59 protein-coding genes (2 of these 59 only partly in view) are annotated in these 57274 nt (G+C 55.0%); 40 read left to right on the forward strand and 19 right to left on the reverse strand.

Annotation, left to right across the window (positions count from 1 at the left end; translation table 11 throughout):
* The 6 genes from HP564_RS11045 to flgA all read right to left on the reverse strand — a co-directional run.
* Positions 1–1089, reverse strand: the 5' portion of a protein-coding gene (locus HP564_RS11045; RefSeq protein WP_371242935.1) for a virulence factor SrfC family protein. 1044 nt of this gene lie to the left of the window's left edge; only the first 1089 of its 2133 coding nucleotides appear in the window; its start codon is at positions 1087–1089; its stop codon lies beyond the left edge, outside the window.
* On the reverse strand, positions 1086–4052 hold the full coding sequence (locus tag HP564_RS11050) for a virulence factor SrfB (protein WP_371242936.1): 2967 nt from the start codon (positions 4050–4052) through the stop codon (positions 1086–1088). Before HP564_RS11050 ends, HP564_RS11045 begins: the two co-directional genes overlap by 4 nt.
* A 4-nt stretch (positions 4053–4056) precedes the next feature.
* Positions 4057–5331, reverse strand: a complete 1275-nt coding sequence (locus HP564_RS11055) for an SrfA family protein (protein WP_371242938.1) — start codon at positions 5329–5331, stop codon at positions 4057–4059.
* A gap of 244 nt (positions 5332–5575) precedes the next feature.
* A complete protein-coding gene (locus HP564_RS11060) occupies positions 5576–6019 on the reverse strand; it encodes a flagella synthesis protein FlgN (protein WP_371242940.1) in 444 nt (147 codons plus the stop codon).
* An 18-nt stretch (positions 6020–6037) separates the two neighbouring features.
* Positions 6038–6325, reverse strand: coding sequence for a flagellar biosynthesis anti-sigma factor FlgM (gene flgM / locus HP564_RS11065; protein WP_371242942.1), 288 nt, complete (start codon positions 6323–6325; stop codon positions 6038–6040).
* A 96-nt stretch (positions 6326–6421) separates the two neighbouring features.
* The gene (gene flgA / locus HP564_RS11070) at positions 6422–7066 is read right to left on the reverse strand and encodes a flagellar basal body P-ring formation chaperone FlgA (RefSeq protein WP_371242943.1); all 645 of its coding nucleotides are present in this window, start codon (positions 7064–7066) and stop codon (positions 6422–6424) included.
* 346 nt (positions 7067–7412) lie between these two features.
* Here flgA and flgB point away from each other — a divergent pair, with 346 nt between their 5' ends.
* From flgB to HP564_RS11160, 18 genes are all read left to right on the forward strand, one after another.
* Positions 7413–7823 (forward strand): flagellar basal body rod protein FlgB, encoded by a 411-nt coding sequence (gene flgB, locus HP564_RS11075; RefSeq protein ID WP_371242945.1) that lies wholly within the window; start codon positions 7413–7415, stop codon positions 7821–7823.
* Between the two features lie 8 nt (positions 7824–7831).
* Positions 7832–8236 (forward strand): flagellar basal body rod protein FlgC, encoded by a 405-nt coding sequence (flgC, locus tag HP564_RS11080; RefSeq protein ID WP_371242947.1) that lies wholly within the window; start codon positions 7832–7834, stop codon positions 8234–8236.
* 12 nt (positions 8237–8248) lie between these two features.
* A complete protein-coding gene (locus HP564_RS11085) occupies positions 8249–8926 on the forward strand; it encodes a flagellar hook assembly protein FlgD (protein WP_371242949.1) in 678 nt (225 codons plus the stop codon).
* A gap of 24 nt (positions 8927–8950) precedes the next feature.
* Positions 8951–10153 carry a flagellar hook protein FlgE gene (gene flgE, locus HP564_RS11090; RefSeq protein WP_371242952.1) on the forward strand — a complete coding sequence of 401 codons (1203 nt, stop codon included), beginning with the start codon at positions 8951–8953 and terminating at the stop codon, positions 10151–10153.
* 12 nt (positions 10154–10165) lie between these two features.
* On the forward strand, positions 10166–10921 hold the full coding sequence (locus HP564_RS11095; RefSeq protein WP_371242954.1) for a flagellar basal body rod protein FlgF: 756 nt from the start codon (positions 10166–10168) through the stop codon (positions 10919–10921).
* A 21-nt stretch (positions 10922–10942) separates the two neighbouring features.
* The gene (gene flgG / locus HP564_RS11100) at positions 10943–11725 is read left to right on the forward strand and encodes a flagellar basal-body rod protein FlgG (protein WP_371242956.1); all 783 of its coding nucleotides are present in this window, start codon (positions 10943–10945) and stop codon (positions 11723–11725) included.
* A gap of 55 nt (positions 11726–11780) precedes the next feature.
* Positions 11781–12512 (forward strand): flagellar basal body L-ring protein FlgH, encoded by a 732-nt coding sequence (locus tag HP564_RS11105; protein WP_371242958.1) that lies wholly within the window; start codon positions 11781–11783, stop codon positions 12510–12512.
* Between the two features lie 10 nt (positions 12513–12522).
* Positions 12523–13644 (forward strand): flagellar basal body P-ring protein FlgI, encoded by a 1122-nt coding sequence (locus HP564_RS11110; RefSeq protein WP_371242960.1) that lies wholly within the window; start codon positions 12523–12525, stop codon positions 13642–13644.
* On the forward strand, positions 13644–14588 hold the full coding sequence (gene flgJ / locus HP564_RS11115; RefSeq protein WP_371242961.1) for a flagellar assembly peptidoglycan hydrolase FlgJ: 945 nt from the start codon (positions 13644–13646) through the stop codon (positions 14586–14588). The genes HP564_RS11110 and flgJ overlap by 1 nt, the downstream gene beginning before the upstream one ends.
* A gap of 104 nt (positions 14589–14692) precedes the next feature.
* Positions 14693–16336: a flagellar hook-associated protein FlgK gene (gene flgK / locus HP564_RS11120; RefSeq protein ID WP_371242963.1), complete on the forward strand. Its 1644-nt coding sequence runs from the start codon at positions 14693–14695 to the stop codon at positions 16334–16336.
* Between the two features lie 37 nt (positions 16337–16373).
* The gene (gene flgL, locus HP564_RS11125; RefSeq protein ID WP_371242966.1) at positions 16374–17297 is read left to right on the forward strand and encodes a flagellar hook-associated protein FlgL; all 924 of its coding nucleotides are present in this window, start codon (positions 16374–16376) and stop codon (positions 17295–17297) included.
* Positions 17298–17391: 94 nt separating this feature from the next.
* The gene (locus HP564_RS11130; protein WP_371242968.1) at positions 17392–19086 is read left to right on the forward strand and encodes a methyl-accepting chemotaxis protein; all 1695 of its coding nucleotides are present in this window, start codon (positions 17392–17394) and stop codon (positions 19084–19086) included.
* Between the two features lie 170 nt (positions 19087–19256).
* On the forward strand, positions 19257–19979 hold the full coding sequence (locus HP564_RS11135; protein ID WP_371242970.1) for an RNA polymerase sigma factor FliA: 723 nt from the start codon (positions 19257–19259) through the stop codon (positions 19977–19979).
* A 38-nt stretch (positions 19980–20017) separates the two neighbouring features.
* On the forward strand, positions 20018–20437 hold the full coding sequence (gene flhD / locus HP564_RS11140; RefSeq protein WP_371242972.1) for a flagellar transcriptional regulator FlhD: 420 nt from the start codon (positions 20018–20020) through the stop codon (positions 20435–20437).
* 142 nt (positions 20438–20579) lie between these two features.
* Complete coding sequence (gene motA / locus HP564_RS11145) at positions 20580–21464, forward strand: flagellar motor stator protein MotA (protein ID WP_371242974.1); 885 nt, start codon at positions 20580–20582, stop codon at positions 21462–21464.
* Complete coding sequence (gene motB / locus HP564_RS11150; RefSeq protein ID WP_371242976.1) at positions 21461–22444, forward strand: flagellar motor protein MotB; 984 nt, start codon at positions 21461–21463, stop codon at positions 22442–22444. Before motA ends, motB begins: the two co-directional genes overlap by 4 nt.
* On the forward strand, positions 22431–24449 hold the full coding sequence (cheA, locus tag HP564_RS11155; RefSeq protein ID WP_371242978.1) for a chemotaxis protein CheA: 2019 nt from the start codon (positions 22431–22433) through the stop codon (positions 24447–24449). Before motB ends, cheA begins: the two co-directional genes overlap by 14 nt.
* Before the next feature lie 24 nt (positions 24450–24473).
* On the forward strand, positions 24474–24989 hold the full coding sequence (locus HP564_RS11160; protein ID WP_371242980.1) for a chemotaxis protein CheW: 516 nt from the start codon (positions 24474–24476) through the stop codon (positions 24987–24989).
* A gap of 410 nt (positions 24990–25399) precedes the next feature.
* Here the strand turns inward: HP564_RS11160 and HP564_RS11165 are convergent, their stop codons facing one another.
* Positions 25400–26215 carry a flagellin gene (locus HP564_RS11165; RefSeq protein ID WP_371242982.1) on the reverse strand — a complete coding sequence of 272 codons (816 nt, stop codon included), beginning with the start codon at positions 26213–26215 and terminating at the stop codon, positions 25400–25402.
* 421 nt (positions 26216–26636) lie between these two features.
* On the opposite strand from HP564_RS11165, the gene fliD reads away from it, so the two are divergent.
* The 3 genes from fliD (at position 26637) to HP564_RS11180 (ending at position 28957) form a co-directional block, all read left to right on the forward strand.
* Positions 26637–28130: a flagellar filament capping protein FliD gene (gene fliD / locus HP564_RS11170; protein WP_371242985.1), complete on the forward strand. Its 1494-nt coding sequence runs from the start codon at positions 26637–26639 to the stop codon at positions 28128–28130.
* A gap of 75 nt (positions 28131–28205) precedes the next feature.
* Positions 28206–28610 (forward strand): flagellar export chaperone FliS, encoded by a 405-nt coding sequence (gene fliS, locus HP564_RS11175; RefSeq protein ID WP_371242987.1) that lies wholly within the window; start codon positions 28206–28208, stop codon positions 28608–28610.
* Positions 28607–28957: a flagellar protein FliT gene (locus HP564_RS11180; protein WP_371242989.1), complete on the forward strand. Its 351-nt coding sequence runs from the start codon at positions 28607–28609 to the stop codon at positions 28955–28957. Before fliS ends, HP564_RS11180 begins: the two co-directional genes overlap by 4 nt.
* Positions 28958–28974: 17 nt before the next feature.
* Here the strand turns inward: HP564_RS11180 and HP564_RS11185 are convergent, their stop codons facing one another.
* The 8 genes from HP564_RS11185 to fliE form a co-directional block, all read right to left on the reverse strand.
* Positions 28975–29379 (reverse strand): flagellar protein FlhE, encoded by a 405-nt coding sequence (locus tag HP564_RS11185; RefSeq protein ID WP_371242991.1) that lies wholly within the window; start codon positions 29377–29379, stop codon positions 28975–28977.
* A complete protein-coding gene (flhA, locus tag HP564_RS11190; protein ID WP_371242993.1) occupies positions 29376–31472 on the reverse strand; it encodes a flagellar biosynthesis protein FlhA in 2097 nt (698 codons plus the stop codon). The genes HP564_RS11185 and flhA overlap by 4 nt, the downstream gene beginning before the upstream one ends.
* Positions 31472–32617 (reverse strand): flagellar biosynthesis protein FlhB, encoded by a 1146-nt coding sequence (gene flhB / locus HP564_RS11195; RefSeq protein ID WP_371242995.1) that lies wholly within the window; start codon positions 32615–32617, stop codon positions 31472–31474. The genes flhA and flhB overlap by 1 nt, the downstream gene beginning before the upstream one ends.
* Positions 32618–32654: 37 nt before the next feature.
* Positions 32655–33296: a protein phosphatase CheZ gene (gene cheZ, locus HP564_RS11200; RefSeq protein ID WP_371242997.1), complete on the reverse strand. Its 642-nt coding sequence runs from the start codon at positions 33294–33296 to the stop codon at positions 32655–32657.
* A 4-nt stretch (positions 33297–33300) separates the two neighbouring features.
* Complete coding sequence (gene cheY, locus HP564_RS11205; protein WP_371242998.1) at positions 33301–33690, reverse strand: chemotaxis response regulator CheY; 390 nt, start codon at positions 33688–33690, stop codon at positions 33301–33303.
* An 89-nt stretch (positions 33691–33779) separates the two neighbouring features.
* The gene (locus tag HP564_RS11210; RefSeq protein WP_371243000.1) at positions 33780–34826 is read right to left on the reverse strand and encodes a chemotaxis response regulator protein-glutamate methylesterase; all 1047 of its coding nucleotides are present in this window, start codon (positions 34824–34826) and stop codon (positions 33780–33782) included.
* The gene (locus HP564_RS11215; protein WP_371243002.1) at positions 34823–35641 is read right to left on the reverse strand and encodes a CheR family methyltransferase; all 819 of its coding nucleotides are present in this window, start codon (positions 35639–35641) and stop codon (positions 34823–34825) included. The genes HP564_RS11210 and HP564_RS11215 overlap by 4 nt, the downstream gene beginning before the upstream one ends.
* Positions 35642–35910: 269 nt before the next feature.
* Complete coding sequence (gene fliE / locus HP564_RS11220) at positions 35911–36237, reverse strand: flagellar hook-basal body complex protein FliE (RefSeq protein WP_371243004.1); 327 nt, start codon at positions 36235–36237, stop codon at positions 35911–35913.
* Between the two features lie 270 nt (positions 36238–36507).
* Between fliE and fliF the strand changes: the two genes are divergently transcribed.
* From fliF to fliR, 13 genes are all read left to right on the forward strand, one after another.
* Positions 36508–38169 carry a flagellar basal-body MS-ring/collar protein FliF gene (gene fliF, locus HP564_RS11225; protein WP_371243005.1) on the forward strand — a complete coding sequence of 554 codons (1662 nt, stop codon included), beginning with the start codon at positions 36508–36510 and terminating at the stop codon, positions 38167–38169.
* A complete protein-coding gene (gene fliG, locus HP564_RS11230) occupies positions 38156–39142 on the forward strand; it encodes a flagellar motor switch protein FliG (protein ID WP_371243007.1) in 987 nt (328 codons plus the stop codon). Before fliF ends, fliG begins: the two co-directional genes overlap by 14 nt.
* Entirely contained in the window at positions 39129–39839 is a 711-nt protein-coding gene (locus tag HP564_RS11235; RefSeq protein ID WP_371243009.1) for a flagellar assembly protein FliH, read from the forward strand. Before fliG ends, HP564_RS11235 begins: the two co-directional genes overlap by 14 nt.
* Positions 39836–41215: a flagellar protein export ATPase FliI gene (gene fliI, locus HP564_RS11240; protein WP_371243010.1), complete on the forward strand. Its 1380-nt coding sequence runs from the start codon at positions 39836–39838 to the stop codon at positions 41213–41215. The genes HP564_RS11235 and fliI overlap by 4 nt, the downstream gene beginning before the upstream one ends.
* Positions 41216–41217: 2 nt before the next feature.
* Positions 41218–41667, forward strand: a complete 450-nt coding sequence (fliJ, locus tag HP564_RS11245; RefSeq protein ID WP_371243012.1) for a flagellar export protein FliJ — start codon at positions 41218–41220, stop codon at positions 41665–41667.
* Positions 41664–42890, forward strand: coding sequence for a flagellar hook-length control protein FliK (locus tag HP564_RS11250; protein ID WP_371243014.1), 1227 nt, complete (start codon positions 41664–41666; stop codon positions 42888–42890). The genes fliJ and HP564_RS11250 overlap by 4 nt, the downstream gene beginning before the upstream one ends.
* Positions 42891–43034: 144 nt before the next feature.
* Positions 43035–43544, forward strand: a complete 510-nt coding sequence (gene fliL / locus HP564_RS11255; protein WP_371243016.1) for a flagellar basal body-associated protein FliL — start codon at positions 43035–43037, stop codon at positions 43542–43544.
* A gap of 5 nt (positions 43545–43549) precedes the next feature.
* Positions 43550–44551, forward strand: a complete 1002-nt coding sequence (gene fliM / locus HP564_RS11260; protein ID WP_371243018.1) for a flagellar motor switch protein FliM — start codon at positions 43550–43552, stop codon at positions 44549–44551.
* The gene (fliN, locus tag HP564_RS11265) at positions 44552–44953 is read left to right on the forward strand and encodes a flagellar motor switch protein FliN (RefSeq protein WP_371243020.1); all 402 of its coding nucleotides are present in this window, start codon (positions 44552–44554) and stop codon (positions 44951–44953) included.
* Positions 44953–45363: a flagellar biosynthetic protein FliO gene (gene fliO, locus HP564_RS11270; protein WP_371243022.1), complete on the forward strand. Its 411-nt coding sequence runs from the start codon at positions 44953–44955 to the stop codon at positions 45361–45363. The genes fliN and fliO overlap by 1 nt, the downstream gene beginning before the upstream one ends.
* Positions 45360–46103 (forward strand): flagellar type III secretion system pore protein FliP, encoded by a 744-nt coding sequence (fliP, locus tag HP564_RS11275; protein WP_371243024.1) that lies wholly within the window; start codon positions 45360–45362, stop codon positions 46101–46103. The genes fliO and fliP overlap by 4 nt, the downstream gene beginning before the upstream one ends.
* An 11-nt stretch (positions 46104–46114) precedes the next feature.
* Complete coding sequence (gene fliQ / locus HP564_RS11280) at positions 46115–46384, forward strand: flagellar biosynthesis protein FliQ (protein WP_371243026.1); 270 nt, start codon at positions 46115–46117, stop codon at positions 46382–46384.
* A gap of 1 nt (position 46385) precedes the next feature.
* Positions 46386–47165, forward strand: a complete 780-nt coding sequence (gene fliR, locus HP564_RS11285; RefSeq protein ID WP_371243029.1) for a flagellar biosynthetic protein FliR — start codon at positions 46386–46388, stop codon at positions 47163–47165.
* A 29-nt stretch (positions 47166–47194) separates the two neighbouring features.
* Here fliR and HP564_RS11290 read toward each other — a convergent pair whose 3' ends face one another.
* From HP564_RS11290 to HP564_RS11305, 4 genes are all read right to left on the reverse strand, one after another.
* The gene (locus HP564_RS11290) at positions 47195–47926 is read right to left on the reverse strand and encodes a class II aldolase and adducin N-terminal domain-containing protein (protein ID WP_371243031.1); all 732 of its coding nucleotides are present in this window, start codon (positions 47924–47926) and stop codon (positions 47195–47197) included.
* 65 nt (positions 47927–47991) lie between these two features.
* Positions 47992–48804 (reverse strand): ABC transporter substrate-binding protein, encoded by an 813-nt coding sequence (locus tag HP564_RS11295; protein ID WP_371243034.1) that lies wholly within the window; start codon positions 48802–48804, stop codon positions 47992–47994.
* 19 nt (positions 48805–48823) lie between these two features.
* A complete protein-coding gene (locus HP564_RS11300; protein ID WP_371243036.1) occupies positions 48824–49696 on the reverse strand; it encodes a phytanoyl-CoA dioxygenase family protein in 873 nt (290 codons plus the stop codon).
* 27 nt (positions 49697–49723) lie between these two features.
* Complete coding sequence (locus tag HP564_RS11305; RefSeq protein WP_371243038.1) at positions 49724–51244, reverse strand: amino acid ABC transporter permease/ATP-binding protein; 1521 nt, start codon at positions 51242–51244, stop codon at positions 49724–49726.
* Positions 51245–51701: 457 nt separating this feature from the next.
* On the opposite strand from HP564_RS11305, the gene HP564_RS11310 reads away from it, so the two are divergent.
* The 6 genes from HP564_RS11310 to licT form a co-directional block, all read left to right on the forward strand.
* Positions 51702–52619 carry a LysR substrate-binding domain-containing protein gene (locus HP564_RS11310; RefSeq protein WP_371243352.1) on the forward strand — a complete coding sequence of 306 codons (918 nt, stop codon included), beginning with the start codon at positions 51702–51704 and terminating at the stop codon, positions 52617–52619.
* A 150-nt stretch (positions 52620–52769) separates the two neighbouring features.
* Positions 52770–54035 (forward strand): flavin-containing monooxygenase, encoded by a 1266-nt coding sequence (locus HP564_RS11315; RefSeq protein ID WP_371243041.1) that lies wholly within the window; start codon positions 52770–52772, stop codon positions 54033–54035.
* An 18-nt stretch (positions 54036–54053) separates the two neighbouring features.
* Entirely contained in the window at positions 54054–54488 is a 435-nt protein-coding gene (locus tag HP564_RS11320; RefSeq protein ID WP_371243042.1) for a RidA family protein, read from the forward strand.
* Positions 54485–55159 carry a DUF1028 domain-containing protein gene (locus HP564_RS11325; RefSeq protein WP_371243045.1) on the forward strand — a complete coding sequence of 225 codons (675 nt, stop codon included), beginning with the start codon at positions 54485–54487 and terminating at the stop codon, positions 55157–55159. Before HP564_RS11320 ends, HP564_RS11325 begins: the two co-directional genes overlap by 4 nt.
* Positions 55152–56303: an acetylornithine deacetylase gene (gene argE / locus HP564_RS11330; protein ID WP_371243047.1), complete on the forward strand. Its 1152-nt coding sequence runs from the start codon at positions 55152–55154 to the stop codon at positions 56301–56303. Before HP564_RS11325 ends, argE begins: the two co-directional genes overlap by 8 nt.
* Before the next feature lie 217 nt (positions 56304–56520).
* Positions 56521–57274 carry the 5' portion of a BglG family transcription antiterminator LicT gene (gene licT / locus HP564_RS11335; RefSeq protein ID WP_371243049.1) on the forward strand. It continues 80 nt past the right edge of the window, so only the first 754 of its 834 coding nucleotides appear in the window; its start codon is at positions 56521–56523; the stop codon falls past the right edge of the window.

Below are 57274 nucleotides of genomic sequence, written 5' to 3' on the forward strand. Positions count from 1 at the left end.
GGCCGGCACGGTCTCGGTGAGGCTGAGCCAGGCCGTCAGCTGTTGCGCAACGGCATGGGCGGCATCAGCCGTGTCGGCAGGCTGACACACCAGCAGCGCATCGGGCAGTAAACGACGGGCATAGTCGCTGAGGCAGCGGGCAGGAATTTGAATAATGTCTGCCGGACAGCCATCCGGCTCGTCGTGTTGCAGCGTCAGCTCGGCACAGGCGTGCGCCAGATCCGCCACCCTGACCGATTGGGCAGCCAGCGGCTGGTCATGGCATAGCGGAAAGATCGCTATCTGCTGGGGATCGGCGGTCTCATCTGCCTGTGCTGCAAACCGGCACATCGTCTCGCTCAGCAGCAGGCTCTCACCGGCCAGCACCTGCGTCACGTTTCCCAGCTGCGCCAGCAGCCCGGCATGCCGTCGCCAGGCGGCCGTAAGCCTGGCGTCATTGCCCCACAGCGGAGCGAGAAGCTGCGCCCGATCGTCCTGGCGCAGGCGCGGTAGCAGATCTGCCATCTCCATCAGCAGTGCAGCAGAGAGAGGGGCAGGGGCGTGACGCTGGCAGGCAATAAGCATGTCCATCGCCTCTACCGTGCTCATACCCGGCAGCGGCTGGCGCATCGCCTGGGGCCGCACCGCCTCCAGCCTGCTGCACATCTCCTCTGGCAACAGGTGAACGTGCGCCTGCTCAGCCAGCCGTTGCGCAAATTCACCTTCACGATAAAGCGACAGCAGCAGCGGCGCGTGTTGCGTAACAGGCAGAGTGTGAGCAGTAAAGCGAACAGCGATGTCGGACTGATGCCAGGCCGGATGCACATGGGTGAAGTAGTCGAGCTTGCGCTCGCCACAGCGCAACCAGAGTGTAGCATCAGCGCGATTGAGCAAGGTTTTCAACAGCGCCTTTTTGCTGGCCAGGGCGTGTCCATAGATCCCGATGGCGAGCGGCTGATGCGCAAGTGCTTCAATACGCTGAGCGCAGCCCATCAGGCGTGAAAGCTGCGCCAGTATTGCCTCAGCCTCATCCTCCAGTCGTGGGGCATGGTGGCGCGAATGGAGCAGCCAGTGGGTCAGGGCCGCAAGCTTGGTTGATAACGCATTCATGGATAAATTTTCCCGCTGTCGATCCAGTACTGGTCAGTGGCACTGCCCCCGTCGCCTGATGTGTTTAAGCTGAGCCGCAGTTTTTGCGGTGCCACTTCGCGACCATCCTCCATCTGCACGCTGCCCAGAGAGAAGGTCCCACTCTGCGCATCGCGCTGTAACGCCACCCATAGCGTTTTGCCGGAGGCCACCTGCCGGGCAAGCTCACTATCGACAATACTTAACTCATACAGCGGCGAAGCGGGCCAGCTGGCGTTCGCTAACTGGCGAAAACCAAGGCGAAGGGTACCGTGCAGTGGGAAGCAGAGCGTCGGATCAAGCGGTGCGCTCCCCTCATCAAGCTGCTCCGGGCCATACCAGACCTGCGCTTCGCTAAGCGTATTGCCACTGCTCAGCGGGCCCATAAAGCGAATCGTTGAATAAGGTCTGATTTTTGCCGCATTAAAGTGAAAGCCGGGCAGGCGAAGATCTGTGGCCAGACGATAGAGCATCGCCCCGATAGCTGCCGTGGACTTCGCATTGGTCAGCGCACCCTGGTCGCTGAGCGGACACGCTGTTTCGACGCGGTAATCGTTAAGAGAGAGGATGCGGCTGGCCGGCACAGGCTGCAGCGAACGCAGCAGCGACTGGACGCCGGGCAGAGAGGCGGGTCGTCCAGCCACCAGCAGAAGATCGCAGTGGTAAAAAGCGATGGCTTCACACAGGGCACGCAGAGGCGTGGTGATGGCAACCTGTCCCGTCATAAACGCCTTATTGAGCGCGGCAAAGTCGATATGTAGCGGCGTTGCCAGCAGATCAAACGCTTCACTGACCGCTGGCGCAGCGCAGCGGACGCAGTCGTTAATCCATGCTATGACGCCCGCACTCGGTGGTGCAGGCAGCAGCGAGGCGAAGCGGGTTTCCAGCACGTCGTCACCGCACACCATCGCGCGCTGTTGCCATTGCGCCAGTATTTGCTCGCCCAGAGGGATCAGGATCTGTAGCGCAACCTGCTGCGGCATTGCGCCGTCACGCTCTGCGCCAGGCGCATCACCAAACAGCTGTGCCATCAGCGGCGAGGTTGCCGCAACACCGTAGCGGTGGAGCTGCGCATCGACAGCGGGCAGAATCAGCTGCTGGATGACATCACGCAGTATGTCATCACCGGCCATTTTAAACCCCTCGCGAAACAGCAATGACGGTCGGATTTCCGGCGGAGTGGCTGGGCTATCGCCACAGGTGTATTCCACGATAGCCATATCTGTCGTACCGCCGCCAATATCCAGCGAGGCGATACGTAACCGCTGCTCGCCGTCGGCAGGCGCTTCTGGTAAGCGATCGGGGCGCGCCAGCGTGCGCAGCAGCAGAGCGGCCCGCCCGCCATAGCGATGCACGGCTTCGTGATAGAGCCACGCCAGCTGGCCGCAGGTTGCCTCGTCCCAGTCTATGTGAATAGCGGGCAGCGGCAGGCTGCTCTGGCATCCCGCCTCCGCATAGCGAAACGCGGCATCCAGGGGATGCCAGCCTCTGGCTTTCCAGATAAGCGCCACGGCCTCCTCCATGCGCTGACGAAACAGGGCCTGCTCCTGCAACGGCATGGCTGAGGGCAGCGTCAAAATAATCGAGCGCAGTCGGCGACCGGTATCGCGCTGTCCCATCCGCAAACGCGAGGCGATGCTGTTCATCTGCATTAGCGCCTGCGCCAGCAGTTCGGTCAGCATCAGTGTCATCAGCGAACTACGGCTGTAGCGAGGAGAGAAAACAGGCAGGCGCGCCTCTTCCGGCAGGCTGGAGAGCAGCACGCCTTCGCTGTTCAACAGGCGCATTAGCGGCATCGCCACAGCAGGCTTCGCCTCATGCCGTGCCTCATTGAGCGCGCTGAAATACCATGGCGCATCCGCAGGCGCGGTATCCCAGAGATAGCGTCGTGCGCTTGAGAGTCCACTGGCACCCTGGCTTCCGTTGCTTTTCGTCGCCAGCAGACACGCCTCTTTGCCTGTGCGCACCAGGGAGGGCCAGGCAAAGGCCGCCTCGCGTCCGCTTTCTGCCGAGTAACAGGGATTGCCAAAGTGCGTCTCGCTGAAGGTAATTCGGCTGGAGAAGAGCGGTTCATTTATCAGGGTGGGATCGCTGAATGCGCGCAACTGTAAACCGGTGCACTGGCGTAACCCCTCGTTTTTGAGCCCGTGATCTTCCATCAAAATACCGGCGGTGTGGCTGTTGCCGACATCAAGCACCAGATCGACGTCGATCGCGCGTGATGAAATTGCGTCGCCGATCAGCCGTACCTCCAGCCCTGTCAGTTGCTCACCCATCAACTCCAGAAGATTGAGGTAGTGCGCCTGATAGCTGAAATATTTTAGTGCACGGGCTTTCGCCTCCTCGCTGTAGCCCAGCGCGGTCGCGCTGAGCGTAAAGGTTTCGCGCAGCCAGCCATCAACCCAGGTCTGATCGAGGAACTCGGCAAGCTCATGATTCTGCCACGCCAGACGAAACCGCGTGCCGTTGCGAACATCCGCACAGCAAGGGGCCAGGGCAGCTGTTTCATCTCCGTCTGGATCGGTTTGAGTATCAAAGGCCAGCGTCACCTGGACATCATGATGAGCGGCATTCGGGGTAGCCAGCCGGTTGAACTGTACTCTCGCCCAGTTAAAAGGCCCGGCGGAGACGGCCTGCCGGGTCGAAGCCCGTAGCAGCGGCAGTGGCAGCCAGCAGTTATTCAGCAGGGTCAGCGACTCTTCAGCGGTGAAGTGACTTTCTGGCTTCACAATCTCTGAGACGTGACTTTGCGGGTGCGTAAGCTGATATTTGTCCGTGGCGGAGAGATAGTCGAGGCGTAAAAGTGGCCCGTTCGCCGTCTGGCGAGCGAAGCGTCCGCTGCAGGGGTTAAAGGCGGTCAGCGAGACGCCAGCATCCAGCAGCTGGATGCCGCTGTTCTGAATCAGGGTAATGCCTGCCTGGAGGTTTGAGAGATCAACCATCATGATGTTATTTCTTTACCTTGCGCACGGTGATGGCTACCGGCAGGCCATCGCCAAAATCGGCATTGCAGAGCGTGATGCCATCTGCATTGCGGTTACAGATCACATCCGGAACGGTTAGCCGCGAACCGTCTGTGCATTTGGCCTTGCCGTGACTTTTTACAATAAGGTTGCCAGACTGCATCAGACCGAACCGGATGCCAGACTGGCAGGAAACCTGAGAAATGGTCGTGAGCTGCGCCAGGCTACTGGCGGGCGTAATGGTTATATAGAAAGTCGAGATCGTGTGAAAATCGGTCCCGCGCTGACGCGGCGTCAGCTGCCATCTACCGTTAAAAAAACGCGTCGAGCCGGTGCGAAGATCCTGAACGGGAAGCGCCAGCGCGTCCGTGGGCTCTCTCTCCTCAGTATGAGGTGCAGGGGCGCGATCAGGCTGCGCGAGCCCGGCATCTGCCAGCGGCAGCTGCACCTTGTTAAGCTGAGAGAGTATCTGCACTGACGCGGTGCTGGCAGGTTCTGGCGAGGGCACGACGATCGCGGGACGCGTCAGGGCCGTCGGGAGCCGGGCAGTGAGTCGAGGCCAGAAAACGAGCGCGCCACAGGCAACCAGTAACGAGCCGGTTAAGATCCGGCGAACAAGCGGGAGACGTGCACGGCCTGCGGCGGGGCTCTCCGGCGGTGTTAATTTTTCGTCAGCAGGGTGATGGGCTAAAGCGACCACAACAGCCTCCTGCTCACTCTCTTCCCGGTGAGGCAGCAGAGGCTCACATCCGGTGATAACCGGCGCGGGCTCGGTTTTTAATGCGGCACGCAGCGGAGCCAGAGGCTCCTCTTCGGGCGAGCGGTCAAAAGGCAGCGATCCCCAGAACGTAATGACCGGCACGCCCTCGACCAGATAAACGAACTGGCTGCCGGGAAAGTGCAGAATATTTGGCAGCAGGGCCGCTAACAGCTGGGCAACGCTATCCTGTGACTGGCGAAACTGCTGCGCCAGCGTGGTAAGGGCGGTCGCGCATCTTTCCAGACAGGCCAGCGCCGCGCGCTGCTGGTCAGGGCTGGCCGCCGCCCATGGCACAACCTCACCCTGGTGAGGGGCGTACCAGTGAATGCGCTGGTTCGTCTCATTGATCTGAGGAACAGCCAGAGAGTGGAATAGCTCATGCTGTTTACGCAGACGTAAGGTTTCACGAATTTGCTGCGCTAATTCAATGATGCGTTGACCGTTTTCACCCAGCGCGCAAAATTCATCTGTTCTGCCGCTGCGCAGGAGAGGTTTAGCCACGTAGTCTGTTCCGTTATAAAAAAGAGTGGCTATTTTAAATGACTTTTCATCGGCAGGAGTCAGAATGATTCAGGCAATAAGCGGCAATCATTGCCGGTATATTGCTGCTTTCCTGGTTTTGTCAGATAACGATCTCTGGCAGAGAGAGAAAAGAAAATCATTTCCTGACGACGCAACAATTTATAATCGCTTCATTAACACTTTTATTAAAGCAGCGGGTGTTCAGTGCGCCCTTTTTTATTTATTAAATATTGATGCTGTAAGCTTTTCCTTTTGGGGTTTCCTGGGTTCGCCCCTCTGCGCTGTAGATCGCTGTAGCCGCACTGGCTTTACTGACCATGTTTTTTAGCATGGCGGCCTTTTTCATCTGTAACTCAATTAAGGGGCAGGCGTTATTATTCATCTCTTTTGTGACGCGTACCGTGGCAATAATGTTATCCCACAAACGTTTTAAGCCAGGATGTTGCCCATAGGGCGCAGCGATACCTGCCTGGCGCTCTTCGGCTTTACGCTGCTCATCATAAAAGTTGATCGCCGAGAGCAAACGGCTTTTGCTGTCTGACAGCATTTGCAGGGCCACCGGATTCACCTGGGCCCGGTTGAGCTGATTTAACTCTTCTGCCAGTACGATTTCCAGCTCCTGAAGCAGCTGCTGCATGTTATTAAGCGTATTACGTAAGTTATTCATTGGCTGGTCAGATGTTATTTAAAAAAGATCAAACATATCCCGCACCAGGGATTGAGAAATTTTATCGGCATCAACAGGAAGTTCTCCCGTCGCCAGCGCTGATTTAATACGGTCCAGACGCGCATAGTTAAGATCGTGCGTATCGTCTGTCTGTAGCTGACGTACCTGATTGTTCAGGCTGACCCGGGTCCCCGTGCAGGCCGTGCTGGTAAGTGAGGCGCGCCTGTTCTCACGGCTGCCCCTTTCCCGATGAACTTCTGGCAGTGAGGCAGGTGAAATTTTCTGCGTGCGGTCTATGCTCATCATGATCCTCGTCAATGGTATTCATCATCATCCTCTCCCTTTACTAAAACTATCGGTTAGTGCGGCTATTACTAAAGTCAGAAGCAAAATTATCTCTCTCTACCGCTCCTGATCCGCGGCAATGCTCGCTTTTCCCGGTGCGATGGCGGTAGCGGTCACGATCTGTCCGGAAGCTGACTGGATGCGAAAAGAGGCATTCAGGGCGGCGTTATCCAGCGCTTTACCGGTGGCGCTGATGCGAAAGCCGTTACCGATATAGGTCATATCGACTTTTTGTCCGGCTTTAATCATCCACTGCGGGCGCAGCTGACGCTCTACCAGTGGCTCACCCGGATTCACCGTGCGCTGGGCGATACGACCGACAATGCGCGCCGGCTCAAAAATCAGGCCGTTTGGCGCATGAGCCAGCGAACCACGCTGCGGGCGAATATCTTCACGCGTTACGCTCTGGCCCGGGGGAATGGCCCGCGTGGCCTGCCACCAGGTGGCGGTGATATCCAGACTGACCTGAATAAAGTGGCGTCGTGTGCCGCACTGCGCGATGACGCTGTGCATACCTGACAGGCGATTCAGGCGGCCGCTCAGCGAGAGTGAAGGCGTTGCGCACAGCGTTGCCAGCTGTGCCGGAGGGGTCAGCAGCCTGAGCGAAACGTCAGGATGGGCCTCTGGCGGCAGCAGTTCATTCTGGTTAAAGAGCGCCGCGATGCGCGTCTGGAGCGTGCGCTCCTCGGCGTGTGCGGGCAAAAAGAGCGTACCCCCCATAAAAAGCATGCACAGTGTGACAAGCCAGGTTTTTAATCTGCATGGATGCAAGGTGTGAAAAGGATATAAGGAGGAAATACCCACAGGATGCATTCTCTGTTTTTCGTCGGATAGCCATTTATAGTACGTGATTTTTCTTTTTTTAAAGAAGGTGAAATAAGCCGATGAATGCGCGCTTTTAATCGGGTTATTTATTGAGTTTTTGTTGATATAAAGTAAAAGAGCCAAGTAGAGCAGCTTTTGTCTACTTTTTAGATTATAGAATTTATTTCCCCTCCTCTAATATGCAGGCCAATCCACTTCCTGACAGACGAGAGTGCTTTAATCTATGCTCGATAAGCTCGACAGAGAGCTACGCTTTCAGCAGGAGGCGCTGACTCTCCTTAATAAAAGACAGAATATCCTCGCATCTAACGTTGCGAATGCTGATACACCAGGCTATCTCGCCAGAGATATCGATTTTTCTGCGCAGCTTAAATCAGCGGTTGAGCGCGGCAATAATAATGGTCCACTGGCGTTAACGCTAACATCCGGGCGACATATTGCGGCAAGTGCTTCACCGCTGGATGACGCTGCGCTGTTATATCGTATTCCTGACCAGCCTGCCGCAGATGGTAACACGGTTGATATGGACCGGGAGCGTGTCAATTTTGCAGATAACAGCGTGCGTTATCAGTCAGGTATCACCATTCTTGGCACGCAAATAAAAAACATGATGAGCGTAATTAATCAGGGCTAATAATCACCATGTCACTCTTCTCTGTTTTTAATATTTCCGGCTCGGCGATGGCAGCGCAGTCTAAAAGGCTTAACGTCAGCGCCAGTAATATGGCAAATGCCGACAGCATTGCCGGTCCAGACGGCAAACCTTACCGCGCCAAAGAGGTGATCTTTCAGGTTGATGGTTCGCCGGATCAGGCCACTGGCGGCGTTCGCGTGAGCGAAGTGGTAGAGAGCCACGCCCCGGATCGTCTGGTTTATTCACCCGGCAATCCCCTGGCCGACAGCAAAGGGTATCTGCATATGCCGAATGTCGACGTCGCTGGCGAAATGGTTAACACCATCTCAGCATCGCGCAGCTATCAGGCCAACGTGGATGTGATGAACACCGCGAAAAACCTGATGCTGAAAACCCTTACGCTTGGTCAATAAAGGAACGACACCATGGCAGTCACGCCAGTAATGGGCAGTGCGCAAAGCGGTGCCACCCTCAAGGCAGAAACCGGCACCAGCGCGGCCGAGCTGATGAATAACTTTATGACCCTGCTGGTGGCGCAAATGAAAAACCAGGATCCGACTAACCCGATGGATAACAACCAGATGACCTCGCAGCTGGCGCAGTTCAATACCGCATCGGGCGTTGAGCAGCTCAACAGCACGCTCAACAACGTCGGAACGCTGGTCTCCAGTATGCAGCAAATGAATGCCAGCAGCTGGATCGGACGTAGCGTAATGATTGCCGGCAATCCCGTGGTCAGTAGCCGCGATGCGGAGGGCGCTAATAATGCATTTGCCTTCTCGCTGGATAAGGGCGCAGACAAGGTGCAGGTCACGCTGACGGATAAAGAGGGCAACGCTTATCGTGCGGAACTGGACAATGTTAAGGCCGGTATTCATCACTACAACCTGAATGAGATCGGTAACTTTCAGCCGACTCCGCCGCCAGCCGACACCAACTTCACCGTCTCTTTCTCTGCGGTAAACGCCAGCGGCGATGCGCCCAATATCGTGGCGTTAAAGCGGGCGAAGGTTGACAGCGTCTCCTTCTCGCCGTCGGGGTCGGTGCTACAGCTTGGGCTCGATGGCACGGCCACCCTCGGCCAGGTTTACGAAATCGAATAATTTTAGCTTTCAGGAACAACAGCAATGAGTTTTTCACAAGGCCTCAGCGGCCTGAATGCAGCCTCTCAGGCGCTGGATGTTGTCGGTAACAACATCGCTAACTCGCAAACCGTAGGTTTCAAATCAGGCTCTGTCGCGTTTGCCGATGTCTTTGCCGGATCGCAGATTGGTATGGGCGTGCAGGTCTCCGGCGTCAATCAGAGCTTTACCGATGGCGTGCTGGGCGCGGGCACCGGTAGCCTGGACATGGGTATTCAGGGCAACGGTTTTTTCCGCCTGGTCAACGAAGCCGGGCGCGTCTTTTACAGCCGTAATGGCCAGTTTAAAAGCGACGCGAACGGCTACATCGTTAATAACCAGGGCATGTTTCTGACCGGCTATCAGGCCACCGGCACTCCTCCGGCGATTCAGCCCGGTGCAGCGGTTGGACCGATTAAGATCCCGACCGGACAGATGGCGGCACGTGCGTCAGACAGCGGTACGCTGTACGGCAACCTGAACTCCGGCACACCCGTTGTCACCACAACCCCGTTCGACCCCAAAAACAACACCAGTTACAGCTCGGTAACGCAGGCGGATGCCTACGATAGCCTCGGCAACAAACACACTATCAATATCTACTTTGCAAAAACCGCAGATAACCAGTGGACGGCTTACTCCCGTGACGCCACGGCTCCCGGCACCGGTTATCAGCAGACGACACTGCAATTTGATACTGCCGGTCATTTGACCACCCTTCCGGCGAAGCTCAACGTGCAGAGCGCGGCCTATAACGGAGCCGAAGCGCTGAATTTCGACTTCGATCTGACCGGCATGACGCAGCAGGCTTCCGATACCGCCATGAACAGCCCAACCACCACCGGTTACGCACCAGGGCTGATGAATGGTTATACCGTGGGTGATAACGGTCAGGTTATCGCCTCTTACAGCAACGGGCAGAAGCAGATTCTGGGACAGGTCGTTCTGAGTAACTTTACCAACCCTGGCGGACTCGCTTCGCAGGGCAACAACTGCTGGGCAGAGACGCCGGAGTCCGGCCAGCCGGTCATCGGCACCTCGGGTTCAGGCAATTTGGGCACGCTCTACGGCAATAAGCTGGAAGCTTCTAACGTCGATCTCAGCAAAGAGATGGTCAACATGATCGTTTACCAGCGTAACTACCAGTCGAATTCGCAAACGATCAAAATCCAGTCTGAGCTGTTGCAGACACTGGTTAACCTGGGATAACGGCGGCTCATCATGGATCGCGCAATTTATACCGCCCTGGGCGCGGCAAATGCGGCGCTCAACCGCCAGGCGATAACGGCGAATAATCTGGCTAACGCCTCCACGACAGGCTTTCGGGCGCAGCTAACGGCCTATCGCGCCGTGCCGGTTAACGGCCCATCGGTGGCCACCCGCACGCTGGTCACAGAGTCCACGCCCTGGAACGATTCGACGCCGGGTGTCGTCCACCAGACCGACCGCGATCTTGATGTCGCGCTGCCCCAAAACGGCTGGCTGGCCGTTCAGCTACCTGATGGCAGCGAAGGCTATACCCGGGATGGCAGCATTGACGTTGACAGCGAAGGGATGCTGCGCGTGCGCGGCCTGCCGCTGCTGGGCGATGGCGGTCCGCTGACCGTTCCGACGCAGTCAAAAATAACGGTGGGTGCGGATGGCACTCTGACCGCGCTGGGCGCAGGTGACGAACCCAGCGCGCTGGCGCAGGTGGGCCGGATAAAAATGGTCAAGGCGTCGGCAGAGATGCTGCAGAGGGGCGATGACGGCCTGTTTCATGTCAGCGACAAGGGGCAGGCAGGCAGCCGCGCACCGCTGCCGCTCGATCCCGATCTGCGGCTGATGCCGGGTATGCTGGAGAGCAGCAACGTCAGTCCGGTTAAAACCATGGTTGAGATGATCGCAACGGCCCGCAGTTTCGAGATGCACATGAAGATCATCAGCTCGGTTGATGACAACGAGAAAAGCGCTAATCAGCTGCTAACGCTGAGCTAAGGCACGGCAGGAGAATTAACTATGATCCGCTCTTTATGGATTGCAAAAACCGGTCTGGAAGCACAGCAGACCAACATGGATGTGATATCCAACAACCTGGCAAACGTCAGTACCAATGGCTTCAAGCGTCAGCGCGCAGTGTTTGAAGATCTTCTTTATCAGACGCTGCGCCAGCCTGGCGCGCAATCCTCTGAGCAGACCACGATTCCCTCTGGTTTGCAGATGGGGACCGGCGTACGTCCGGTTGCGACTGAGCGTATTTTCAGTCAGGGCAGCCTGACCCAGACCAGTAACAGTAAAGATGTCGCCATTCAGGGCGGTGGTTTTTTTCAAATCCAGCTGCCGGATGGCACCACGGGCTATACCCGCGATGGCTCTTTTCAGTTTGATCAGAACGGCCAGCTGGTGACCTCCAGCGGTTATCCGGTCCAGCCTGCCATTACCATTCCGCAGGATGCGCAGTCCCTGACGATTGGTAACGACGGCATTGTGAGCGTCACGCTGCCCGGGCAGACGGCACCGCAGCAGGTAGGCCAGCTCACGCTCAGCACCTTTATTAACGAGTCAGGGCTGGAGAGCATTGGCGAGAATCTCTATCGCGAAACCCAGTCTTCTGGCGCACCGAATGAGACCACGCCAGGCCTGAACGGCGGCGGCACACTGAAGCAAGGCTACGTCGAAACCTCTAACGTTAACGTGGCGGAAGAGCTGGTCAGCATGATTCAGACGCAGCGTGCCTATGAGATCAACAGCAAGGCCGTCACAACGTCCGATCAGATGTTACAGCGCTTAGCGAATCTTTGAGTCTTACTGCGGCCGTCCTGAAACCGGCCGCGGCTTTCCCCACATCGGTTATCACATGATCAACAAGCCCGTTCGCGCGAGGCCTGCATTCGCGCCTGTTCATATTCTGCGCTCACTGCGCACGGTCACGCTGACGCTTATGCTGGGCGGCTGCGCCTGTATTCCTCACCAGCCGCTTATCAGCGGTGCAACGACGGCAGAACCGACCGCCGCAATCACGCCGGAGATTAACGGCTCGATATTCCAGGCGGGTCAGGCAATGAATTACGGCTATCAGCCTATGTTTGAGGATCGCCGTCCGCGCAACGTCGGCGACATTCTGACCATCGTCTTGCAGGAGAACGTCAGCGCGAGCAAAAGCGCCACGGCCAATGCCACACGCGGCAGTTCTGGCTCGCTCGCTTTTGACAGTACACCAGACTTTCTCGCCGGGCTCTTTGGTGGCAGTCGCGCGAAAACGGCGATTTCCGGAAAAAATGACTTTTCCGGCAAAGGTGGCGCGGCCGCTAAAAATACCTTTAGCGGCACCCTGACGGTCACGGTGAAAAAGGTGCTGGTGAACGGCAACCTGCTGGTGGTGGGGGAGAAGCAGATTGAAATCAATCAGGGAACCGAATTTATCCGTTTCTCCGGCGTGGTCAACCCGCGCACCATCAGCGGCAGTAATACCGTGGCGTCAACGCAGGTAGCGGATGCGCGCATTGAATATGTGGGCAACGGTTACATCAACGAGGCGCAGCAGATGGGCTGGCTGCAACGCCTGTTTCTTAATCTTTCTCCCTTTTAGTGCAGCGATCATGAAAACCGTATCCTTATTAGCTTTATTGCGTCTGCTTTGCCTGAGCCTGGCACTGCTGATTTCCTCGACGTCACACGCCGAGCGCATTCGAGACTTAACCTCGGTGCAGGGCGTGCGCAGCAACGCCCTGATTGGTTACGGGCTGGTGGTTGGTCTGGACGGAACCGGCGATCAAACCATGCAGACGCCTTTTACCACACAAAGCCTCAGCAACATGCTCTCACAGCTTGGCATCACGGTGCCGAGCGGCACCAATATGCAGCTAAAAAATGTCGCGGCGGTGATGGTCACTGCCGATTTGCCACCCTTTTCTCGCGTGGGCGACAAGATTGACGTGGTGGTCTCCTCAATGGGCAATGCCAAAAGCCTGCGCGGTGGCACGCTGCTGATGACGCCGCTGAAGGGGGTCGATAACCAGATTTACGCGCTGGCACAGGGCAACCTGCTGGTTACCGGCGCGGGTGCGCAAGGCGGGGGCAGTCGTGTGCAGGTCAACCAGCTAAATGGTGCACGCATCAGTGGGGGGGCAACGGTGGAGCGTGAGGTGATGACGAACTTTGCTGGTGAGCCTCTTCTCAGGCTACAGCTAAATAACGAGGATTTCACGGTCGCGCAGCAGATTAGCGATGAGATTAACCGCCGCTTTGGGCCGGCCACTGCCGTCGCAGAAGATGCCCGTGTGATCCGGCTCAATGCCCCTCAGGAGAGCGCCGCGCGCGTACGCTTTCTGGCGACGGTGCAAAATCTTCAGGTCAACGCGGGGGCGGGTGATGCCAGAGTCATTATTAACTCACGCACCGGCTCTGTGGTCATGAACCGCCACGTCATGCTGGACGCCTGTGCCGTGGCCCAGGGCGATTTAACGGTGGAAGTATCGCGCACTCATCAGGTCAGCCAGCCCACCACGCCGCTGGCGGGGGGAGAGACGGTGGTCACGCCGAATACTCAGGTGTCGGTGCGCGCAGCAGGAGGGGCATTACAGCGCATTAACACCAGCGCCGATCTTAACAGTGTGGTGCGCGCGCTGAATCGTCTGGGCGCAACACCCAACGATTTGATGTCGATCCTGGAGTCGATGAAAAGCGCAGGGTGTCTGCATGCACGTCTGGAGACAAACTGATGGCTGCGCCGGTTAACACGCAGGGAGCAGCCTTCGATCTGCACAGCATCGACAGCCTCAGGCTGGCGGTCAGGCGCTCGCCGCAGCAGGGGCTGAAAGCAGCAGCGCAGCAGATGGAAGGGGTGTTTGTCCAGATGATGCTGAAGAGTATGCGCGACGCCTCATGTCAGGGTGGCCTGCTGGATAGTCAACAGTCGCAGATGTTTACCTCCCTCTACGATCAGCAAATCTCCCAGGAGATGGCTGCTCAGGGCAGGCTCGGCTTTGCTGACCTGATTATGCGTCAGGCGCAGGGGGCCACTACGCCTTCGGACCTTCAACCGCCGTCGGCGCTACCCATCGCCATGGAGATTGCAAACGGCATGCTGCCGCGAGCGGCGATGCAGCGCAATCAGCGCGACGTCCAGACCGGGCAGGTCACAACCCGCGAGGCAAGACAGCCAGACAGCCAGGCCTTTATTTCGCGGCTGCTTTTTCCCGCCAAAGAAGCCGCGCGGCAGAGCGGTATTCCGCATCAGCTTATTATTGCTCAGGCGGCGCTGGAGTCAGGCTGGGGCAACCGTGAGATTCTGACCCAGCAGGGCAAGCCGAGCCACAACCTGTTCGGCATTAAAGCGACACCGGACTGGAAGGGCGAAACCACCTCTGTGCTGACCACGGAATATATCAACGGCGTGGCGACAAAAGTGAAAGCCGCTTTCAGGGTCTATAAAAATTATGCAGAGGCGTTAACCGACTATGCGAATTTTATACGTCGTAATCCGCGCTATCAGCAGGTCATTCACAGCGACTCTGTAGAAAAAGCGGCGCATGCACTTCAGGCGAGTGGTTATGCTACCGATCCTGATTATGCAAATAAGTTAAAAAACATTGTGAAGCATGTTGAAAATAATATTGCAAAAGGCGCAGGAAAATATAAAGCGGCGCTGGATTCGCTATTTTAACGATCGGCATTTTAGTTTTTTATCCAACTCACGATATATGAGAATGACATAAAATTTTTACGCCAGTCTGCGTCCTGGTGCATATTTATAAGGTCAGTTGAAGAATGAATCTCTTTAATATCGCCCAGGGTGGCTTAAGCGCCGCTCAGTCGGCGCTAAACGTGGTAGGTAATAACCTGAGTAATGCGATGACGACCGGTTACAGCCGTCAGGACATTGTTTTGGGTGAAGCGGGTGGTCGAACGACGCGCTACGGCTTTTTTGGCTATGGCGTGCAGACAAATAACGTTAAGCGCAGCTATGACGGCTTTCTCAATAATCAGGTACGCGGGGCCACCGCGCAGTTCCAGGCGCTGGATGGACGTTATCAGCAGCTGAGCCAGATCAACGACATGCTCGGCGACAATACCCATAACCTCTCCGTGACCATGGGAAATATGTTTGGCGCAATGGAGAAGATGAGCAGCGATCCGGTCAGCGCGGCCGCACGTCAGGAAGTGCTGTCGCAGTTTAAAGCGATCGCTAACCAGTACCGCAGCAGCAGCAGTACCCTGAACGGACTGGAAAAAAGCACCAATACCAAAATTAGCCAGGCGGTTGAGGATATTAACGCCTGTGCCAGACAGCTTGCTTCGCTAAACAGCGAAATCGCTAAGGTGCAGTCAGGAAGCGGTAATTTGCCGGCAGATTTACTCGATCAGCGCGATCAGATTTTGGGACAGCTCAGCAATCTGACGGGTATTCGGGTGAATGAAAACAGCATCACAGGCCGTGTGGATGTCTCACTGGCAAACGGTTTATCCCTGGTAGACGGTGACAGCGTCTGTGAATTAAAAGCGCACTCAGCAGCAGAGGATCCCAACAAAACCGTCGTCTCATACATTGATGCGTCCGGCAATGACATGCTGCTGGATGAAGAGAAAATGAGCGGCGGAAAGCTGGGCGGTCTGTTCCATTTCCGCAATGAGGATCTCACCGACGCGCGTAACCAGCTCAATCAGCTCGCCCTGAAAATGGCCAGCAAATTTGACCAGATTAATCAGGACGGCTATGACCTGAACGGCAATAAAGGCAAGGCGATCTTTTCGTTCACCGAGCCGAAGGCGATGGCGAACAGCGCGAACAAGGGAAACGCGACGCTGGATATTTCACGCAGTGATATTTCAGCCCTGCACGCCGAAGAGTACGTCATGACCTTCACTGGCCCTTCAGCGCGTGACTGGAGCGTGACCACCCGCGACGGGCGAACCATTACGCCGACAACAGGGGATGACGGATCGCTAAGTTTTGAGGGCATCACGGTCAAACCGCAGGGCACCCCCCAGGCAAACGACAGCTTTGCGTTTAATCCGCTGACGGGCGTCGCGGACTCGATTAGCGTCGCCATCACCGACGGTAATCAGATTGCGGCGTCCAGCTCGGCAGATGCCAGCGACGTCAGCAATAACGAAAATATTAAAAAGATGATTGATATAAAAAATCAGCCAATCGTCGGGAAAGCCACCTTAAGTGAAGCCTATGCCAGCCTGGTCAGTTCGGTGGGCTCCTCAATGACGTCGCTTAATGCTGCCCGCACTACCGCAGCCAGCGTTGCCTCACAGTGGGGGGAACAACAGCAGGCCGTTTCTGGCGTTGATATCAACGAAGAATATATCAATCTGCAGATGTATACGCAGTATTACCAGGCTAATTCTCAGGTATTACAAACGGCCACCACCCTGTTCGATACCCTGCTCAGCATTAAATAGCGGGTGTTTTGGTTCTTTATTTAAAAAGGATATAGCGATGCGTCTGAGCACTTATTATATGTATCAGCGTAATATCGACAGCATTTCAAAAGCGATGGTCAGCGGCAATACGATTTACACCCAGCTGGCGTCAGGCCAGACGCTGTTGAAACCCTCTGACGATCCTGCGGGTGCCTCGCAGGCCGTGACCTGGCAAACGGCGCTGGCAAATATGAGTCAGTACGACACGGCCCGCACCTATGCGCAGGATGCGCTGGGTCAGGAAGATAATACCCTCAGCAGTATCAGTAACATCCTGACCGGCAGGCTTTCACAAAAGATTGTCGCGGGCGGCAACGGTGCCTATTCCGATCAGGATCGCCAGGCGTTAGCGACGGAACTCAGTAGCATTCGCGACAATTTGCGCGATCTGGGTAATGCGCGTAACAGCAACGGTCGCTATCTCTTTTCGGGTTATAAAACCGGTACTGAACCGTTCAGTCAGGATGGACGCTATCAGGGCGGTGATACCGCGATGACGCAAAAAGTGAGCGACAGCGTGGAGATGCAGGTGGGGCATACCGGCGCAAGGCTGTTTATGAGCGGCACCGATGACGATTTACTGGCATCGGTCGACAAAGCGATCGCGGCCCTGAATAAGCCTGTTGCTAACGATAGCGATCGTCAGGCACTAAAAGAGACGCTGGATAGCGTCAATAAAAGCGTTAAGCACAATATTGATAATCTGGGAAAAATTCAGGCTGAGGTGGGCACCAACCTGCAACAGCTTGAATCGCTCGGCTTTAGCTCGGATACACAAAAAATCACAATACAGTCCCGCTTGCAGGAAACCGTTGGCTCCGATCCCAATACACAAATCAGCCTGATTTCACAGTCAAAAATGGCTGAGTTTGCATTGAGTTCGTCAATGACGGTATTTCAGACGATGCAGAAAATGTCGGTATTTAATTTTATTCGTTAACGCCTGAAGTGGCCTTGTTCATCATTCCATCATAAATATGCGCTGGGAAAGCGATATTTTTATCGTCCATCACCATTAATATTCTGGGAAAGATATGTTAAAACATTTAAAAGTTTCAACCGGACTGAATATCAAGATGGTTGTTTTTATACTGTTTTTGTCCATTAACTCTTTTTTCAATTTCAGCAGCGCAAATCGTTTTGATTCTTTTCTTAACGCCGCGACGGGGGCGGCTGACGCAGATAAAAGTATTCGCAGCGCGATCACCAATGTGGTAGATGCACTGGGCCTTCAGATTGCGGTAATGCAAAATTATCACGCCGTTAATTCCACACAGCAGACGCTCGACAGCATGACGCTGGCGAAAGTTAATTTGTTAATGCAAAAAGCCAATTCCAACTTCCATGATTTCCAGCACAAGTCGGCGATCACACCAGAAGAAGATGAACAGGCCCGCAAGCTCAACGAGAATTTTGAGCAGCTCATCAGCTTTGCCGTTCGTTTACGCAATGATTTAACACATACTGGTTTATCCGAACCTGAACTGGCGCAAAGGGCGCTCGATCAGATCAAGCTGCGTGAAGCCGCTAACCATCAGCTGGATAATTATGGTGAAGCGCTGGATAAAATCCTGCGATCGGAAAAAGTGAAGGCGGAAAAACAGAACCGACTAATGCTGAGTTATGCCGCTGGCATTCTGATTTGCTCTTTCCTGATTATTATGGTTACCCGTCTGTGGATGAAAAAAGCGGTGTTTGAGCGTCTGAAACAGACTCGTGAAGCCTTAGGCGTACTGGCCGCGGGTGATTTGAGCAGGCCGATTGATACGGGCGTAAATAATGAAATTGGCGAGATGCTGACTGAGCTGGAAAAGATGCGTTTATCTCTGACCCATACCGTCGCCGATATTCGCAATGACGCCTCGCATATTTATGGCAGCGCCCAGGAGATTGCCACCAGTAATAACGATCTCTCCTCTCGTACCGAGCAGCAGGCTATCGCGCTTCAGGAGACGGCGGCCAGCATGGAGGAACTGAAGATCACCGTTCGCCAGAATGCGGATAATGCACACAGTGCTAAGCAACTGGTTGAGGGGGCCAGCCTCAGCGCGCGTAAAGGCGGTGAGGTGATGGTTAACCTCGACAACATTATGCGTGAGATTACGGAGAACTCGCGCCAGATTGCCGACATCAACGGTGTTATCGACAGCATTGCGAATCAGACCAATATTCTGGCGCTCAATGCCGCGGTGGAAGCCGCACGCGCAGGTGAACAGGGACGTGGCTTCGCCGTGGTGGCGGGCGAGGTTCGCAATCTGGCCAAGCGGAGTGCCGATGCCGCCAAAGAGATCCGCCAGCTGATCAACGTGTGTGTGAACAACATGAACACAGGCTCTCAGGAAGTGGAAATGGCCGGCGTCGCCATGCATGACGTGGTGAAGTCGGTCACCCAGGTCACGGATATTATGTCTGAAATTACCTGCGCTTCAGACGAACAGAGCACCGGCATTAACCAAATCGCCCAGGCGGTCAACGAAATGGATCTCGTGACGCAGCAAAATGCCAGCATGGTTGAGCAGGCGGCCAGCGTGGCGCGCAGAATGGAACAACATGCGCAGAACCTTGAACATGCCGTATCACAATTTACGCTGCCAAAGAGTCAATTGCTGGCTGAGCGTGGTGAGAAATCACTCTCTGTAGCGGGGTCAGGCAAAAAAAAGCCTGCGCAAAGCCAGCCCGTGGGAGCCAAAAAACGCCGTGAAGCTGAAGATGAGTGGGTCAGTTTTTAACGAAGGTAAAACATATTTCAAATAACGTGCGGTGAGCATTATTTGTGTTCTACATAGCGTAACCGGCTCTCAATAGAATTGAGCGAATTTGTTTTCGCTTATTACACTATTTGATTGAAGCGCAATCGATAATAATAAAATTCTGTCTTACTGTGCTGGAATGAATTATTTTGGACGAAATCTATACCGCGGAAGGTATTATCGATAAAAATGCCTTGTGGTTAAAATATCGTTACTGGGTGCGCAGGGAAGCGTTAAATTTGCAGGCCAGGCTACCTGCCTGTGTAGAGCTTGACGATCTTATTCAGGCGGGCGTGCTGGGGTTACTCAGTGCCATCGATAAATATGATGCCAAAAAAGGTATTGCGCTTAGCACTTATCTTGGCCAGCGTATTCGCTGGGCGATGATTGATGAGCTGCGCGAACGTGACTGGGTACCCAGGCGCGTTCGCAGTAATTCCCGCCAGCTTTCCGCTGCTATTCAGCGAATCGAGCAGGAAACAGGCACAGCAGCATCAGAAGCGGAGGTCGCGAAAGCGATGGGGGTGTCGCTGGCGGAATATCAGTCGATGCTGGCAGAGAGCAACAACAGCCAGATCTATTCGCTGGATGAGCTTCAGGAAACGTATGGCGACAGTTTCGAACAGCCAGGCAGCGCGCATGAGGCGTTAAATCCACTGAACGACACGCTTTTTACACGACTGGCTTCGCAAATCAGTCAGGAGATTAAACATCTGCCTGAACGGGAGCAGTTGCTGCTTAATCTCTATTATCAGCAAGAGCTCAATATGAAAGAGGTCAGCTATATTCTGGGCGTCACCGAAACGCGGGTTAGCCAGCTGCATAGTCAGACCATTAAACGTATCCGCGCCCGCCTGGATTTACACAATTAGGGTCGCTTGCGCTGATATGTTTACGCATAACGCAGGAGTTGAAAACCAGTATGAACAGGATTCAGGCGGGGATAATAAGCTATGAGGATCGACTGCAAAGTATTTATGTATTGAATCTCTCATATTTATTACTTGCTCAGCGACTGATCCATCAGGATCGCTATGCCGCCAGCTTTTCACTGGGTATGAGTGACGAGCTTATCGATATTATTCAGGATTTACCACTGCCCCAGCTTATTCGGCTGGCCTCAATTGATCGGCTTATCTGTCAGCTTCGTATTGATGATGAGGCTGTGCTTAATTCCGTGACGAAAAGCTCACGACTTGAGGCGCTACAGGGCATGCATACCGGCATTATTTTATCGACCCGATTGCTCAGTTCAGTTGAAAAAAAAGAGAGTGCAATACTGGCAGCCAGCACGCCTGGCTATTTTTGCGGTAGTGCAAAGCAAAACTAAACGCGTAATACCAGCGCTGCGCTTCTTATGAACTGAACGCGTGCAGGTCATCTCAGGCGCGGGAGTGCATCATATTACTTTTATATCCTCACACTTCGCGCTTAAGCAAAATTAAACGCCTGTTAAGAGTAAAGGGGTCATTGTGCTTGTCGTTTTGGGCTATATCGTTGTTTGTGTTGCCGTTCTGGGCGGTTTTTCGTTAGCCGGTGGTGAGTTGGGCGCACTCTATCAGCCAACCGAACTACTTATTATTGGTGGGGCAGGCGTTGGCGCTTTTATTGTGGGCAATAATTTTAAGGCGATCAAGGCAACGCTAAAAGCGCTCCCGCTGTTATTTAAAGGTTCGCGCTACAGTAAAGCATCCTATATGGATATGCTGGCGTTGCTTTATCTGCTGCTGACCAAAGGGCGTCAGAACGGCATGATGTCGCTTGAGGCGGAAATAGAGGATCCGCAAAGCAGCGAAATATTCACCCGCTATCCACGGTTATTAGCCGATCCCGTCATTATGCTTTTTATTGTGGACTATCTGCGCCTGATGATCAGTGGCAGCACCAATCCCTTTGAAATTGAAGCGCTGATGGATGAAGAAATCGACACGGCAGAGCATGAGGCTGAAATGCCTGCCGAGAGCCTGGGCGCAATGGGTGACGGCTTACCCGCCTTTGGTATTGTCGCCGCCGTGATGGGCGTGGTTAATGCGCTGGCATCGGCCGATCGACCTGCGGCGGAATTAGGTGAACTGATTGCCCATGCCATGGTGGGAACCTTCCTGGGTATTTTGCTGGCGTACGGGTTTGTTTCTCCACTGGCTACCGTTCTGCGGCAGAAAAGTGCTGAACAGAGCAAAGTGTTGACCTGTATTAAAGCGGTGCTGATGGCAACGGTTAACGGTTCTGCACCGCAGATCGCCATTGAATTTGGCAGGAAAACGCTTTGTTCAAGCGTCAGACCCACGTTTTATGAACTGGAAGAGCATGTTCGACAGGTGAAAACCTCTGCACAAAGCACGGAAGCAAGTGAATGAATAAGAAAAACCACGCCGCCATTGTGGTTCGCAAAAAAAAGGGAAACAAACATGGCGGTCACCATGGTGGCTCGTGGAAAATCGCCTATGCCGATTTTATGACGGCGATGATGGCCTTTTTTCTGGTCATGTGGCTTCTCTCTACTTCCTCGGCAGAAGAACGCGAGCAGATTGCGGAATATTTTAAAATGCCGCTGAGCATGGCGCTGGCGCACGGCAATAAGTCGAGCATGAGCAGCAGCATTATTCCCGGCGGCGGTGATGATGTGGTGAAACAGGAGGGCGAGGAGCTAAGAAAAACGCTGGATAAGCTGGATCAAAAAAAGCGCAATGATGAAAACCTGTCCAGCCTGATGCAAAAACTGCAAAGCCTGATCAAGCAAGACCCGCGTCTCAGTAATTTTCAGTCCAATCTGCGCCTCTCCTTAACGGACAATGGCTTGCTGGTTCAGATTACCGATAGCCAGGATCGCCCCATGTTTAAAATAGGCAGCCGCGAGCCGGAGCCTTATATGCGGGCTATTTTAGCGGCGCTTGCGCCAGCCCTGAATGAATTACCTAATCGTATTACTATTTCTGGTCACACTGACTCTCTGCCGTATGCCAACGGCGATGCGGCCTACAGCAACTGGGAGTTGTCGGCCGATCGCGCTAACGCTTCACGACGCGCGCTGATTCAGGGCGGCCTCTCGGCCGGGAAGTTTTTGCGTATTGTCGGCATGGCCGACAGCGTCAGTGTTTACAGTGTTGACCACAGTAATCCGCTTAATCGCCGCATAACCATTCTGGTGCACAGCAAAAAGAAAGAGAGCGAAATCCTGAATGAAGATGCGTTACTGAACCAACTCACGTCGACGCCGGACAGCGCCCAACTGAAATCGCAGTTAACTATTCAACCTGTTGATGCAAATCGCACCGGTAGGGCTGCTGACACGCCAGAAAAACACCAGGAGCAAACGCGGAAAGATGGACATAACTGATTTTTATCAAACCTTTTTCGACGAGGCCGATGAGTTGCTGGCAGATATGGAAAAATATCTGCTGGATCTTGACCCGCTTTCTCCCGATAAGGATCTGTTAAATGCAATATTTCGCGCCGCTCACTCAATAAAAGGCGGTGCCGGAACCTTTGGTTTTCATATTCTTCAGGAAACCACGCATATTCTTGAAAACTTACTGGATGCCGCTCGCTGTGGGAAATTAATGCTCACTGCTGACATTATTAATTTGTTTCTTGAGAGCAAAGATATTATGCAGGAACAACTGCACGCCTATAAATCTTCGCAGGAACCAGATAGTAAGCGTTTTGATGCGATTTGTGAGGCGCTGCGCCAGATAGCCCTCGAGAGCCGTGAGGGTGAGACCGCGGAGCCCGCTCCCCTACAGGCGACGTCACCTCAAGCCGATCAGACCGTGCCGGAAACGCTGCCCGATGAGACCACTTTAGCCAGAGGCAAGGATCTGCTGGTTTCGCTTCTGGCAATTAAAGAGCAGGACAAAGCGCCTCTGACCGAGGAGCTGGCAAATTTAGGCACTATCCTCAACGAACAGCATCTGGCTGACCAGCTGAACATTACGCTCAGAACCACGGCCAGCGAAGAGGATATTGTGGCGGTGATGTGCTTTGTACTCGAGCCGGAGCAAATTGTCGTGACCCCCGTGCCGCAGGCGGATAGCCAGACGACGCCTGAGCCGATCACCGCGCCCCACCGCGCGGCAGACCCAGCCAAACCGGTCTCTGAAACCGCCTGTCCGGCGACAGTCAGAGCAACGGCGCCGGCTAAAGCGGCGGCCAGCGAAAGCGGTAGTATTCGCGTTGTGGTCGATAAGGTTGATCAGATCATTAACCTGGTCGGTGAACTGATTATTACGCAGGCGATGCTGACGCAGCTTACTTCCAGGCTCGACCCTGCACAGCATGATGCACTGATTAACAGCGTGATCCAGCTGGAGCGTAATGCGCGCGATCTGCAAGAGTCGGTGATGTCGATTCGTATGATGCCGATGGAGTACGTCTTTAGCCGTTTTCCACGGCTGGTACATGATTTGGCCGGAAAGCTGAACAAAGACGTGGAGCTGACGCTACTTGGCGGCTCGGCAGAGCTGGATAAAAGTCTGATTGAAAAAATTATCGATCCGCTGACGCACCTGGTGCGTAACAGTCTGGACCACGGTATTGAGCCGATTGAGGTGCGGCGCGCCAAGGGAAAAGCAGAGAAGGGGAACCTTATCCTCTCCGCTGAACACCACGGCGGCAACATTGTGATTGAAGTGATTGACGATGGCGCAGGGCTGAACCGGGAAAAAATTCTGGCCAGGGCAAAATCGCAGGGCCTGTCGGTTAGCGAAAATATGAGCGATGAAGAGGTCTGGATGCTTATTTTTGCGCCGGGCTTCTCTACGGCAGAGAAAGTGACGGATGTCTCCGGGCGCGGCGTCGGTATGGATGTGGTGAAGCGAAACATTCATGAGATGGGCGGCTATGTTGAGATTCGCTCTGAACAGGATAAGGGTTCGGCCATTCGCATTATTCTGCCGTTAACGCTGGCGATCCTCGACGGCATGTCGGTTCGCGTGGGCGAGGAGATCTACGTGCTTCCCCTGGGCACCGTGATGGAGTCGCTGATCCCCTCCGAGAAAGCGCTCTATCGCATGGCAGGAAACGAAATGATGTTGCAGGTGCGCAAAGAGTATTTGCCGCTGGTTGAGCTGCGCAAGGTATTTGATCTCTCCGGGGAAGAACAAGACGTGACTGAAGGCATTGCCGTGATTGTCCAGAGCGCCGGATGCCGTTACGCCTTACTGGTGGATCAGCTTGTCGGGCAGCATCAGGTTGTTGTGAAGAATCTGGAGCTTAACTATCGCAAGGTCCCGGGTATTTCCGCTGCGACCATTCTGGGGGATGGCAGCGTGGCGCTGATCCTTGATGTCGCTGGTGTGGCGGCGCTGGCAAAAAATAAGCGTCAGCTGCAAAAAACGCATTAACTGCACGCTTTTTAAGGTGAAAAGATGAAGCAAACCGATTCAACTAATCAATATGGCGACGAGCGCGATACGGCAGGGCATGAGTACCTCATATTCCGACTGGGCGAAGAAGAGTATGGCATTGATATTCTCAAGGTACAGGAGATACGCAGCTGCGAGCGGGTAACCCGCATCGCCAATTCGCCCGATTTTATTAGCGGCGTGACAAACTTGCGCGGTGTTATTGTCCCGATTGTCGATCTCCGCGTTAAGTTTTCTCTGCGCAGCGCATTGTTTGAAGATAATGCCGTGGTGATTGTGCTTAATTTTGGCTATCGCGTTATTGGTATTATTGTTGATGGCGTCTCCGACGTGATGACGCTCGCCGAACGCCAGATTCGTCCGGCGCCAGAGTTTTCGGTGATGCTCTCAACGGAATATTTGCAGGGGCTGGGCTCGGTGGACGACAGAATGATCGTTCTGGTCGATATTGAAAAACTGCTTAACAGCGAAGAGATGGAGCTGGTTGAACAAAGCATGTCACTTGCCGACGGCTCTTAATAACGTGGTCCCGCTCAGGCTTGCGGCATGCGGGCCTGATTTTTTCCTGCCATTGCCTCTCTTTTCCTCGCTTTCTCTCTTCTTCTCTTCCTCTGCCGTTCATCTCTCTGTGCGTTGTTATCGCGGCTGAATCATTGCGGCGGTACGCCGCGAGGTTGTGAACTAAGGCAGCAGGAGGACGATGACAGCGGGCGGGAGAAAAGAGAAGAGATTGGGCGCAAATTCTTCTCTTCCTCTGCCGTTCATCTCTCTGTGCGTTGTTATCGCGGCTGAATCATTGCGGCGGTACACCGCGAGGTTGTGAACTGAGGCAGCAGGAGGAGGGTGACAGCGGGCGGGAGAAAAGAGAAGAGATTGGGCGCAAAAAAAAGCCCGACATAGCGTCGGGCACAGTATCAGGCGGTCACCGATTAGCGCAGCAGTGACAGCACGTTCTGAGGAACCTGGTTAGCCTGTGACAGCACAGAAATACCGGCTGACTGCAGGATGTTTGCACGGCTCATATTAGAGACCTCGGTGGCAAAGTCTGAATCCTGAATACGTGAACGTGATTCAGACAGGTTATTAACCGTGCTGTTCAGGTTGTTGATAACGGAGTCAAAGCGGTTCTGGGTCGCACCCAGACCAGAGCGCAGTGAGTCAACCTGTGCCAGCGCTTTATCAACGGTATCCAGCAGTTTATCGCTGTCGGTCGCTGTGGTTACATCGAAATCTTTCATACCCAGTTTTTCAGCGTCCATCTGGTTCAGGGTGATGTCGATGGTCTGGCCGTCGTTTGCACCCACCTGAATGCTCAGGGTCTGATCGGTGCTCAGCACTTTCACGCCGTTGAATTCGGTCTGTTCAGAGATGCGGTTGATTTCAGACAGGCGCTGCTTAATTTCGTCCTGAATAGATTTTTTATCGCTTTCAGAGTTGGTACCGTTTTTAGCCTGTACGGTCAGACGGCGAATGTTCTGCAGGTTGTCATTCACTTCGTTCAGCGCGCCTTCGGTGGTCTGCGCCAGAGAGATACCGTCGTTGGCGTTACGAGAAGCCTGAGTCAGGCCATTGATGCTGGCAGAAAAACGGTTACTGATTGCCTGACCCGCGGCGTCATCTTTTGCGCCGTTAATGCGCAGGCCTGAAGAGAGACGCTGAATAGCGGTGCCCAGTGAAGACTGAGAGCGGTTCAGGTTATTCTGAGCCATCAGGCTAAGTGCGTTGGTATTAATGACCTGTGCCATCTTAAATTCTCCTTTTCATCATTAAGGTTTGAAAATGTCATGCGCCGTTGTCTCGCATATTCATAACTATCGGGACATGCAAAATATTCTGAAATTATTTTTTTCTTTTTATTTTTATTTGCCTGGAAAGTGTTCGCTGTGCGTGGAAGATAATAAGAAAAGCGTAATGCTGTAGCAGGATTTCTTTCAGCGTTAATTTTTTTTGAATGAGGTTAATTAATCTTTTTTTTGTGATTATGACCTGAAGAAGAGTAATGAATGTTGGCTTTTAATGTTTCATTGCAGTGAGTTTTTTTATTTTTCTGTTATCTGCCTCAGTGGAGGAAAACGATATTTCGTGTCGGGTGTTTATTTTTTCTTTTTCAGGCCGATATTTTACAGAGACAGAAATAAACATTCCTTTCATCCCTGAGGAGGGAAAATGGCGGCAGTTTCAAGTTCTTTTTCAGTCATCGGTGTGGGTACTGGCGGGATCGATACAGCCAGTATGCTGGCGCAGTTACAGAGCGCTGAGCAAACGCGCCTGACCCCCTATCAGCAGCTGCAATCCAGCTACAAAAATAAAATCTCGTCCTGGGGGAATATCTCCAGTCTGATGACCAAACTCCAGACATCAGTGAAAAAGCTGAATGGCGAAGCGTTCAATACTCTGACGGTCAGCACCAATACCTCTTTTACCGCCACGGCGACGGACAAGGCCAGTGCCGATGCGCACTCTGTGACCGTTGAGCAGCTCGCCACGGCGCACAAGCTGAGGACGCAGGGCTTCAAAAGCGCCGATGCGCAGCTGGGGACGCAGACCAGCAAAGAGGCCACGCGTACCCTCACGATCCAGCAGGAGGATGGCAAATCAATGACCATTACCCTGAAAGACGACCAGACCTCGCTGAATCAGATCGCTAAAGCGATCAACAGTCAGTCTGGCAGCGTATCGGCTTCTGTACAGCGTAATGGCGATGGCGAATATCAGCTGATGCTGAGCTCAAAAAAAACCGGTAACGGCGGCAAAATGAGCGTGAGCGTGGATGGCGACAGCGATCTGGCTGCGGTGCTGAACACCGCTCACGGCGGCAAATCGGCGAATAACGCTGACAGCCAGACGGATGCCATGAGCCAGGTCACGGCAGCGCAGGACGCGAAGGTGACCGTAGACGGCACAGAATATACGCGTTCAAGTAACAACATCAGCGACATCATTAATGGCGTTACCCTGAGCCTGAAATCCGTGACCAAAGACAAAGAGCCAGAGCAGTTAACCCTGACTGTGGATACCTCAGCCATCAAGACAACGCTGCAGGATTTTGTCAAACAGTACAACGCGCTGCTGACGCAAACCAGCGCCGACAGTAAGTACGTCAAGGCGGACACCAGCAGTCAGGGACAAAATACGGTGGCGACGCAAAGTAGCGCCAGCGGCGCCCTGATGGGCGATGCAACGCTGCGCGGTATGGTGAGTGAACTCCGTTCCAGAGTGAATGGCTGGTACGGCGATGCCAACAGCGATAACGCTTCCTTTGGCGCGCTGGCGGATTTGGGCATTACGATTGATGCCCAGAGCGGCCAGATGACCCTGAACGAATCGAAACTGGATAAGGCCATCGCATCTGATGCGGATGCCATCGGCAAAATGTTCAAAGGCAGCGGGAATACAGAAGGGCTGGCGACCGCGCTCGGCTCCGTTATCACGAAATACGTAGGCGATACCGAATCTAAAACCAACGGCGTGATCAAAACGGCAACCGATAACCTGAACAGCCAGCTGAAAAATATCGGTACGCAGATTACTAAAACACAGGCGCTGATCGATTCGCAGGTTAACCGCTACCGGGTGCAGTTCCAGAATCTGGACTCCGTGATGTCAAAGCTGAACAGCATGAGCAGCTCTGTGAATGCGCTGATGGCCTCCATCTCCTGACGGGGCTGAGGGTCCGCTTTCTGTTTGTTTCACCTGAGCAGGGCATCTGGCCCTGCCTGTTTTCAGGAGATGATTATGCATTACCAACAGGGTCCGCAGGCTTATGCCCGGATCTCTCTGGAAAGTAAACTGGCGGGTGCCACGCCGCATCAGCTGATCGCCATGCTGTATGACGGCGCACGCAGTGCGCTGCAGCGTGCCAAAATTTACCTTGAAGACGGCAACGTACCGAAGCGCGGTGAAATGATCTCTAAGGCGATCAATATTGTCGATAACGGTCTGCGTGCCGCGCTGGATCATGAAAAGGGGCAGCATATCGCGGCCGATCTGGAGCGTCTCTACGACTACATTTCCCGGCTGCTGATGCAGGCCAACCTGCACAGCGATCTCAGCAAGCTGGAGGAGGCGGATAAGCTGTTGGCGGATATAGCGGACGTCTGGGATCAGATTGCGCCGCACAGACAGGCCGGTCCGCTATGACGACGGCAGCGATGACCTCACCCGCCGCGCTGCTGCAGCTTAACCATCAGATGCTGGAGTCCGCCAGGCAGGAAGAGTGGGAGCGCTTTTCCACGCTGTCACAGGCCTATATCTGCGCGCTGGAGCCGCTGATTGCCGCTGCGCAGCAGGCCGAGTGCCCAACCACCAGACAGACGCAGCTTGAGCTGTTACAGCAACTCCACGCCAGCGATGCAGAGATCGCCCAGCGGTTACAGGCGCGCCTTACCACACTTAGCGAGGCGATGGACCGCCTTCAGCAGAGCAAAAAATGCTGTAAGGACTACGCGGCACAGATGCCTCGCCGCCTGTTTCCTGACGCCCTCTGAACGCGGTCCGTCACGGCTTACATCGAATAATAGTTCAGGGTAAGCCGGTTATTCACCACCTGTAGCGGTGGTGAAAGAGGGCCGCGACTTTCAACAGCATAAACAAAACGAAACGTCTCGCGGGCTGACAGCGCGATCGGTACACGCTGCTCGCCGGAAAGGCCCGGCAGAGGAAAGCAAATACTGGAGGTGCAGAGCTTGATCTGCAGCCCCAGCGGGGGCGGACTGAGCAAATCGATATGCCAGACAAAGCGATTGACCACGGCTGATGCGGGCAGATCGGCAGGGGCAGTCAGTGGACGGCTGACTAAAATCTGGTTACCCACGCTGACGCTGCCGCCCACGCTGCTGGCGCTCCAGCTGCCGCTGACTGCCTGGGCTGTCAGCGTCATGAAAAGAAAGACTAACGGCAGAAATCTCACTGTGCTCCTCCAAGGGTGCAGGTCATATGAACGGTACGATCGGGGCTGATCTCATAGTTGGAGAGCACCACCAGCTGCGGATAAACCCGTCGCAGAAAGCGCGACAGCATCAGACGCAGGGGTTGATTCACCAGCAGTACCGGCGGCATGCCCCGTGCACTCTGCTCACGGATGGCTTTGCCAGTTTGTTCCACAATCCGCTCTGCAATCCCCGGCTCCAGCGCGCTGCTGTTCTGCATCGCCTGAATCAGCAGGCTTTCCAGCTGTGGATCAAGTCCGATAACCTCAATATCGACATGGTTGCCGAACCACTGATGGGTAATGGCACGTCCCAGCCTGATGCGTACCTGCGCCGTGAGTTCATCAGCATCATTCTGGTGGCCTGCATGCTCTGCCAGCGTATCGATGATGGTCCGGATGTCGCGAATAGCGATATGTTCTGCCAGCAGGTTTTGCAGCACTTTATGAAACAGCGAAAGCGAGATCGTGCCGGGAATGAAATCTTCTACCAGCTTTGGCATCTCTTTGGTGACGCGCTCCAGCAGCTGCTGCGTTTCCTGGCGGCTGAACAGCTCGTCGGTATGCATTTCAAGCAGGTGGTTGAGGTGCGTCGCAATCACCGAGGCGGGATCCACCACCGTGTATCCCATGGTTTGTGCGCGCTCGCGCAGCACCTCATCAATCCAGACCGCGGGGAGTTGAAAAGCGGGATCCAGACCGGGAAGGCCCTCCAGTTCTCCCTCCGCGCAGCCGGGGTCGATAGCCATCCAGCGCTCAGGGTTGACCTCGCCGCTGCCAATCTCCACCCCTTTCAACATAATGCGGTAGGCGGTGGGGGAGAGATCAAGATTGTCGCAGATATGAATAGCGGGCGGCAGAAAGCCCATTTTTTGTGCGAATTTTTTACGAATACCGCGAATACGCGTCAGCAGCTGGCCATCCTGCGCGTTGTCCACCATCGGGATCAGGCGATAGCCCACCTCCAGCCCGAGCACATCCTCCAGTTCTACGTCTGACCATGACGCCTCTGCAATCTGCGCGGCGTCATGAATCGCGCGGCTTTCCTGCGTCGATGACACTTTCTTGCCCGGAGATTCATGCATCTGCTGACCGCGTAGCCACCAGGCAAGGCCAAGCAGGGCGGCGGTAAACAGAAGAAAGATCAGATTAGGCATGCCAGGGATAATGCCCAGCAGGCCGATCACGCCAGCGGCAAGCAGCATCACGCGTGGGTTATTGAACAGCTGGCTCACCATCTGTTCACCTACATCGCTCTCGGTAGAGACGCGCGTAACAATGACGCCGGCCGCCGTGGAGATAATCAGCGCCGGTATTTGTGCAACCAGGCCATCGCCAATGGTGAGCAGCGTGTAGGTCTGAGCCGCATCGGCAAACGACAGGTCATGCTGCACGATACCGATAATCAGCCCCCCTACAATGTTGATTGCCATGATCAACAGGCCTGCGATGGCGTCACCGCGCACAAACTTACTGGCACCGTCCATTGAGCCGTAGAAGTCTGACTCCTGGGTAACGTCGCTGCGGCGGCGTTTGGCTTCCTCTTCACCGATTAACCCGGCGTTGAGATCGGCATCGATAGCCATCTGCTTGCCGGGCATGCCGTCAAGAACAAAGCGTGCACCGACTTCGGCGATACGTCCTGCCCCCTTGGTGATCACCATAAAGTTAATAATGATCAGAATCGCGAAGACAACAATGCCGATGGCAAAGTTGCCGCCAACAAGAAAATGCCCAAAGGCTTCTACGACGCGTCCCGCTGCGCTGGCACCCGTATGGCCCTCCATCAGAATGATGCGCGTCGACGCGATATTCAGCGCCAGGCGAAGCAGGGTGGAAAAAAGCAGCACGATGGGAAACGAGGAAAAATCGAGCGTGTTCTGGGTAAACATCGCGACCAGTAAGATCATCAGCGACAGCACGATGTTAAAGGTAAACAGCGCATCCAGGGCAAAGGCCGGTAATGGCAGTACCATCATGGCCAGAATCATCATGATCAGGACAGGGCCTGCCAGAATTTGCCACTGCGTCTTCTTCAGGTCGGGTAAACGTAATTTAGAGGTCAGATTAGCCATTACTCTTGCCCCTCATGGGCGAAATCGAGTGCCGCTGGCACGGTGAGGTTTTCAGGTTTTTTCGGCTTGCTGCCGCCCGCCTGATGCCAGCGGCGCAGGTTATAGACCCAGGCCAGCACTTCAGCGACGACGCTGTAAAGCTCGGCCGGTATCTGTTCGCCAATCTCGCAGTGGCGGTAGAGCGCACGCGCCAGGGGAGCGGCCTCCAGCATCGGGATCTGACAGGCCGTGCCTTTTTCACGAATACGCAGCGCGATATCGCCTGCGCCCTTCGCCAGCACCACCGGCGCGGTCATTTTTCCCTCTTGCCAGCGGATGGCGACGGAATAGTGGGTGGGGTTGTTGATAATGACGTCCGCTTTTGGCACATCGTCCATCATGCGCCTCTGCGCCAGCGCACGACGCATCTGCTTGATCCGTCCTTTCACGTGCGGATCGCCTTCGCTCTGCTTAAACTCGTCGCGGATCTCCTGACGGCTCATGCGTAACTTTTTGACATGGCTCATCAACTGATAGAAGACGTCATAGCCGACCATCGGCGTCAGTGCGACGATCACCACGATCAGGCAGTGGGAAATCAGCGTGCTGGCGTCCCGTAATCCTGCGGAGAGCGACTCATTCACCAGCAAAATAAAATGCTGCTTATTCAGGATGAAATAGGCGCCGCAGGCGCTACCCACCAGCAGCGCTTTCATGACGCTTTTCACCAGTTCAGAGAAAACCTGCATTGAGAAGATGCGCTTAACGCCTTTCAGGGGCGACAGGCGCGTGATATCCAGCTTCAGCGATTTTGTGCTGAAATAAAGGCCGCCAGTCAGGGTGCTGGCGGCAATGCCAACGCAAAACAGCCCAAGCATCACAGGCAGTAGCGCACTCAACATCAGCGATAACAGCGTACCGGCACGGCGCAACATGGTGACCGGCTCGGTCACCAGCAAGCGGTCAAATATCAGGCCATCATGCAGTAGCTGGACTAACTGTTCAGCGGTATGCCTGCCGGTCAGCGAGAGCAGGGACCAGCCCGCCAGCAGCATAAGCCAGGAGGTCAGCTCTTTTGAGCGTGGAATATTGCCCTCTTCCCGTGCTTTTTGTCGTCGCTGGGGGGTGGGTTCCTCGGTTTTTTCTACGTCGCTCTCTTCAGACATATCTTGTCCTGACGCCACCTGTCATCATCTGTTGCGATCAAAAGCCGAGATCGGCTAACAGATCGTCCACCTGGTCCTGGGTGGCAACCACCCCCGTCTGGTTTGGCGAAATCTGCGGGCCGTTTTTCAGGATCACCTGCTCCTGACTGTCGGCATCGGCCAGACCTGACATGTTTTCAATCAATACCTGCACAAGTTCTTTCTCAATCGTTTCAATCAGGTGCATCATGCGCTGGATGACCTGACCCGTGAGATCCTGAAAATCTTGCGCCATCATAATTTCAGTCAGTTCCGCATTGGTCTGGCTGGTGAGTGCTGGCACCTCCTGTAAGAAATGACGGGTGTCGCTGACTAATTCCTTCGCAACAGGCAGTTCCACCGGCGCCTCAAACCAGGCATTCCAGCGTTCGGAAAGATGTGTGGCCTGCTCGTTCATTTGGTCCTGCAAGGGGCGCGCCACCTCGACGCAGGTCAATGCCCGATCGGCCGCCTGAGATGTTTTGCTGACGATATAGCTCAGACGATCCCGGGTGTCGGGGATCGCCTCCGCCGCGTCGATAATGGCGCGCTCCAGTCCCAGACTGGTCATGCCGTTACGCAACTGGCGCGTCAGATGCCCGATGCGTGAAAAAATGCTTTTAAAATTATCTGCAGCGGGATTGATGGGCGTTGTTTCCACGTCATTACCATCCGATTTTTTCAAAAATTTTATTGAGCTTCTCTTCCAGCGTTGCCGCGGTGAACGGTTTTACTACGTAGCCGCTTGCCCCCGCCTGAGCCGCTGCAATAATGTTTTCTTTTTTCGCCTCGGCGGTCACCATCAGTACCGGCATCGTGCTCCAGGCCGGGTTATTGCGAATCGCCGTGAGCAGTTGCAGCCCGTCAACGTTTGGCATATTCCAGTCGCTGATGACAAAATCAAAGGCGCTCTGCTGCATTTTATTCAGCGCATCCTGGCCATCCTCAGCCTCTTCTACATTATTGAAACCGAGATCCTTCAGTAGGTTACGCACGATGCGGCGCATGGTGGCAAAATCGTCAACGACTAAAAAACGTAAATTTTTATCAGCCATAAAGTAAATATCCTGATTAAAAAGTGCGCGGATTATGCGCGTTGATGAATGAGAGCAGGCCCTGACAGCGTACGGGCGCTGCCGCAGCGCTAAATTCTCCGTGCCTGTCCGACAATATTGTTCAAGAGGGCTGTGGCCATCTGATCGAGATCGACAATGTCACTGACGGCATTGAGGGCAATAGCCTCGCGTGGCATACCGTACACCACGCAGGAGCGCTCACTTTGTGCCAGGGTTCTGGCACCGGTCTGATGCAGGGCGAGCAGTCCCTGCGCGCCGTCATGCCCCATGCCGGTGAGGATCGCCCCAACGGCATTACGACCCGCCGCGCTGGCAACCGAATGAAACAGCATGTCGATGGAGGGGCGATGACGATTTACAGGAGGCGAGTCATTCAGCCGCACGTGGTAGTTGGCGCCGCTGCGGTAAAGCTCCATATGGCGGCCACCCGGTGCAATATAGGCGTGGCCGGGCAAGACGCGTTCGCCATCTTCACCTTCTTTCACCGTGATCTGACAGATTTTGTCGAGTCGTTCTGCAAAGGAGCGCGTAAAGCCCGCAGGCATATGTTGTGCAATCACAATACCGGGGCAGAATGCAGGCATTGGCGTGAGGAGATGGCGCAGCGCCTCTGTTCCACCGGTAGACGCGCCAATGGCAATGATTTTTTCACTGCCAATCAGCGGCGCACTGGTAAGGTTCAGAAGCGGTGGCCGACGCGTGTAGCGATGCACCTGCGCTCTGGCGGCCGTGCGAATCTTTTCAGCGATAAGTTCACTGTATTTCAGCATGCCTTCATGCAGTTCCATGTGGGGCTTGGTGACAAAGTCCACCGCACCCAGCTCCAGTGCGCTAAGGGTAATGTCGGAACTTGTGCTGGTCAGAGAGGAGATCATAATGACCGGCATAGGGCGCAGCCGCATCAGTCGTTCAAGAAAATCGAGGCCATCCATGCGCGGCATCTCGACATCCAGCGTTAGCACATCGGGGTTGTACTTTTTAATCAGGTCGCGCGCGATCAGGGGATCGAGCGCGGTGGCCACCATTTCCATATCGGGTTGCTGATTAACAATATCGGTCATGATGCGGCGAATCAGCGCCGAGTCATCAACGCAGAGTACGCGTATCTTGCTCATACCCTGTCCTTCGCCAGACGATAGACAGACCGACCTTTCAGACGGAAGGGGCTGTCCATATTGTTGAACTGTTCTGAATGACCAACAAACAACAGTCCCCCGGGCTTCAGTAATTTCGCAAAGCGATTGAGCAGGCGTGACTGGGTGGATTTATCAAAGTAAATCATCACGTTGCGGCAAAAGATGGCGTCAAAGGGCGCGGGAATGTCCCACTCTGCGGCAATCAGGTTAAGCGGCTGAAACTGCACGGCGTTTTGCAGAACAGGTCTTACCTTGACCAGGTCAGGCCGATCGTTGTCATTGCGGCGCAGGAAATAACTTTTTTTCTGCGCCTGCGTCAGGTTATTGATATCTGACAGGCGATAGGTTCCCTGACGCGCTTTCTCCAGCACCTGAGTATCAATATCCGTTGCCAGTATGCGCGGCCCGATCATCGTCTGGCCCAGCACTTCATCAAGCGTCATGGCGATAGAGTAGGGTTCTTCTCCCGTTGAGGCGGCGGTACACCAGACGCTGTATCCTGCCCCTCTCTGGCGAGCATGTTCGGCCAGAATCGGGAAATGGTAGGTTTCACGAAAAAAAGAGGTTAAGTTTGTTGTCAGCGCGTTGATGAAAATTTGCCATTCGCGATTATCGGATGAGCCTTCCAGCATCTGAATATACTGGCTGAATGTATCCAGGGTGAGTTCGCGTAACCGAGGTGCAAGTCGATTATAAACCATATCCTTTCGATGGCTGGCAATAACAATGCCCGCCCGTCGATGTATCATTTCAATGATTTTGTTTAACTCTGGCTGGGTCATTTTATTCTGCATGTGTGGGCTGCTAATTTTCATCTTGTTTTATTTGTTAGAACCATCATGCCAGACCATTAAAATAGTTAAGCTGACCTGCTATGTTTTTTGTCTCATCCAGGGAACCAGCGCGGGTGGAGTGCCTTATTGTTTATCCGGCAGGCAAGCGTAAATGGCAGACTGTTAAATGCCCTTAAAAAAGAGGTAATGACAATTTTGCTGGTGATCCAATGGCAGTGAGCGTCTTTTCAGGCAAAGAAACCTGTTATTCATTAACATTTCACTGTGTTTTACAAAGGCATGTTCATAATATCCTGATAGGCGCTAACCATTTTGTTACGTACCTGAACGCCCAGATTGAGGGCCAGCGTCGATTTCTGGAGTGAAACCATAACATCATTGAGTTCGATGCCTGATGCACCGCTCATATAGGCGTTTGCCTGATTCATGGCGTGATTCTGCATCTGATTTAGCGCGTGAACACTTTCTGATAAAAAGTCAGAAAAGGGGATGCGGTTATCCGCAGCGAGAGACGTGCTGCTGTTATTCACTCCCGCAATCTGACGGGCCTGAAACTGAATCTGATCAATGATACCGCGCATTGAATTAACAGACATAGGTTATGCTCTTCTTCACGTTATCTGACGTTTTGTTAATACCAGTTGAACCTCAGTATAATAACAGATAGCCGTAATAAATATAATATGAATAGCTGTCAGAAGTTTTAGCTTATTAACGGTTAAAGTCACCGTTAATTTGTACATAATACGCGGCCTGATTTGATTCGCTTGTATGCTCTCATGGCATGAGTGCTTACCAATGTATGCCCTATTAATAATTAATTTTGTGTTTACATTGTGACATTTTATTTATTACAGGAACATGGCATGAATGCCGAAATTAACGGTAATAACAAAAAAATTACACCTGACCTGAAAGCCATGCTGGAACAGCTTCGTTCCAGTCCTAGAGTTATCTTTATTATCTCTGCCGCAGCGGCGCTGTCGATTATTATCGCGCTTATTTTCTGGGCTAAAGCGCCAGAGTACCGCGTGCTTTACAGCAATATCAGCGACCAGGACGGTGGAGCCATTGTCGCTCAGCTCACCCAGATGAATGTGCCTTACCGCTTTGATGAGCGTCACGGCGCGATTATGGTGCCGGGAGAACAGGTTTACGACTTGCGCCTCAAGCTTGCCCAGCAGGGATTGCCAAAAGGGGGCTCTGTGGGATTTGAGCTGCTGGACAGTGAAAAGTTTGGCATTAGTCAGTTCAGCGAACAGATCAACTTTCAGCGTGCGCTGGAGGGGGAGCTGTCGCGCACTATTGATATGCTGGGACCGGTAAAAAATGCCCGTGTGCACCTGGCGCTGCCTAAAGCGTCACTGTTCGTCAAAGAACAGAAAGCGCCTTCCGCCTCGGTAACGCTCACCCTGACGGGAGGAAGAACGCTTGATGAAGGCCAGATTAATGCCATCACCCATCTCATCTCCAGTGCTGTACCGGGCATGTCCGCCGATCGCGTCACCATCGTCGATCAAAACGGCCATCTGCTGACGCAAAGTGGCGAAGGCGCAACGCAGACATCGCAGCTTAATTACACCCATAAAGTGGAAAGTGACTATCAGAATCGTATTCAGACGATCCTGGCGCCCATTGTAGGCAGCAACAATGTACGCGCGCAGGTCACGGCGAACATTGACTTCTCTGTTAATGAACAGACGGCTGAACAGTACCAGCCTAACAGCTCGCCGGATAAAAAAGCGATTCGCAGCCGCCAGAGCAGCGGTAGCGAACAGGGCGGTAAAGCGGCAGTGGGCGGAGTGCCGGGTGCCCTGAGCAACCAGCCCCCTGTGCCCGCCTCAGCGCCCATCACGCAGGAGACGACGTCAGCAGGCGCGCAGGAGAGTGCGCAGCGTATCCCCTTTAGCTCGCACAACGATGAGACGGTTAACTACGAGCTGGACCGCACGCTCACGCATATCCGTCAAAGTCCCGGCGCGATCCAGCGGCTCTCTGCGGCGGTGGTGATCAACTATCTGCCCGACAAAGAGGGAAAACCAACCGCGCTTAGCCAGGCACAGATGGAACAGATCAATACGCTGGTTAAAGAAGCTGTGGGCTTCTCTTCCCGTCGCGGCGACACGGTGAGCGTAGTCAACTCTCCCTTCAGCGCCCCAGAAGAAGAGCCGGGCGTACCGCTCTGGCAGCAGCCACAGACTATCAGCCTGCTGCTGGAAGCGGGGCGCTACCTGTTTATCGCTCTCATCGCGTGGATGCTCTGGCGGAAAGCGGTACAGCCTTTCTGGATCCGGCATCACGAAATGGCTCTGCAGCGGCTGGAGATGGAGAAAGAGGCGCGCCAGGCCGAGCGGGATGCGCAGTTGCGTCAGAAAGAGCACGCCGAGGCGGCGAAGGTGCAGCAGCGCGTGGACACCGAAATCGCCACTCAGCATTTACGTAATATGGCTGAGCAGGAACCGCACGTGCTGGCCGCCGTGATCCGCAGATGGATGATGAGGGAGCAGAAAGCAAATGAACGCAGCTGAAAAATGCGCACTGGTGATGTTAACACTGGGCGACGAGTGTGCAGCGGAAGTCTTCAAACATCTTTCGTCACATGAGGTCACCCAGCTGAGTAGCGCCATGTTCCATCTGAGCGGCGTCACTCATGACAGTCTGGCCAGCGTCATGAAGGAGTTTGAGCGCGATGTTAAAGACTTAGCAGCGCTTAACTTCAACACCAACGATTATCTGCGCAATGTGCTGGTTAAAGCCCTGGGAGAAGAGCGGGCATCAACGCTGCTCGAAGAGCTGCTGGATTCCAACTCGAGCATCAACGGTCTCGAAACCCTGAATGTCATGGAGCCGCAGTCGGTATTTGATGTCATTCGTGAAGAGCATCCGCAGATTATCGCCACCATTCTGGTGCATCTGAAGCGTAATCAGGCGGCTGATGTGCTGGCGAAATTTGACGAGCGCGAGCGTAACGACATTATGCTGCGCATCGCCACCTTCGGCGGCGTACAGCCTGCGGCGCTTCAGGAACTGACAGAGGTGCTCAATAACCTGCTGACCGGGCAAAATATGAAGCGCAGCAAAATGGGCGGGGTGCGTCCGGCCGCAGAGATACTGAACCTGATGAAATCGCAGCAGGAAGAGGCGGCAATCAGCGCCGTGCGCGAATTTGATCAGGAGCTGGCACAGAAGATCATCGACGAAATGTTCCTGTTCGAAAATCTGGTCGATATTGAGGATCGCAGCATTCAGCGCCTGCTGCAGGAGGTCGAGCCGGAGTCACTCATTATTGCTCTGAAAGGGGCCGAGCCGCCGCTGCGCGACGCCTTCTTCCGCAATATGTCGAAGCGTCAGGCGGACATTATGCTGGAAGACCTTAATTCACGCGGACCGGTGCGCATGTCTCAGGTCGAAGCTGAACAGAAAAATATTCTTATGATTGCCCGCCGTCTGGCGGAAAGCGGCGAAATCGTCATCGGCGGAGGTGATGATGTCTACGTATGATCGTGACGAATGGCAGCTCTGGCAGCCTGAAAGGCTGCTGGAACAGAGCGAGCCGTTGAGCGTCAGCCCGCCGTTGCCTGTGGAAGAGCGCGATCCGCTGTCAGACAGGCAGTTCCAGGCCGAGCTGCTCCAGTTGCGGCAGCAGGCGGAGCAGGAGGGCTATGCCGCAGGCGAACGTCGCGGCAGAGACGAGGGGCACGTCCAGGGCTACCAGGCGGGTTTTGAGCAGGGTAAGCAGGAAGGGAAAGAGCAAGGTGCAGCGGAGAGCCGCGCTGAACAGCAGGCGTTAGTTGCTCGTTTTACCCGGCTGGTTAATGAATTTCAGGCGGCACTCGACAGTCTCGACAGCGTTATTCCTGCACGACTGGTTCAGTTTGCGCTGAGCGCCGTGCGCGCCATGCTGGGTAAACATATCGTTATTGATACCTCCCAACTGCTGGAGAAGATCCGCCTGCTGATGCAGGAAAACCTGCGTTTTACTCAGCCTGTTGAACTGTGGGTCAGTCGGGATGATTTTTCTCTGGTCAGCGAGCAGTTAGGCGACGTCCTGGAGTCGCACCGCTGGACGCTCAGTGTTGATGACACCATGCTGCCTGGCGGCTGCCGCATTACGTCAGAAGAGGGCGAACTGGATGCCACGCTGGCAACCGGCTGGCAGGCCCTGGTTGAGATCAGCAAAAGAGACGATTTGGCATGAGCACGCGGCTGAAAAACTGGGTTGATGCCATCAGGGTGCGTGAACAAGGTATCGAGTCGCTGCCGCCTTATCGCCGCTATGGCAAGCTGGTGCGCGCCACGGGCCTGGTGATGGAGGTGACGGGGCTGTCACTGCCTATTGGCACCCTTTGCCTGATTGAGCGAACCAGCGGTGGCAAAACCGACACGGTAGAGGGCGAAGTGGTCGGGTTTAACGACCGTACCCTCTATCTGATGCCGCTGGAAAATGTTGACGGCATTTTGCCAGGCGCACGCGTTTATGCCTTGCCTGATGCCCAGTTCAGCGGCAAACAGCTGCCGTTGGGTCTGACTTTGCTGGGGCGGGTGCTGGACGCCAGCGGGCGACCGCTTGACGGGCGACCCGCCCTCACGCAACAGGAGACTGGCTCGCTGTTTAGCGCGCCTTTCAATCCGCTGCTGCGCGATCCGATTAAAAACGTGCTGGATGTAGGCGTGCGCGCCATCAACGGTCTGCTAACCGTTGGACGAGGGCAGCGTATGGGCCTGTTCGCCGGATCGGGCGTGGGGAAAAGCGTACTGCTGGGCATGATGGCGCGCTATACCAAAGCGGACTTTATCGTGGTGGGGCTGATTGGCGAACGTGGCCGTGAGGTAAAAGACTTTATTGAGAACATCCTCGGTGAGGAGGGGCTGAGCCGTTCGGTGGTTATCGCTGCCCCTGCCGATGTCTCGCCGATACTGCGTATGCAGGGGGCGCTCTATGCGACGCGCATCGCGGAAGATTACCGCGATCGCGGCATGAATGTTTTGTTAATTATGGATTCGCTCACGCGCTATGCGATGGCGCAGCGTGAGATAGCACTGGCGATCGGGGAGCCCCCCGCCACGAAAGGCTACCCGCCCTCGGTGTTTGCCCGTCTTCCCGCGCTGGTGGAACGCGCCGGTAACGGGATCAAGGGCGGCGGATCGATCACCGCGTTTTATACCGTCTTGACCGAGGGCGACGATCAACAGGATCCCGTGGCAGACTCGGCGCGCGCCATCCTGGATGGGCATGTCGTGCTGTCACGGCGGCTGGCGGAAGCCGGCCATTACCCGGCCATTGACATAGAAGCCTCTATCAGCCGTGCGATGACGGAGTTGATCACGCCGTCGCATTACAGAAAAGTGCAGCGCTTCAAGCAGTTGCTCTCCGCGTGGCAGCGCAACCGCGATTTGATCAGCGTGGGAGCCTATGCCGCAGGCAGCGATCCTTTGCTGGATAAAGCGATTGCCTGCTATCCCGAGATGGAACGTTTTCTACAGCAGGGGATCCGCGAGTGCAGCGACTATGCTGGTGCGTTCGCCCGGCTGGACGCGCTGTTTCCTGACCAACCTGATCCTGCGAGCGAGTAATCATGGCGATATCCTCTCCTCTGGAGATGCTGCGCGAAAGGGCAGAAGAGAAACTCAACGATACCACGCAGCAGCTCGGCGAAGTACGCCAGCGTTATGAACAGGCACGCGCTCAGCTTGAGCAGCTCAGACATTATCAACAGGACTACCAGCAGCAGCTGGTCGCGCGGGCGGCAGAGAGCGGCATTCCGGTTACCCACCTGCTCAACTACCAAGGATTTATCCACTCCCTGAGGAAAGTCACGCAGCACTATAACCATCACGTCGTCGCCTGCGAGCAGGCCGTCGAGCAGGTGCTGGGGGACTGGAAAAAGGATCATCGTCGACTCAATGCTTTCAATACCCTTAAAAGTCGTGCGGACGATGCGGCCAAATTAAAAGAGAGCCGGCAGGAGCAAAAAATGATGGATGAATTTGCCAGTCAGCTCTTTTCAAGGAGATCCTCTGTATGACACTCGCAACGATACTGGCACTGACGCCACCAGCAAGGCGTTCCTCTTGCTCTGAAGCGCTCCCCGCTACGGCTGACAGCACTTTCGCCAGCCTGCTAAATGACAGGAAAGGTGCGGGACCGAAGCCCACCGGCACCAGAACGCCGGCGGCCACTGACGCCCGTACCGCATCCACGTTGCCCGCAGCGAAAGCCGAGGTAGAAAAGGCGCGCGAGGCCGATGATTCGGATGTTGAGAGCGTGCTGCTGGCGATGCTCAACCTGACACCAGTGGCAATGGCCGCAGCTGATGACAAGGAAAGCCCGACGCTGACAGAGCGTGCCGGGAGCGATCGATCATCAGCCTCAACGACGGCAGGCGATGCGCAGGCGCTACCGCTGCCGCCAGTGACCGTCGTTGATGATTTATCTTCTTCTGCAGCGCAAACCGATAACGGGCTGAATGCGCTGGATGCCACGCCGGTTAACACCCGTGAGACAACACTGGCCTCCCCCGAGGAGAAAGGCGGCTGTCACGGGGCATTACCGGCGCACGTTAGCGTGGCGGAAACCGCATCGTTAACCTCCAGCGAGGCAAAAGCGGTGCAGGTTGACCAGCCCGGGGACGTGATGCCGTTGAAGCGGGCGGCATCTGCTTTCGAGGTCGCCAGCGCGCCGCTGAAAGAAGAGATAAGCGCTGGCGTTGAGCCGCCAGAAGCCAGAATGCAGGCACTGCATATGCCCGCTTTTGCTGCGCAACAGACCCGTGATGACCTCTTCAGCGCGCAGGCACAGAACAGCGGTGTCCTGACTGAAACAATGGGCACCCTTGCCTGGCAGCAGTCGCTGGGGCAGCAGCTGGCCTGTTTTACACGTAATGGTATTCAGCACGCGGAGCTGCGGCTACATCCTGAAGAGCTGGGCTCGCTACACATCAGCCTGCAGCTGAAAAACGAACAGGCGCAGCTCCATTTTGTCTCGGCCAGCCATCAGGTGCGCGCCGCCCTTGAAGCCGCCGTTCCCCATCTTCGCACCTCACTGGCGGAGGCGGGCATTGAACTGGGCCAGAGCAGCGTGGGCGCAGAGAGCTCATCCTGCTGGCAACATTCAGGCGATCCTTCATCCCATGCCCGGCCGCACGTGGCCAGCCAGATAGCGCAGGATGAGCGAGGCCTGCCTGAAGAACCGATCGAAAATGTTACCAGAACCCTTATCTGTAATAACGGAATAAATACATTTGCCTAATTAGCTCGCTTAATTGCCAAAGTATTAGCAGTAATTCTCCTTTTTAAATCAATTACCCTGAGGGCGGATATAATAGAATGCTCCGCTCATCAGAGGTGCGTCTTTTCAGACCTGACAGTATTATAAACAGGACCGTTCACTATAATGTCTAAAACACAGCAAAAAGCATCTGGAAGCAAAAGTAAAAGCTTCTTTATTATTGTTATTATTATGTCATTAATTGCTGGATTATGCGGGGTGGCGGGTTACACCTTTTATGAACTGAATAAAATGAAAAGCACCATGCAGAGTAGCGGTGAAGATAAGGTACCTGAGCAGGTAGCGTCCCCGCCGGCCCCTCCTGTTTATGTCACGCTGGAGCCGTTTACGGTAAGTCTTAAGCCCACGGGAAATGACGATAACCGGGTGTTGTATATTGGCTTAACGCTGCGTCTAAAGGATGAAAAAGCGAAGGCAGAGCTTGAGAAATTTATGCCAGAAGTCCGTAGTCGTCTCTTGCTTTTATTTTCTCAGCAAACCGGAGAAAACCTGGCGACTGAACAGGGTAAGATCGATTTGATGAATAATACAAAAGAGGTGACGAATCGCCTCCTGGCCGCGCATCAGAGCCTGGTTATCACCGATGTATTATTTAATGCGTTTATTTTACGGTAAACTATATGTCTGACAGTTTTTTATCGCAGGCTGAAATTGACCGTCTTTTGAATGGCGGCAGTAGCGTAGAAAGTGAAAGCGTGAAGGATAAATCCGGTGATGAAGAGATAAGGATTTACGATCCTAATACGCAGCGGCGCGTGATTCGCGAGCGTATGCACTCGCTGGAAATTATTAACGAACGCTTTGCACGCCAGTTTCGCATGGATATGTTTAACCTGCTGCGGCGCAATCCTGACGTAACGGCAGGTAACATTACTATTCAGCCCTATCATGAATTTGCGCGCAACCTGCCGGTGCCGACCAATCTGAATCTGGTACACATGAATCCGCTGCGCGGCACGGCGCTGTTTGCCTTCTCGCCGCAGCTGGTCTCTATGGCCATTGATAATCTGTTTGGGGGGGATGGGCGTTTTCCTACGATGGTCGACGGGCGTGAGTTTACGCCTACGGAGCAGCGTATCATTCGTCGGATTATGTCGATGGCGCAGGCTTCTTACGATGAGGCCTGGAGTTCTATCTTTAAACTTCAGACCGAATATGTGCGTTCAGAAACGCAAATAAAATTTACCAATATTACCTCTTCGCCCAATGACATCGTGGTCACCACGCCTTTTTCTGTCGAAATTGGATCGCATACCGGGGAGCTGAATATCTGTATTCCTTTCAGCATTATCGAACCGTTGCGCGAACTGTTAACGAATCCCCCTCTGGAGAATTCACGTCAGGAAAATAACCAGTGGCACAACATGATGGCGATGCAGGTTCGTGATGCAGAACTGGATCTGGTCGCGAAGCTGGCTGAAATACCGACGCACGTTTCACGCATTATGACGCTTAAAAAAGGCGATGTTATTCCGCTTGAGAAACCAGAAATTGTTGAGGTGTATTCAGATGGGCATCCTGTTTTTTGCGGAAAATATGGGCTGTTAAATAAACAGCTGGCGATCAGAATTGAAAAGATTTTTGCTAATTCTCTACCTTCTTTTCACAAGGAGAATAAATAAATGAGTGCCACTATTTCGCCGTCTGAGGCTGACGCGCAATCTGTTGACGATCTCTGGGGAGAAGCGATGAGTGAGCAAATATCAGCAGAAGCTTCTGGCGACGCTGTCTCTGCCAAAAATGCGCAGACGCTAAACTTATCCGACGATCTGAATCTGGTGCTCGATATACCCGTAAAAATGACGGTGGAACTGGGTCGTACCAAAATGACGATTAAAGAGCTGCTGCGCTTAAGTCAGGGATCGGTTGTGCCGCTGGAGGGGCTGGCCGGTGAGCCACTCGATATTTTAATTAACGGTTATCTGATTGCGCAGGGTGAGGTTGTTGTCGTGTCTGATAAATTTGGGGTACGTATTACCGACATTATTACCCCTTCTGAAAGAATGCAGCGTTTGAGCCGGTAATGAAATCCTATGTGAAACCCCATGTTGTAGCGATGCTTCAGCATGGCGAGGGTGTTTCAGCAAGCACCCAGTTGATCAGATTAAGTGGTGCGCTGGCGCTGGTGCTCCTTTTCATCTGCGGGCTAGCCTGGATGGCACGGCGTTCAGGATGGGGAACACAGGCCAGGGGCAACCCTCAGTTACACGTCAGGCATAGCCTGTCACTGGGTCAGCGCGAGCGGGTCGCTATCGTTGAGGCAGGCAATCGCTGGTTTTTGCTGGGCATTACCCCCACTTCCATCACCTTACTCAGCGAAATAGACAAAAGTGCCGACGAGCAGGAGGGGCCTGCTTTATCGGCGGGTCTTTTCCAGCAGGTCCTGCTCAGCGCCATGCGGAATAAAGAAAACAAAGAAAAGGGTGAGCAATGAAGACCCTTTTACGCTTAGTCGTCCGCGCGCTACCGCTGTGGCTGCTTACCCTTCATGGCGCGTGGGCAGCCAGTGGCGACATTGTTATCGGGCATGGGCCGCACGGTGAAAACTGGTCGTTGCCGGTACAAACGCTGGTTCTGCTCACGTCGCTGACGCTCCTGCCTGCCATCCTGCTGATGATGACAGGCTTTACCCGCATCATCATTGTGCTGGGGCTACTGCGCAACGCGCTGGGCACGACATCCTCGCCCCCCAATCAGGTACTGCTGGGTCTGGCGCTGTTTTTGACGTTCTTTGTGATGTCGCCCGTGCTGTCACAGGTCTACGATGACGCCTGGCTACCGCTGTCTCAGGATAAAATAAGCCTGGAAGAGGCGCTGACGAAAGGGGCCATTCCGGTACGCAATTTTATGTTTGCGCAGACGCGCGAAACCGATCTCGCTCTGTTTACCCGCATCGCAAAGCTGCCCAACTATAACAGCCGGGAAGACGTCCCGATGCGTATCTTGCTGCCTGCGTTTGTGACCAGCGAGCTAAAAAGCGGTTTTCAGATCGGGTTCACTATTTTTATTCCTTTCTTAATTATCGATCTCGTGGTGGCCAGCGTACTCATGGCGCTCGGGATGATGATGGTGCCACCGGCGACCATGTCACTGCCGTTTAAGCTGATGCTGTTTGTGCTGGTTGATGGCTGGCAGTTAGTGATCGGTTCACTGGCGCAAAGTTTTTACAGTTAAGAGAGAGTCACATGACGCCAGAGAGCGTAATGGGCCTGGGCTATGAGTCCATTAAGGTCGCGTTGATGATTGCAGGGCCGCTGCTGCTGGCTTCCATGTTTACCGGGCTACTCATCAGCATTTTGCAGGCATCGACCCAGATTAATGAGTCCACACTTTCCTTTATTCCAAAAATCTTAACGGTGATTGTCGTACTGATCGTTTTGGGGCCCTGGATGATGGGGACGTTAATGAATTACATGCACTCGGTGTTTAGCCACATCCCTGATGTTATTCGCTAGCATGCAGCGTTTTTCCTTTACCGATTTTCATCTGTTAGTCAGCCACTATTTCTGGCCTCTGACCCGAACGCTGGCGCTTTTCAGCGCTGCGCCCGTTTTCAGTGAAAAAGCGGCCAGCAAGAAGGTTAAAGTCGGACTGGCCGTGCTGGTTGCCTTTTTGATCGGGCAAAACTTGCCTGAAACCGATATCACGCTGTGGTCTGTTGCGGGCATATGGGTAACGGCAAAACAGATCCTGATCGGTACGACCATTGGGCTGACGATACAGTTATTGTTTGCCGCCATGCGCTTTGTGGGTGAGATCATCAGCCTGCAAATGGGGCTTTCCTTTGCCTCCTTTTTCGACCCTTCCGGGAATCAGGCGATGCCATTACTGGCGCGTTTCCTGAATATGATCTTCACGCTGCTGTTTCTGACGCTTAACGGCCATCTCTACCTGCTCAACGTGCTGGCAGACAGTTTTACGCTTCTGCCCGTCGATGGCGCACCGGTTGGCAGCGGCGCGTTCTGCCTGCTGGTGCAGACGGCGAGCATCATCTTTAGCTGTGGGCTGAAGATAGGGCTGCCTGTGATTACGCTGCTACTGGCGCTGAATCTGACGCTGGGCTTGCTGAACCGTCTGACCCCGCAGCTCTCAATCTTTGTTATCGGCTTTCCTCTCTCAATCACGCTCGGTATGGTGGCGCTGTTACTGATGATGTTTGATTTCGCGCCTCTTTTTGACCGCTACATGCACGCTATCTTCTCGCCTCTGGATAGCATCCTTCGCGCGCTGAATTAGCCCGCGCGGCTGCTGAAAAGCGGTCAGGATCACTCCAGCAGCGTCGGATCGGCAGCGATCATTAACGCTTTCATCTCCTCAAAATGCTGACGCGAGAAGTCAGCAATGCCTTCCCAGGCGCGTGCCGTTTTCTCCGCGACCTCATCGCTGAGGATCTTCAGCGGCTGGCCCGTGGACCAGGCGGTTACGAGGATCTGACAGGCGCGCTCCAGCGTCCAGATATCGTCAAAGGCTTCACCGATGTCGCTGCCCGTCACCATTACGCCGTGATTGCCCATCAACAGGCGGCTTTTACCCGCCAGCAGATTTGCCAGGCGCGCCCCTTCTTCGACCGTATCCGCCATGCCGCCGTAGAGCGTATCGACCGCGACGCGGTTAAAGTAGCGCGCGCTGTTCTGGTCAATCGGCGGGATATGCGGATCGGCCAGACAGGCGACGCTGGTGGTATAGACAGGATGAAGATGCAGCACCACACGCACCTCCGGCAGACGCTGGTGGATCTGGCCGTGGATCGACCAGGCGGTGGCGTCAACGTCATCACGCTGTGCGCAGGCGGGATCGTCAGCGTCGAGCAGCAGCAGATCGCTGGCGCGAATGCGTGAAAAATGTTTCCACTTCGGGTTGATCAGGAACTGTTTGCCGTCGGGCGAAATCGCGGCGCTGAAGTGGTTGGCCACCGCCTCATGCATGCCCAGATGGGCAATAATGCGAAAGGTGGCGGCAAGGTCGATACGGGTTTGTTCTTCAAACGAGAGCGCCATATATCTCTCCTGAAAAGGATGGGAAGGGGAAGACAGGCAGCCAAGACCGGCCGCCCGCATCAGGATCAGGGTTGCGGCATCAGGGTTTTGATGTCCTCTTCGCTCGGTGCCACAAAGTTGTACTTCTTCAGCAGTGCAGCGTACTCCGGCGTTTTGCTGTATTTCTCCAGCCCGGCCACCAGCGCCTGTTTCACCTCGTCGTTGCCTTTCTTCACGCCAAAGCCGTTGAGCACCGGGTAGATCAGCGTTTCTGAGGAGATCTGCACGCGGTTGCCCAGCTTCTGCACCACGCCGCGCGCGACCGCCGCGTCGGTAATCTGCGCCTCGACCGCATGCGACAGCATCGCCTGGGTGGTTTGCGGATCGGTGGTGTATTCGCTGATGGCGATCGGCGGCTTGCCATTTTTTACGCAGTAGTCGGTGGAGAGCTTATGCAGTTGCTGGAGCCAGGAGGTCGCACCCATCGAGCCAATTTTGTGACCGCAAAAATCTTCCGGCGTTTTAGGCTGGTAATCGCTGCCTTTCAGCGACAGGATCGCCTCGCCGCTTTTCAGATAGGGGATCATATCGATCACCTTTAACCGATCCGCCGTGATGTACATCGACGAGTTGGTGATATCGAAGCGGTTGCCCTGAAGACCGGTGATCAGGTTGGGAAAGCGGGTGTCGAGGTTAACCGCCTGGCGGCCCATTACCTTTGCCAGACCGTCGAGAAATTCGATATCAAAGCCGGTCGGTTTGTTGTTCTCAATATATTCATACGGGAAAAAGGTCATGTCAGAGCCAGCGAGAATTTTTCCCGGCTGCTGAAACGCTGACGCGCTAAACGAACCCAGCGCAACGCTGGCGGCTAAAAAGGTCAGGGCAACAGATTTCATAAAGCCTCCGTGGTGGCGGTTACGCGCGGGCAAGATCGTTTCCGGCCTGCTGAACAAAAAAGGATGCGCCGCTTGGCTTCTGCGGCAGACGGAACTGATTAACGCTACTGCGCACCATGCCGCTTTCTTCACCTGCAACCAGCGCACCGGCATCAAGGCTTGGCAGCGGGTTTTCGCCAAAGGGCAGGGCGTCTTCCGCCGCATAAACGGCGATAAACAGCGTGCGCGGCAGCTCGGTTTCATTCGGGCTGGAGGCGTGCAGCAGACGCGTATGCATAAAGCAGACTGAGCCGGGCGGACCGAAACAGGCGGCAGGCTGCGAGCACTGCTCCTCAACCACGGTTTTATCCACCGCGCCGGTAAAACGACCGTTTTGCCAGTGAGAGTAGAGCGGGCCTTTGTGGCTACCCGGCACCACGTTAAGCGGGCCGTTTTCCGGCGTCACTTCACTCACCATCAGCAGCGCGGTGACGATGTCGTCGTTGCTGTGCGGCGTAAAAAGGAAGTCCTGATGCCACTCCACTTTGGTCGCCGTGTGCGGCAGCTTGGAGTTGATTTTGCTGTGGTGAAAGCGTGCGCCCTGGCTACCGGTCAGCTGACCAGCAATCTGCGCCATCCGCGACTGAAGCGCAGCGTGGCGATAGGCGGCAGAGATTTCAGTTGGCGAGCTGACGCGGCGCAGCGACGGATGATCGGCGCGATGATCGCTCTCCAGGTCGAATCGCGCGCGGCCATCCAGCGTATCGCCATACGCCGCCTGCTGGCTGCGGCTCTCTTCTACCCAGCCGTCAAAATCGTGCTGTAGCGCGGCGATCTCGTCGGTGCTTAATACGTTTTCGACTACCAGGAAACCCTGCTGGTGATACTGCTCTACCTGCCACTGCTCAATCATGATTTTTTCCTCGTGCTGATAAAGGGGTTAAGCCAGAGAAACATCCTTCAAAAAGGCTTCAACACGCGGATGCTGTCCGCTGCGCATGGCCTGAGGCGCGTCATCGCAGACCACGCGTCCTTTTTCCATAAATACGATGCGGTCAGAGACCTTAAAGGCGAAGTTCATCTCATGGGTGACGATCACCATCGTGATGCCCTCGTGCGCCAGGGTTTCAATCACCTGCAACACCTCATTGACCTTTTCCGGATCCAGCGCCGAGGTCGGCTCATCAAACAGCATGATCTGCGGGCGCATCATCAGGGCACGGGCGATCGCCACGCGCTGCTGCTGGCCGCCTGAGAGCTGATGCGGATATTTCCACGCATGCTCCAGCATGCCGACTTTGTGCAGCAGCTCGCAGGCGTGCTGCTTCAGCTCGTCGCGCGACGCCAGTCGGTGATAGCGCGGTGCCAGCATCAGGTTGTCCAGGACATTAAGGTGCGGAAAGAGATTGAAGCTCTGGAAAACCATGCCGATGTTGAGGCGATGTTCAGCGTGCTCAATAAAGCGCGGTTTCTGCTCTCCCTGCTGGCTGAGATGAATAAAGGGCTGACCGTTGATGCGGATCTCGCCGTTATCGATCTGCTCCAGCCCGTTGAGCAGGCGGATCAGCGTGGTTTTGCCAGAGCCGGACGGCCCAATAACGGAGACCACTTCGCCAGGCTGGATTTGCAGGTTCACCGCACCCAGCACTTCAACATTGTTATAGGCTTTGTGCAGGCGCGAGGCCTGAAGTGCCGGTCCGCTGCTCTGCGCCATCGGGCGCGCCAGCGGCGTAACATCGCGCTGCGCCAGCGCGAAAAGCCGATCGTCTACCTTGCCTGAGGGCCGGCGCTGGGTGACGTCGAGATAGCGCTCCAGCTGTTTCAGCAGGAAGTCGAAAACCGTGACGATCAGCACGTAGTAGCAGGCGACGGCCGCCATGGTCTCCATGACCAGGAAGTTCTGAGAGTAGAGACGCTGGCCGACCATCAGGATTTCGGTTAGCGAGATCACCGACACCAGCGAGCTGAGCTTCACGATGGCGATATACTCATTTGCCAGCGCGGGCAGGGCGACGCGCACCGCCTGCGGAATAATGATGCGCCACTGAATGCCGGCAAAGCGCAGACCCAGGGCACGGGCGGCTTCACTCTGGCCTTTCGGGATCGACAGCAGGCCGCCGCGATGGATCTCCGCGATATAGGCGCTTTCGCTCAGCACCATCGCGATCAGGCCCGCCCAGAAGGGATCGCTCAGCAGCGCGGCCGTGCCGGGGGCAGCCTGCGGCAGGTTATAGACAAAAATCAGCAGCACCAGTAGCGGCAGGCTACGGAACAGCCAGATATAGCCGCGCGCCGGCAGGGTAAACAGCGGACGGTTTGACTGCTTCGCCAGCGCAAGCACAAAGCCCACCACAATACTGATGCCCCAGGTAAGCAGGCTCAGTTTGATGACGGTCCAGGTCGCCCGCCAGAACTCGGCGTCGCTGAACAGGCTGAACATGTAGTTCCAGTTAAAGGTCATGAGGCATGTCGCTCGCTTAAATAAAAGCGAATTTCAGAAATGGAATTCGCCGCTTTCGGTTAATTAACACTATGGCGGCAGCGGCTAATTGAGGGCAATTAGTAAATTGTTGCCTTCAGACTTTAAAAAAACTATCCAGCCTGAATGCAGATGAAATCATCAGAAACCAAAACAGATTAACGTGGGAAATTAATCTGGCGCGAGGTGTTTGCCTGCGCTGCCCTTAAATCGCGCAGACGTGAACCAAAATGAGGCAGCGAAAAAAATAAAGATTAGTTTGCCAGAAAATAAACGTGAGTCTTGCCTGTCATATCAGTCACTCCACAAAAAGCGTGACGCCGCGGCGATCGGTTCTGGCTGCCCCTTCAGGGGGCGAAAGCATGGCATGGGGCTTGCAACATCCTGCTACCTGCAAAAGCCGTCCTGTCGAGACGGCCACCATACTCATAAGGTTTTCATCATGCGTTTCACGCTAAAGCAGCTTAAATATTTTGTCACTGTCGTTGAAACCGAGAGCATTGCCGAAGCGTCACGCCAGCTCCATATCGCGCAGCCCTCTATCTCTATTGCCATTAAAAATCTCGAGGATACCTTCGATCAGCAGCTGTTTATCCGCCATCACGCGCAGGGCGTTTCGCTGACGCCCGGTGGCCGCCGCTTCTATGAGAAAGCGCGTGACCTGCTCCGCCTGACCTATGAGTTTGAGCAGAATTCGCGGGCTGAGCACCAGCTGGTTTCCGGTACCATCGCGGTGGGCTGCTTTGAGTCGGCCGCGCCGCTCTACCTGCCGAAGCTGATTGCCGGGTTTAAAAAAATCTATCCCGATATCACTATCGAGCTCTATGACGGCGAGCAGCATGAGCTGATGCATGGGCTGCATCGCGGTCGTTTTGACCTGGCGTTTCTTTACGATCTCGACCTCGACCACTCCCTCCGCAAAGAGCCGCTTAACGCGCCGCACCGGCCCTATGCGCTGCTGCCCGCAGCCCACCCGCTGGCGCAGCAGGCAAGGGTCACGCTCCAGCAGTTGAGCCGTGAGCCGATGATCCTGCTCGATGCTATCCCGAGCAAAAACTACTTTATCCGCATCTTTAAGGAGAAGGGCTACCATCCTGACGTCGCCTACAGCTCGCCCTCCATTGAAATGGTGCGCTGCATGGTCGGGCAGGGGTTAGGTTTTTCGGTGCTGGTTACACGTCCCTGTTGCGATATAACGTATGACGGACAAAAGCTGGTACATCTGGAAATCGAAGATGAGATGCCCGATTCCCTGTTAATTATGGCCTATCTGCAAAATAATGAGCCCACCAGACCGGCGCAATTATTTATGGACTATTGTCGTCGCGCGGAACTTTCTCCAGCGCCAGCAGTGTAATCAGGTTTTTATCAGGCGTCTTTCGCAGCCTAATAAATTCCTATCCAGTCGTTAGCTTTATAATATTTTACCGCTTCTGTTGGCTCAAATAGTCTTGGAAACCTTCCCATGGTGAATATATCGGCCGGCGGCTGGTTGAAGGACGCTGAAATGACAGAGATGAAAACAGAAACAGATACCCTGGTGATTGGTGCCGGGCAGGCGGGCGTGGCGATGAGCGAACATCTGAGCCGTCTCGACGTGCCGCATCTGGTGCTGGAGAAAAACCGTATTGCGGAAGCCTGGCGCAGTGGGCGCTGGGATTCGCTGGTGGCAAATGGTCCAGCCTGGCACGATCGCTTTCCCGGTATGGCGTTTCCGGAGTGCGCGCCCGACAGCTTTGTTGCTAAAGAGAAAGTGGCGGATTACTTCGCGGCCTATGCGGAGAAATTTCACGCCCCGATCCGCACCGGCGTAGAGGTGCTGCGCGTTGAGCGTAATCATGGTCGCCCCGGCTTTACGGTGCAGACCTCTGACGGCGTGATTGAGGCGCAGCGCATTGTGGCGGCCACCGGCCCCTTTCAGAAACCGGTGATCCCGGCGATCGCGCCACGCAACGATCGTCTGACGCAGATCCACTCCGCTGCCTACCGCAACCCGCAGCAGCTGCCTGAGGGCGGCGTACTGGTTATCGGCGCAGGTTCGTCCGGCGTGCAGATCGCCGATGAACTTCAGCGCGCCGGCAAAACGGTCTATCTCTCTGTCGGGCCGCACGATCGCCCGCCGCGCGCCTATCGCAACCGCGACTTCTGCTGGTGGCTCGGTGTGCTGGGGATGTGGGACGCGGCAGCGAGCCAGCCGGGGAAAGAGCACGTCACCATTGCCGTCAGCGGCGCGCGCGGCGGCCACACCGTTGATTTCCGCGCGCTGGCCGCGCAGGGCGTTAATCTGGTTGGCATGACCCAGAGCTTTGATGGTGAGCGCGTGACCTTCCAGCCCGATCTGGCGCACAACATTGCGCGCGGCGACGCCAGCTACCTGGCGCTGCTCGACGCGGCAGACAGCTACATCGCCCGCAACGGCCTCGATCTGCCGGAAGAGCCGGAAGCGAGGCACTTTCTGCCCGATCCCAGCTGCATTACCCAGCCGCTCAGCGAGCTTAATCTCGCCCGCGCGGGCATCACCACCCTGATCTGGGCAACCGGCTACGTGGCGGACTACAGCTGGCTCAGGGTCGACGCCTTTGATGAAAAAGGGAAACCGCAGCACCATCGCGGTGTCTCCACCGAGCCGGGCGTCTATTTTCTTGGGCTGCCGTGGCTCTCCCGCCGTGGCTCCACCTTTATCTGGGGCGTCTGGCATGACGCGAAATATATCGCCGACCAGATCGCGATTCAGCGTCAGTATCAGCACTATCAGGCCGCGCCGTCACCTTAACCGAGCAGGAGCTTTGGCATGCCAACTCATACCCGTATTCGTATGTTCAACACAAAAGAGACCTATCCCAATCAGGCGCTTGATAACGATCTCTGCCAGGCCGTGCGCGCGGGCAATACCGTCTACGTGCGCGGTCAGGTCGGCACCGACTTTGACGGCAACCTCGTTGGACTGGGCGAGCCGGGCGTGCAGGCGGCGCAGGCGATGAAGAATGTAAAACAGCTGCTGGAAGAAGCGGGCAGCGATCTGTCGCATATCGTCAAAACCACCACCTATATCACAGACCCGCGCTTTCGCGAGCCGGTCTATCTGGAGGTTGGCAAGTGGCTGAAGGGTGTCTTTCCCATCTCGACTGGCCTGGTGGTGTCGGCGCTGGCGCAGCCGCAGTGGCTGATGGAGATTGATGTTATTGCCGTGATCCCGGATGACTGGCAGAGCAAGGAGGCGTTATGACCCTTTCCATTAGCGCACGCTGCCCGGAGAGCGGCCAGCTGGGCATTGCCATCAGCTCTTCCAGCATTGCGGTAGGGGCGCGCTGTCCCTGGCTTCAGGCGGGAACGGGCGCGGTCTCCAGCCAGAACATTACGCTGCCTGCGCTGGGACAGCAGGTGCTGGCGCAGCTGGAGACGGGTGCGTCTGCGCAGCAGGCGCTTACGCTGGCGCTGGCGGAGGACCGCTTTAGCGACTATCGCCAGCTGACGGTCATTGATTCTGCCGGTGAGATTGCACACTTCAGCGGCAGCCACACGCTGGGCGTCTGGCACGTGGCGCAGGGTGAAAACTGCGTGGCGGCGGGCAACATGCTGGCGGATAAGGCGGTTATCGACGCGATGATTTCGGCGTTTGCTGACTCATCCGGCGAGCTGACCAGTCGACTGATTACGGCGCTTCAGGCGGGAATTGCGCGCGGAGGCGAAGCCGGGCCGGTGCACTCTGCTGCGGTGAAGGTGGTCGACGACTATACCTGGCCTCTGGTCGATCTGCGCGTCGACTGGGCTGATGCGGATCCGGTTGGCGAGCTGTCGCGCCTGTGGCAGGCCTATGAGCCTCAGATGGAAGCCTACGTAACGCGCGCACTCGACCCGCGTGAAGCACCGAGCTACGGCGTACCCGGCGATGAATAGCGACCTGCGCGCGCAGCTCGCCTCGCTGCTGGCGTTTGACACCACCAGCCGCGAATCGAACCTGGCGCTGATCGACTTTATTCGTACCCTTCTTGCCGGGCGCGGCGTGGCGTCTACGCTGCTTTACAGCGACGACGGGCGCAAAGCGAACCTCTATGCGAGGCTCGGACCGGCTGGTGACGGCGGCGTGCTGCTCTCCGGGCACACCGACGTGGTGCCGGTTGACGGGCAGCGCTGGACGGTGCCGCCTTTTTCACTCACCGAGCGGGACGGCCGCTGTTATGGGCGTGGCAGCGCCGATATGAAAGGATTTATCGCCTGCGTGCTGGCGTCGCTGGATCGCTTTTTAGCGCAGCCGTTACGGATGCCGCTGCACCTGGCGTTCTCTTATGATGAGGAGGCAGGCTGCCTCGGCGTGCGCTCGCTGGTGGCGCATCTCAGGGCATCGCCGGAGAAGCCCGCGCTTTGCATCATCGGCGAACCCACTAATATGGCCCCGGTTTACGGCCATAAAGGTAAAGTGGCGATGCGCTGCCAGCTGCGTGGTCACGCCTGCCACTCAGCCTATGCGCCATCTGGCGTCAATGCGATTGAGCAGGCGGCAAAACTGATTAGCCATATCACCCGCGTCAGTGAAGCGCTACAGCAGACGCAGGACCCGCGCTTTGATCCGCCCTTCAGCACCTTACAGGTCGGTACCATTCAGGGCGGGGCGGCACTTAATATTGTGCCGCAGGATTGTCAGTTTGATTTTGAGCTGCGTACGCTGCCGGGCGCAGACACAGAGGGCGTGCTGGAAAGTATTGAAGCCTTTGCACGCCATCAGTTGTTGCCCGCTATGCAGGAAAAAGCCCCGGAGAGCGCGATCAGTTTTCAGCCGCTGAGCGCCTATCCCGGGTTATTAACCGATCCGCAAAGCGACTTTGCGCGCTGGCTGGCCGACTGGTGCGGCAGCGAGGCGTTTTCTACCGTGGCCTTTGGCACCGAAGGAGGGCTGTTTGATGAGGCGGGGATCGCCACTCTGGTCTGCGGGCCGGGCAGTATGGCGCAGGGGCATAAAGCGGATGAATTTGTTGCGGTAGAGCAGCTTGAACGCTGCATGCAAATGCTTAGCCAGCTTTGCGACTGGATGCGTCTGGACTAATCATCGTCAGATACGCATGAAATCTTTCTTCAGGGCCTCATGCGCCATCCGGGGGAGGGAACATAATGGCGATATACCTCACGTTTTCATCCTTAACTCATTGTGAGTTCGCATTAATTTGATAAGGTGACCGCAACGGATTGTTACTGCTTGAGCAGGCAAAACCTGATTTTCCGACCCGTGTCGGACGTCAGGTTTTTTTGTTTTTGGGGTCCAGATGAATATCACCAAAATTCTTAATAACAATGTGGTGGTTGTTCAGGATGAGCACGGGCGCGAGCAGGTAATAATGGGCCGCGGGTTGGGCTATCAGAAACAGACTGGCGACGCGCTTGATACCTCACTGATTGAAAAGGTGTTTGCGCTACAAAATGATGAGCTGTCAGGTCGGTTAGGGGAACTGCTGAATCAGATTCCACTTGAGGTGATGACCACCTGCGACATGATTATCAGGCTGGCGGCACAGCGACTGGGAACGCTGCATGACAGTGTTTATATTACCCTGACCGACCATTGCTATTTTGCGATTGAGCGCCAGAAAAAAGGGATGGCCATCAAAAACGTCCTGCTCTGGGATATCAAGCGTCTCTATCCCAAAGAGTTTGAGTTAGGTCATGAAGCACGAGCCATTATTGCCAGACGCCTGCATGTCGAACTGCCAGAGGATGAAGCCGGATTTATCGCACTGCACCTGGTGACCGCGCAGCTGAACAGCGAAATGCCGGAAGTAATGGATGTGACCCGGCTGATGCAGGAGATCCTGCAACTGGTAAAATATCAGCTGCGTCTCGAGTATGACGAGGAGTCGCTCAACTACCAGCGTTTTGTTATCCATCTGAAATTTTTTGCCCAGCGGATACTGACCCGAACCCAGGTAAAAGATGATGATGTGTCGCTGCACATAGCGGTGAAGGATAATTACGCAAAAGCCTGGAAATGTGCCGAAAAAATTGCGCAGCACCTGAGTCAAC

The sequence above is a fragment of the Pantoea sp. KPR_PJ genome, assembly GCF_041386365.1.
Classification (GTDB): domain Bacteria; phylum Pseudomonadota; class Gammaproteobacteria; order Enterobacterales; family Enterobacteriaceae; genus Pantoea.

Bases quoted from the DNA above. Each gene is read 5' to 3' on its own strand.
- fliF (WP_371243005.1), top strand. From the start codon at position 36,508: ATGAATGCCGAAATTAACGGTAATAACAAAAAAATTACACCTGACCTG.
- HP564_RS11110 (WP_371242960.1), top strand. From the start codon at position 12,523: ATGAAAACCGTATCCTTATTAGCTTTATTGCGTCTGCTTTGCCTGAGC.
- flgC (WP_371242947.1), top strand. From the start codon at position 7,832: ATGTCACTCTTCTCTGTTTTTAATATTTCCGGCTCGGCGATGGCAGCG.
- HP564_RS11290 (WP_371243031.1), bottom strand. From the start codon at position 47,926: ATGGCGCTCTCGTTTGAAGAACAAACCCGTATCGACCTTGCCGCCACC.
- fliO (WP_371243022.1), top strand. From the start codon at position 44,953: ATGAAATCCTATGTGAAACCCCATGTTGTAGCGATGCTTCAGCATGGC.
- argE (WP_371243047.1), top strand. From the start codon at position 55,152: ATGAATAGCGACCTGCGCGCGCAGCTCGCCTCGCTGCTGGCGTTTGAC.
- fliP (WP_371243024.1), top strand. From the start codon at position 45,360: ATGAAGACCCTTTTACGCTTAGTCGTCCGCGCGCTACCGCTGTGGCTG.
- HP564_RS11315 (WP_371243041.1), top strand. From the start codon at position 52,770: ATGACAGAGATGAAAACAGAAACAGATACCCTGGTGATTGGTGCCGGG.
- fliD (WP_371242985.1), top strand. From the start codon at position 26,637: ATGGCGGCAGTTTCAAGTTCTTTTTCAGTCATCGGTGTGGGTACTGGC.
- HP564_RS11235 (WP_371243009.1), top strand. From the start codon at position 39,129: ATGTCTACGTATGATCGTGACGAATGGCAGCTCTGGCAGCCTGAAAGG.
- HP564_RS11215 (WP_371243002.1), bottom strand. From the start codon at position 35,641: ATGCAGAATAAAATGACCCAGCCAGAGTTAAACAAAATCATTGAAATG.
- fliJ (WP_371243012.1), top strand. From the start codon at position 41,218: ATGGCGATATCCTCTCCTCTGGAGATGCTGCGCGAAAGGGCAGAAGAG.
- HP564_RS11060 (WP_371242940.1), bottom strand. From the start codon at position 6,019: ATGAATAACTTACGTAATACGCTTAATAACATGCAGCAGCTGCTTCAG.
- flgE (WP_371242952.1), top strand. From the start codon at position 8,951: ATGAGTTTTTCACAAGGCCTCAGCGGCCTGAATGCAGCCTCTCAGGCG.
- HP564_RS11165 (WP_371242982.1), bottom strand. From the start codon at position 26,215: ATGGCACAGGTCATTAATACCAACGCACTTAGCCTGATGGCTCAGAAT.
- fliS (WP_371242987.1), top strand. From the start codon at position 28,206: ATGCATTACCAACAGGGTCCGCAGGCTTATGCCCGGATCTCTCTGGAA.
- fliR (WP_371243029.1), top strand. From the start codon at position 46,386: ATGCAGCGTTTTTCCTTTACCGATTTTCATCTGTTAGTCAGCCACTAT.
- HP564_RS11250 (WP_371243014.1), top strand. From the start codon at position 41,664: ATGACACTCGCAACGATACTGGCACTGACGCCACCAGCAAGGCGTTCC.
- HP564_RS11300 (WP_371243036.1), bottom strand. From the start codon at position 49,696: ATGATTGAGCAGTGGCAGGTAGAGCAGTATCACCAGCAGGGTTTCCTG.
- fliM (WP_371243018.1), top strand. From the start codon at position 43,550: ATGTCTGACAGTTTTTTATCGCAGGCTGAAATTGACCGTCTTTTGAAT.
- flgK (WP_371242963.1), top strand. From the start codon at position 14,693: ATGAATCTCTTTAATATCGCCCAGGGTGGCTTAAGCGCCGCTCAGTCG.
- HP564_RS11105 (WP_371242958.1), top strand. From the start codon at position 11,781: ATGATCAACAAGCCCGTTCGCGCGAGGCCTGCATTCGCGCCTGTTCAT.
- fliQ (WP_371243026.1), top strand. From the start codon at position 46,115: ATGACGCCAGAGAGCGTAATGGGCCTGGGCTATGAGTCCATTAAGGTC.
- HP564_RS11085 (WP_371242949.1), top strand. From the start codon at position 8,249: ATGGCAGTCACGCCAGTAATGGGCAGTGCGCAAAGCGGTGCCACCCTC.
- HP564_RS11320 (WP_371243042.1), top strand. From the start codon at position 54,054: ATGCCAACTCATACCCGTATTCGTATGTTCAACACAAAAGAGACCTAT.
- fliI (WP_371243010.1), top strand. From the start codon at position 39,836: ATGAGCACGCGGCTGAAAAACTGGGTTGATGCCATCAGGGTGCGTGAA.
- fliG (WP_371243007.1), top strand. From the start codon at position 38,156: ATGAACGCAGCTGAAAAATGCGCACTGGTGATGTTAACACTGGGCGAC.
- HP564_RS11295 (WP_371243034.1), bottom strand. From the start codon at position 48,804: ATGAAATCTGTTGCCCTGACCTTTTTAGCCGCCAGCGTTGCGCTGGGT.
- cheY (WP_371242998.1), bottom strand. From the start codon at position 33,690: ATGGCTGATAAAAATTTACGTTTTTTAGTCGTTGACGATTTTGCCACC.
- fliL (WP_371243016.1), top strand. From the start codon at position 43,035: ATGTCTAAAACACAGCAAAAAGCATCTGGAAGCAAAAGTAAAAGCTTC.
- HP564_RS11210 (WP_371243000.1), bottom strand. From the start codon at position 34,826: ATGAGCAAGATACGCGTACTCTGCGTTGATGACTCGGCGCTGATTCGC.
- flhA (WP_371242993.1), bottom strand. From the start codon at position 31,472: ATGGCTAATCTGACCTCTAAATTACGTTTACCCGACCTGAAGAAGACG.
- flhB (WP_371242995.1), bottom strand. From the start codon at position 32,617: ATGTCTGAAGAGAGCGACGTAGAAAAAACCGAGGAACCCACCCCCCAG.
- HP564_RS11160 (WP_371242980.1), top strand. From the start codon at position 24,474: ATGAAGCAAACCGATTCAACTAATCAATATGGCGACGAGCGCGATACG.
- HP564_RS11130 (WP_371242968.1), top strand. From the start codon at position 17,392: ATGTTAAAACATTTAAAAGTTTCAACCGGACTGAATATCAAGATGGTT.
- flgB (WP_371242945.1), top strand. From the start codon at position 7,413: ATGCTCGATAAGCTCGACAGAGAGCTACGCTTTCAGCAGGAGGCGCTG.
- HP564_RS11050 (WP_371242936.1), bottom strand. From the start codon at position 4,052: ATGATGGTTGATCTCTCAAACCTCCAGGCAGGCATTACCCTGATTCAG.
- HP564_RS11305 (WP_371243038.1), bottom strand. From the start codon at position 51,244: ATGACCTTTAACTGGAACTACATGTTCAGCCTGTTCAGCGACGCCGAG.
- HP564_RS11180 (WP_371242989.1), top strand. From the start codon at position 28,607: ATGACGACGGCAGCGATGACCTCACCCGCCGCGCTGCTGCAGCTTAAC.
- flgM (WP_371242942.1), bottom strand. From the start codon at position 6,325: ATGATGAGCATAGACCGCACGCAGAAAATTTCACCTGCCTCACTGCCA.
- HP564_RS11095 (WP_371242954.1), top strand. From the start codon at position 10,166: ATGGATCGCGCAATTTATACCGCCCTGGGCGCGGCAAATGCGGCGCTC.
- fliE (WP_371243004.1), bottom strand. From the start codon at position 36,237: ATGTCTGTTAATTCAATGCGCGGTATCATTGATCAGATTCAGTTTCAG.
- flgL (WP_371242966.1), top strand. From the start codon at position 16,374: ATGCGTCTGAGCACTTATTATATGTATCAGCGTAATATCGACAGCATT.
- flgJ (WP_371242961.1), top strand. From the start codon at position 13,644: ATGGCTGCGCCGGTTAACACGCAGGGAGCAGCCTTCGATCTGCACAGC.
- HP564_RS11325 (WP_371243045.1), top strand. From the start codon at position 54,485: ATGACCCTTTCCATTAGCGCACGCTGCCCGGAGAGCGGCCAGCTGGGC.
- cheA (WP_371242978.1), top strand. From the start codon at position 22,431: ATGGACATAACTGATTTTTATCAAACCTTTTTCGACGAGGCCGATGAG.
- motB (WP_371242976.1), top strand. From the start codon at position 21,461: ATGAATAAGAAAAACCACGCCGCCATTGTGGTTCGCAAAAAAAAGGGA.
- flgG (WP_371242956.1), top strand. From the start codon at position 10,943: ATGATCCGCTCTTTATGGATTGCAAAAACCGGTCTGGAAGCACAGCAG.
- fliN (WP_371243020.1), top strand. From the start codon at position 44,552: ATGAGTGCCACTATTTCGCCGTCTGAGGCTGACGCGCAATCTGTTGAC.